General features: G+C 72.5%; 47 protein-coding genes and 1 pseudogene. 22 read left to right on the forward strand and 26 right to left on the reverse strand.

Features of this window, described 5'->3' with window-relative positions; translation table 11 throughout:
* The first annotated feature begins 444 nt into the window (after nt 1–444).
* Both ACZ66S_RS23500 and ptsP read left to right on the forward strand, forming a co-directional pair.
* Nucleotides 445–894: a PTS sugar transporter subunit IIA gene (locus ACZ66S_RS23500; RefSeq protein WP_469903494.1), complete on the forward strand. Its 450-nt coding sequence runs from the start codon at nt 445–447 to the stop codon at nt 892–894.
* Nucleotides 895–976: 82 nt separating this feature from the next.
* Nucleotides 977–2647, forward strand: coding sequence for a phosphoenolpyruvate--protein phosphotransferase (gene ptsP, locus ACZ66S_RS23505; RefSeq protein ID WP_469903495.1), 1671 nt, complete (start codon nt 977–979; stop codon nt 2645–2647).
* A 78-nt stretch (nt 2648–2725) separates the two neighbouring features.
* Here ptsP and ACZ66S_RS23510 read toward each other — a convergent pair whose 3' ends face one another.
* Nucleotides 2726–3619, reverse strand: a complete 894-nt coding sequence (locus ACZ66S_RS23510; RefSeq protein ID WP_469903496.1) for a hypothetical protein — start codon at nt 3617–3619, stop codon at nt 2726–2728.
* Between the two features lie 167 nt (nt 3620–3786).
* Here ACZ66S_RS23510 and ACZ66S_RS23515 point away from each other — a divergent pair, with 167 nt between their 5' ends.
* Nucleotides 3787–3984: a hypothetical protein gene (locus tag ACZ66S_RS23515; RefSeq protein ID WP_469903497.1), complete on the forward strand. Its 198-nt coding sequence runs from the start codon at nt 3787–3789 to the stop codon at nt 3982–3984.
* 172 nt (nt 3985–4156) lie between these two features.
* Here the strand turns inward: ACZ66S_RS23515 and ACZ66S_RS23520 are convergent, their stop codons facing one another.
* The gene (locus ACZ66S_RS23520) at nt 4157–6124 is read right to left on the reverse strand and encodes an acetoacetate--CoA ligase (protein ID WP_469903498.1); all 1968 of its coding nucleotides are present in this window, start codon (nt 6122–6124) and stop codon (nt 4157–4159) included.
* Nucleotides 6125–6336: 212 nt separating this feature from the next.
* Here ACZ66S_RS23520 and ACZ66S_RS23525 point away from each other — a divergent pair, with 212 nt between their 5' ends.
* On the forward strand, nt 6337–8703 hold the full coding sequence (locus ACZ66S_RS23525; RefSeq protein WP_469903499.1) for a glycoside hydrolase family 31 protein: 2367 nt from the start codon (nt 6337–6339) through the stop codon (nt 8701–8703).
* Nucleotides 8704–8706: 3 nt separating this feature from the next.
* On the opposite strand, the gene ACZ66S_RS23530 is transcribed toward ACZ66S_RS23525, so the two are convergent.
* Complete coding sequence (locus ACZ66S_RS23530) at nt 8707–9243, reverse strand: NUDIX domain-containing protein (protein ID WP_469903500.1); 537 nt, start codon at nt 9241–9243, stop codon at nt 8707–8709.
* 134 nt (nt 9244–9377) lie between these two features.
* Here ACZ66S_RS23530 and ACZ66S_RS23535 point away from each other — a divergent pair, with 134 nt between their 5' ends.
* The 4 genes from ACZ66S_RS23535 to glpK all read left to right on the forward strand — a co-directional run bounded on the left by ACZ66S_RS23535 (nt 9378) and on the right by glpK (nt 13865).
* Nucleotides 9378–9803 (forward strand): Zn-ribbon domain-containing OB-fold protein, encoded by a 426-nt coding sequence (locus tag ACZ66S_RS23535; protein WP_469903888.1) that lies wholly within the window; start codon nt 9378–9380, stop codon nt 9801–9803.
* Nucleotides 9800–10990 (forward strand): lipid-transfer protein, encoded by a 1191-nt coding sequence (locus tag ACZ66S_RS23540; RefSeq protein ID WP_469903501.1) that lies wholly within the window; start codon nt 9800–9802, stop codon nt 10988–10990. The genes ACZ66S_RS23535 and ACZ66S_RS23540 overlap by 4 nt, the downstream gene beginning before the upstream one ends.
* Nucleotides 10991–11588: 598 nt before the next feature.
* Entirely contained in the window at nt 11589–12314 is a 726-nt protein-coding gene (locus ACZ66S_RS23545) for an MIP/aquaporin family protein (RefSeq protein WP_469903502.1), read from the forward strand.
* Nucleotides 12315–12353: 39 nt separating this feature from the next.
* Nucleotides 12354–13865 carry a glycerol kinase GlpK gene (gene glpK, locus ACZ66S_RS23550; protein ID WP_469903503.1) on the forward strand — a complete coding sequence of 504 codons (1512 nt, stop codon included), beginning with the start codon at nt 12354–12356 and terminating at the stop codon, nt 13863–13865.
* A 70-nt stretch (nt 13866–13935) separates the two neighbouring features.
* Here the strand turns inward: glpK and ACZ66S_RS23555 are convergent, their stop codons facing one another.
* The 4 genes from ACZ66S_RS23555 to ACZ66S_RS23570 all read right to left on the reverse strand — a co-directional run bounded on the left by ACZ66S_RS23555 (nt 13936) and on the right by ACZ66S_RS23570 (nt 18777).
* Nucleotides 13936–14541, reverse strand: a complete 606-nt coding sequence (locus ACZ66S_RS23555) for a GTP-binding protein (protein WP_469903504.1) — start codon at nt 14539–14541, stop codon at nt 13936–13938.
* Nucleotides 14542–14983: 442 nt separating this feature from the next.
* The gene (locus tag ACZ66S_RS23560; protein ID WP_125191037.1) at nt 14984–15379 is read right to left on the reverse strand and encodes a DUF742 domain-containing protein; all 396 of its coding nucleotides are present in this window, start codon (nt 15377–15379) and stop codon (nt 14984–14986) included.
* A 9-nt stretch (nt 15380–15388) separates the two neighbouring features.
* Nucleotides 15389–15811: a roadblock/LC7 domain-containing protein gene (locus ACZ66S_RS23565; protein WP_053850301.1), complete on the reverse strand. Its 423-nt coding sequence runs from the start codon at nt 15809–15811 to the stop codon at nt 15389–15391.
* Nucleotides 15808–18777, reverse strand: a complete 2970-nt coding sequence (locus ACZ66S_RS23570) for a sensor histidine kinase (RefSeq protein ID WP_469903505.1) — start codon at nt 18775–18777, stop codon at nt 15808–15810. Before ACZ66S_RS23570 ends, ACZ66S_RS23565 begins: the two co-directional genes overlap by 4 nt.
* Before the next feature lie 430 nt (nt 18778–19207).
* On the opposite strand from ACZ66S_RS23570, the gene ACZ66S_RS23575 reads away from it, so the two are divergent.
* Nucleotides 19208–19747 (forward strand): hypothetical protein, encoded by a 540-nt coding sequence (locus tag ACZ66S_RS23575; protein WP_469903889.1) that lies wholly within the window; start codon nt 19208–19210, stop codon nt 19745–19747.
* A gap of 108 nt (nt 19748–19855) precedes the next feature.
* Here the strand turns inward: ACZ66S_RS23575 and ACZ66S_RS23580 are convergent, their stop codons facing one another.
* The 4 genes from ACZ66S_RS23580 to ACZ66S_RS23595 all read right to left on the reverse strand — a co-directional run bounded on the left by ACZ66S_RS23580 (nt 19856) and on the right by ACZ66S_RS23595 (nt 27947).
* Nucleotides 19856–24610, reverse strand: a complete 4755-nt coding sequence (locus ACZ66S_RS23580; protein ID WP_469903506.1) for a hypothetical protein — start codon at nt 24608–24610, stop codon at nt 19856–19858.
* A 37-nt stretch (nt 24611–24647) separates the two neighbouring features.
* Entirely contained in the window at nt 24648–25526 is an 879-nt protein-coding gene (locus tag ACZ66S_RS23585) for a hypothetical protein (RefSeq protein WP_123987848.1), read from the reverse strand.
* A gap of 61 nt (nt 25527–25587) precedes the next feature.
* Complete coding sequence (locus ACZ66S_RS23590) at nt 25588–27117, reverse strand: hypothetical protein (RefSeq protein WP_469903507.1); 1530 nt, start codon at nt 27115–27117, stop codon at nt 25588–25590.
* Nucleotides 27118–27251: 134 nt separating this feature from the next.
* Nucleotides 27252–27947 carry a GntR family transcriptional regulator gene (locus tag ACZ66S_RS23595; protein ID WP_469903508.1) on the reverse strand — a complete coding sequence of 232 codons (696 nt, stop codon included), beginning with the start codon at nt 27945–27947 and terminating at the stop codon, nt 27252–27254.
* A gap of 131 nt (nt 27948–28078) precedes the next feature.
* On the opposite strand from ACZ66S_RS23595, the gene ACZ66S_RS23600 reads away from it, so the two are divergent.
* The 5 genes from ACZ66S_RS23600 (at nt 28079) to ACZ66S_RS23620 (ending at nt 32498) form a co-directional block, all read left to right on the forward strand.
* On the forward strand, nt 28079–29362 hold the full coding sequence (locus ACZ66S_RS23600) for an MFS transporter (protein ID WP_469903509.1): 1284 nt from the start codon (nt 28079–28081) through the stop codon (nt 29360–29362).
* Nucleotides 29359–30180, forward strand: coding sequence for a putative hydro-lyase (locus ACZ66S_RS23605; RefSeq protein ID WP_469903510.1), 822 nt, complete (start codon nt 29359–29361; stop codon nt 30178–30180). Before ACZ66S_RS23600 ends, ACZ66S_RS23605 begins: the two co-directional genes overlap by 4 nt.
* Before the next feature lie 76 nt (nt 30181–30256).
* Nucleotides 30257–31015 carry a LamB/YcsF family protein gene (locus ACZ66S_RS23610; protein WP_469903511.1) on the forward strand — a complete coding sequence of 253 codons (759 nt, stop codon included), beginning with the start codon at nt 30257–30259 and terminating at the stop codon, nt 31013–31015.
* Nucleotides 31012–31623 carry a 5-oxoprolinase subunit PxpB gene (pxpB, locus tag ACZ66S_RS23615; protein ID WP_469903512.1) on the forward strand — a complete coding sequence of 204 codons (612 nt, stop codon included), beginning with the start codon at nt 31012–31014 and terminating at the stop codon, nt 31621–31623. The genes ACZ66S_RS23610 and pxpB overlap by 4 nt, the downstream gene beginning before the upstream one ends.
* Nucleotides 31620–32498, forward strand: a complete 879-nt coding sequence (locus ACZ66S_RS23620) for a 5-oxoprolinase subunit C family protein (RefSeq protein ID WP_469903513.1) — start codon at nt 31620–31622, stop codon at nt 32496–32498. Before pxpB ends, ACZ66S_RS23620 begins: the two co-directional genes overlap by 4 nt.
* Nucleotides 32499–32800: 302 nt before the next feature.
* Here ACZ66S_RS23620 and ACZ66S_RS23625 read toward each other — a convergent pair whose 3' ends face one another.
* The 5 genes from ACZ66S_RS23625 to ACZ66S_RS23645 all read right to left on the reverse strand — a co-directional run bounded on the left by ACZ66S_RS23625 (nt 32801) and on the right by ACZ66S_RS23645 (nt 38255).
* Entirely contained in the window at nt 32801–33649 is an 849-nt protein-coding gene (locus tag ACZ66S_RS23625; protein ID WP_469903514.1) for an SGNH/GDSL hydrolase family protein, read from the reverse strand.
* A 13-nt stretch (nt 33650–33662) separates the two neighbouring features.
* Complete coding sequence (locus ACZ66S_RS23630) at nt 33663–34826, reverse strand: glycosyltransferase (protein WP_469903515.1); 1164 nt, start codon at nt 34824–34826, stop codon at nt 33663–33665.
* The gene (locus tag ACZ66S_RS23635; RefSeq protein WP_469903516.1) at nt 34823–35956 is read right to left on the reverse strand and encodes a glycosyltransferase family 4 protein; all 1134 of its coding nucleotides are present in this window, start codon (nt 35954–35956) and stop codon (nt 34823–34825) included. Before ACZ66S_RS23635 ends, ACZ66S_RS23630 begins: the two co-directional genes overlap by 4 nt.
* A gap of 186 nt (nt 35957–36142) precedes the next feature.
* Nucleotides 36143–37561, reverse strand: a complete 1419-nt coding sequence (locus ACZ66S_RS23640; RefSeq protein ID WP_469903517.1) for a HEAT repeat domain-containing protein — start codon at nt 37559–37561, stop codon at nt 36143–36145.
* Nucleotides 37562–37862: 301 nt separating this feature from the next.
* A complete protein-coding gene (locus ACZ66S_RS23645) occupies nt 37863–38255 on the reverse strand; it encodes an ankyrin repeat domain-containing protein (protein WP_469903518.1) in 393 nt (130 codons plus the stop codon).
* 216 nt (nt 38256–38471) lie between these two features.
* Between ACZ66S_RS23645 and ACZ66S_RS23650 the strand changes: the two genes are divergently transcribed.
* Together ACZ66S_RS23650 and ACZ66S_RS23655 are read left to right on the forward strand one after the other, a co-directional pair.
* Complete coding sequence (locus ACZ66S_RS23650) at nt 38472–38666, forward strand: hypothetical protein (RefSeq protein WP_007380617.1); 195 nt, start codon at nt 38472–38474, stop codon at nt 38664–38666.
* 40 nt (nt 38667–38706) lie between these two features.
* The gene (locus tag ACZ66S_RS23655) at nt 38707–40323 is read left to right on the forward strand and encodes a P-loop NTPase family protein (protein ID WP_469903519.1); all 1617 of its coding nucleotides are present in this window, start codon (nt 38707–38709) and stop codon (nt 40321–40323) included.
* Nucleotides 40324–40380: 57 nt separating this feature from the next.
* Here the strand turns inward: ACZ66S_RS23655 and ACZ66S_RS23660 are convergent, their stop codons facing one another.
* Nucleotides 40381–41880 carry an SCO1417 family PLP biosynthesis transcription factor gene (locus tag ACZ66S_RS23660; RefSeq protein ID WP_469903520.1) on the reverse strand — a complete coding sequence of 500 codons (1500 nt, stop codon included), beginning with the start codon at nt 41878–41880 and terminating at the stop codon, nt 40381–40383.
* Between the two features lie 64 nt (nt 41881–41944).
* Here ACZ66S_RS23660 and yczE point away from each other — a divergent pair, with 64 nt between their 5' ends.
* The 4 genes from yczE (at nt 41945) to ACZ66S_RS23680 (ending at nt 45460) form a co-directional block, all read left to right on the forward strand.
* Entirely contained in the window at nt 41945–42634 is a 690-nt protein-coding gene (gene yczE, locus ACZ66S_RS23665; protein WP_469903521.1) for a membrane protein YczE, read from the forward strand.
* Nucleotides 42631–43398, forward strand: a complete 768-nt coding sequence (locus tag ACZ66S_RS23670) for a glycerophosphodiester phosphodiesterase (protein WP_469903522.1) — start codon at nt 42631–42633, stop codon at nt 43396–43398. The genes yczE and ACZ66S_RS23670 overlap by 4 nt, the downstream gene beginning before the upstream one ends.
* Before the next feature lie 64 nt (nt 43399–43462).
* The gene (locus ACZ66S_RS23675) at nt 43463–44818 is read left to right on the forward strand and encodes an MFS transporter (RefSeq protein ID WP_469903523.1); all 1356 of its coding nucleotides are present in this window, start codon (nt 43463–43465) and stop codon (nt 44816–44818) included.
* Nucleotides 44819–45085: 267 nt separating this feature from the next.
* A complete protein-coding gene (locus tag ACZ66S_RS23680; RefSeq protein WP_003977404.1) occupies nt 45086–45460 on the forward strand; it encodes an RNA polymerase-binding protein RbpA in 375 nt (124 codons plus the stop codon).
* A 103-nt stretch (nt 45461–45563) separates the two neighbouring features.
* Here ACZ66S_RS23680 and fxsA read toward each other — a convergent pair whose 3' ends face one another.
* The 4 genes from fxsA to ACZ66S_RS23700 all read right to left on the reverse strand — a co-directional run bounded on the left by fxsA (nt 45564) and on the right by ACZ66S_RS23700 (nt 49646).
* Entirely contained in the window at nt 45564–46127 is a 564-nt protein-coding gene (fxsA, locus tag ACZ66S_RS23685) for an FxsA family membrane protein (RefSeq protein WP_469903524.1), read from the reverse strand.
* 72 nt (nt 46128–46199) lie between these two features.
* Nucleotides 46200–46994: a polyprenol monophosphomannose synthase gene (locus ACZ66S_RS23690; protein WP_469903525.1), complete on the reverse strand. Its 795-nt coding sequence runs from the start codon at nt 46992–46994 to the stop codon at nt 46200–46202.
* A gap of 551 nt (nt 46995–47545) precedes the next feature.
* Nucleotides 47546–49132, reverse strand: a complete 1587-nt coding sequence (locus tag ACZ66S_RS23695) for an amidohydrolase (protein ID WP_469903526.1) — start codon at nt 49130–49132, stop codon at nt 47546–47548.
* Between the two features lie 73 nt (nt 49133–49205).
* On the reverse strand, nt 49206–49646 hold the full coding sequence (locus ACZ66S_RS23700; RefSeq protein ID WP_469903527.1) for an Lrp/AsnC family transcriptional regulator: 441 nt from the start codon (nt 49644–49646) through the stop codon (nt 49206–49208).
* Between the two features lie 268 nt (nt 49647–49914).
* Between ACZ66S_RS23700 and ACZ66S_RS23705 the strand changes: the two genes are divergently transcribed.
* Complete coding sequence (locus tag ACZ66S_RS23705; RefSeq protein WP_469903528.1) at nt 49915–50349, forward strand: hypothetical protein; 435 nt, start codon at nt 49915–49917, stop codon at nt 50347–50349.
* 92 nt (nt 50350–50441) lie between these two features.
* Here ACZ66S_RS23705 and ACZ66S_RS23710 read toward each other — a convergent pair.
* Nucleotides 50442–50678 (reverse strand): annotated as a pseudogene (locus ACZ66S_RS23710) (phosphotransferase family protein); the annotation flags it as partial.
* Between the two features lie 413 nt (nt 50679–51091).
* The gene (locus ACZ66S_RS23715) at nt 51092–52264 is read right to left on the reverse strand and encodes an acyl-CoA dehydrogenase (protein WP_469903529.1); all 1173 of its coding nucleotides are present in this window, start codon (nt 52262–52264) and stop codon (nt 51092–51094) included.
* Between the two features lie 343 nt (nt 52265–52607).
* Here ACZ66S_RS23715 and ACZ66S_RS23720 point away from each other — a divergent pair, with 343 nt between their 5' ends.
* Nucleotides 52608–53840, forward strand: a complete 1233-nt coding sequence (locus ACZ66S_RS23720; protein ID WP_469903530.1) for a glycoside hydrolase family 18 protein — start codon at nt 52608–52610, stop codon at nt 53838–53840.
* Nucleotides 53841–53962: 122 nt separating this feature from the next.
* Here the strand turns inward: ACZ66S_RS23720 and ACZ66S_RS23725 are convergent, their stop codons facing one another.
* From ACZ66S_RS23725 to ACZ66S_RS23735, 3 genes are all read right to left on the reverse strand, one after another.
* Nucleotides 53963–54625: a TetR/AcrR family transcriptional regulator gene (locus ACZ66S_RS23725; protein ID WP_469903531.1), complete on the reverse strand. Its 663-nt coding sequence runs from the start codon at nt 54623–54625 to the stop codon at nt 53963–53965.
* 66 nt (nt 54626–54691) lie between these two features.
* Nucleotides 54692–54832 (reverse strand): SCO1431 family membrane protein, encoded by a 141-nt coding sequence (locus ACZ66S_RS23730; protein WP_469903532.1) that lies wholly within the window; start codon nt 54830–54832, stop codon nt 54692–54694.
* Between the two features lie 142 nt (nt 54833–54974).
* Nucleotides 54975–56336: a peptidase C39 family protein gene (locus tag ACZ66S_RS23735; protein WP_469903533.1), complete on the reverse strand. Its 1362-nt coding sequence runs from the start codon at nt 56334–56336 to the stop codon at nt 54975–54977.
* Nucleotides 56337–56473 lie beyond the last annotated feature (137 nt).

Raw genomic sequence — 56473 nt, forward strand, 5'->3', positions numbered from 1 at the left:
TGATGGCCGGGAACGGGGTATCAACATATCTGGCGTTGATTTTTGGCACGCTGTTGAGTTCTCAAGGAACGGACGCTTCCTTTGTACTCACCCTCCCGGGCTTTCCTCCAGGCGCTTCCCTTCGGTGTTCCAAACTCTATCAGTGTTTTTCCGGCCCCCTGACCACCGTTCTGCGGACATGCAGAAGATGATCCCGAGTTAGGGTCTGACAAGTTGGATGCTGCCGGGTCAGGGCACTCGATCGCGCCGCTCAGCCCCAAGCAGGAGTACGACTGTACACGGGGCCTCGAACGCCTTGCAAATCGCTTGGACTGGTGGTCTAGACCACCAGCCGGTATCTTCCGTGCGGAACCCTCAGTTCATCTGACATACGCTGCTGGACAGGGTCGTCCGAGACAGGCAGTGACGGCCCATGTACCCAGCTCCACCCCTGGGAGGCTTCCCATGACCACCGTGACGTCCCCTCTTGAAGGACGCGCCATCGGACTGGCCGCCGTGCCGGATCCGGTCTTCTCCGGGGCCATGGTCGGCCCGGGTACGGCGATCGATCCCGTGCGCGAACCGTCCGAGGCCGTCGCGCCCGTCGACGGTGTGATCGTCTCTCTCCACCCGCACGCGTTCGTCGTCGTGGACGAGCAGGGACACGGCGTCCTCGTCCACCTCGGCATCGACACCGTGCAGCTCAACGGCGAGGGCTTCGAGCTGCTGGTGAGCAAGGGCGACACCGTCACCCGCGGTCAGGCGATCGTGCGCTGGAACCCGGCCGCTGTGGAGGCCGCCGGCAAGTCCGCGGTCTGCCCCGTCGTGGCCCTGGAGGCCACGGCCGAGGCCCTCTCCGAGCTCCGCGACAACGGCGATGTGAAGGCCGGCGACAGTCTCTTCTCCTGGAAGTGACGCCAGTGCCGTCGTACGACGGCGAATAGGGACGACAACCACCGCGGCGGCGGGACCCGCCGCACTATCGGAGACGGGTGAGATGGAGACAACGCTGCGAGGCGTCGGCGTGAGCCACGGTGTGGCGATCGGCGAGGTTCGGCACATGGGAACGGCGGTCCTGGAACCGCCTGCCAAGCAGATTCCGGCGCAGGACGCGGAGCGTGAACAGGGGCACGCCCGCAAGGCGGTGGAAGCTGTGGCGGCCGACCTGATGGCGCGCGGCAATCTGGCCGGGGGCGAGGCCCAGGCGGTGCTCGAGGCGCAGGCCATGATGGCCCAGGACCCCGAGCTGATGGCGGACGTGGACCGGCGTATCGCCGTGGGCAGCACGGCCGAGCGTGCCGTGTACGACGCGTTCGCCTCGTACCGGGAGCTGCTGGCGGGTGCCGGCGAGTACCTCGCCGGACGCGTCGCCGACCTCGACGACGTGCGGAACCGTATCGTCGCCCGGCTGCTCGGGGTGCCCATGCCGGGTATCCCGGACAGTGACGAGCCCTATGTTCTGGTGGCGCGTGATCTCGCGCCGGCCGACACCGCTCTTCTGGACCCGACGCTCGTGCTCGGGTTCGTCACCGAGGAGGGTGGGCCGACCAGCCACAGTGCGATTCTGGCGCGGGCGCTGGGTGTGCCGGCCGTCGTGGCGCTGCCGGGTGCCGGTGAGCTCGCCGAAGGCACGGTCATCGCTGTCGACGGCAGCACCGGTGACATCTTCGTGAACCCGAGCGCCGAGAAGAAGGCCGAGCTGGAGGCCGCCGCCGCTGAGCGGAAGGCGGCGCTCGCCGCGTCCACGGGTCCCGGTGCCACGGCTGACGGTCACAAGGTGCCGCTGCTGGCCAACGTCGGTGGTCCGGCGGACGTGCCCGCGGCGGTCGAGGCGGGGGCCGAGGGTGTGGGCCTCTTCCGTACCGAGTTCCTCTTCCTCGACGACAGCAAGAACGCTCCCTCCGAGGAGAAGCAGGTCGAGGCGTACCGGCAGGTGCTGGAGGAGTTCCCCGAGGGGCGTGTCGTCGTCCGGGTGCTGGACGCGGGTGCGGACAAACCACTGGACTTCCTGACGCCGGCCGACGAGCCGAACCCGGCGCTGGGTGTGCGCGGTCTCCGGACGCTGCTGGATCACCCCGATGTCCTGCGTACTCAGCTCACCGCGCTCGCGAAGGCCGCCGAGGGACTTCCGGTCTACCTCGAGGTCATGGCCCCGATGGTGGCGGACCGTGCCGACGCCAAGGCCTTCGCCGACGCGTGCCGTGCGGCCGGGCTGCGGGCGAAGTTCGGCGCGATGGTGGAGATCCCATCGGCCGCGCTGCGCGCGCGGTCGATTCTGCAGGAGGTCGAGTTCCTGTCGCTGGGGACCAACGACCTCGCGCAGTACACCTTCGCCGCCGACCGTCAGGTGGGTGCCGTGTCCCGACTGCAGGACCCGTGGCAGCCCGCGCTGCTCGACCTGGTCGCGCTGTCCGCCGAGGCGGCGAAGGCCGAGGGCAAGAGCTGTGGTGTCTGCGGTGAGGCCGCGGCCGACCCGCTGCTCGCGTGTGTGCTGACCGGTCTGGGTGTCACCTCCCTTTCCATGGGTGCGGCGTCGATTCCCTATGTGCGGACGACTCTGGCGAAGTACACGCTGGCACAGTGCGAGCGTGCGGCGGCGGCGGCACGGGCCGCCGACAGTGCCGAAGAGGCGCGCGACGCGGCTCAGGCGGTGCTGTCGGGCGAGTAGGTCGCCGCAGTTTCGGCCGCCGACGTCGGGCGGTTTTCGGAGGGCGCTCCACCTGTGGGTGGGGCGCCCTCCTCGCGTTCAGTGGCTGTGACGCGGCTTCTGTCCGTCCGGGCCGAGGTCGGGAGGCACGCAGTAGTCGACGTTCGACTCCGGGGAGATCGGATCGCCGGAGTCGACGTCGGTGCAGTAGGCGTCGAAGACCTCTCCGGCGGTGAGGGGTTCGAGGCCGTCACCGCGCAGGCGCCAGCCGTAGACGCGGTCGGTCGTTCCCCGGGCGCTGGTGCGCATGACGAGTCCGCCGGGGCTGCGCGTGGCGATGCCGAGGGCGAGGACCGTGGTGAATTCGAGGGCCTCTGCCTCGTCGAGGTGGACGGATCCGTCGGTGTTCTCGTCGGAGTGGAGGACGGCTACCAGGGTTTCCGGGGTGCCGGTGACGCTGCAGACGAGGTGGTGTTCGCCGGGCAGGGCTGAGTCGAGGATCCGGACGAGGAGGTGCGAGGCGCGGGTGAAGGCGGCGCGGCCGATGTCCTCGCCGCAGGTGCCGCAGGTGCCGAGGCGGGCGAGGAGTGTGGTCGCGTACTCCCAGGTGGCCTGTCGGACGGCCTCGTCCACGAGGGCGGGGACGAGGTCGGTGAGGGGCTGGCCCTCGTACGGGAGCGTCGGACCGGAGTTGGCGAGTTCGGCGGTGAAGCGTGTGCGGCTGGACGGGATGTCCGGGTTGAGGCCCGTGTCCTCGCAGAAGTCGGCGTACTCCTGGGGGTCGAACAGGGCGACGGTGGTGTGGCTGCCCTGTGCCGCGCGGGTCCTCAGGAGCTCTTCGACCTGTTTCAGGTAGGTCGCGTGGTCGTCGAAGGTGAAGCTGCGGTAGCGCCGCATGGCGCGGAAGTCGTGCTCGTCGGTGAGCAGGCCGATGGTGCCGGCGATTTCGCGGCGCAGGACGCGTCGCATCGTCTGGTGGTCGGTGTGCGCCATGTTTCCCCCTGTGCGCAGTCGATCAATGCTCACTCACAGTAACCGGCGGCACTGACAACGAGGGGTGGGTGAGGCGTCCGCGAACCAGTCGGTGCTGAACTGCGCAGGTCAGAGCGAGGACAGTACCGAACAGGGCCCAGCCCGCCGGGCCGACGGCGATGGCCGCGGTGACCGTGAGTCGCCCGAAGGTGCGCTGCACTGACTGGGCGCTCGTGTGCAGTCCACGGCGGCAGAACTCCTACGGGGGTCGCTTCTCGGCCGGGCGCCGGGACGCGCTGTTGGAGGTGCTCTGGGAACACCCCGAGGTGCTGGTCGTGGAGAACGATCATGCCTCCGCCGTCGCCGACGCCCCCTGCGGACGCTGACCGGCAATGGGCTGCGGTCGTACGGCTGGTGGGTCGCCGCCGGGGCGCGGTTCCGTCTCTCGGCCGGTCCGGGTGTGCGGATCACGGCCGCCGAACTGGAGCCGGCCGACGCGGTGCGGCCGGCCTCGGACTTCGCCGAGCACACCGGCGAAGTCCGAGGCCACCTACGGTGTCAGGCGCGTTTGCGGGCCAGGTCCTCGTAGAAGTGCAGCAGGTCGAGGTTGTCGATGGAGCCCGGGTTGACCGCCTTCTCCAGCGGGGCGCCCTGGAGGAGGCGCTTGACGGGGACCTCGATGCGCTTGCCGGTCAGGGTGTGCGGGATGCCGGGGACCTCGATGACCTCGTCCGGGATGTGGCGGGGCGAGAGGTTGTCGCGGATGGTCCGCTTGATGCGGTCGAGGAGTGCCTGGTCGAGGACGGCGCCGGGGGCCAGGTGCACGAACAGGGGCATCCAGTAGCCGCCGTCGGGCTGTTCGATGCCGATGACCAGGGACTCCCTGATCTCGGGAAGGCGCTCGACGGCCTCGTAGATGTCGGCCGAGCCCATCCGGACGCCCTGGCGGTTGAGCGTCGAGTCGGAGCGGCCGTGGATGACGACCGAGCCGCGTGAGGTGAGGGTGATCCAGTCGCCGTGCCGCCACACACCGGGATAGGTGTCGAAGTAACTGCCGTGGTAGCGGCTGCCGTCGGGGTCGTTCCAGAAGTGGATCGGCATCGACGGCATGGGGTTGGTGACGACGAGCTCGCCGACCTCGTCGATCAGGGGCTCGCCGCTGGGGTCCCAGGACTGGAGGTCGGTGCCCAGGCTCGGCGCCTGGAGCTCGCCGATGTACACGGGCAGGGTCGGTACGGCGCCCGCGAAGCACGAGCACACGTCCGTGCCGCCGCTCACGGAGGCGATCCAGAGGTCCTCGCGGACCTCGTCGTGCAGCCAGCGGAAGCCGTCGGGGGGCAGCGGGGAGCCGGTGGTGGCCACGCACCGCACCTTGGAGAGGTCGAAGTCGCGTCCCGGGTGCACGTCGGCCTTGCGGCAGGCCATGACGTACGCCGCCGAGGTGCCGTAGAGGGTGGCGCCCGTGCGTTCGGCGACCCGCCACTGGGCGCCCGTGTCGGGGTAGCCGGGGCTGCCGTCGTACAGGACGACGGTCGTGCCCGTGAGCAGGCCGGAGACGAGGAAGTTCCACATCATCCAGCCCGTGGAGGTGTACCAGAAGAAACGGTCCTCTGGGCCCAGGTCGCAGTGCAGGCCGAGCTGCTTGAGGTGCTCGACGAGGATGCCGCCCTGGGACTGGACGATGGCCTTGGGCAGGCCCGTCGTGCCCGAGGAGTAGAGGACCCACAGCGGGTGCGCGAAGGGCACCTGTTCGAAGACCGGTTCCGTGTCCGCGCGCGTGAGGGCGTCCCACTCCAGGGCGCCCTCGGGGGCCTCGGTGCCGAGGAGCGGGATGTGGACGACGGCCCGCAGGGTGGGCAGTTCGCGGCGGAGTTCGCCGACCGTCGCGCGGCGGTCGTGCTCCTTGCCGCCGTAGCGGTAGCCGTCGACGGTGAACAGGACGACCGGTTCGACCTGCTGGAAGCGGTCCAGGACACTGCGGGCGCCGAAGTCGGGGGCGCAGGAGGTCCAGACGGCGCCCACGGCGGCCGTGGCGAGGAGGGCGACGACGGCCTGCGGGACGTTCGGGAGGTAGCCGCTGACGCGGTCTCCGGGCCGGACGCCGAGGGCGCGCAGTTCGGCGGCCAGGGAGCCCACCTGGCGGCGCAGCTCGGACCAGGTCACCGGGGTCGGCTCATGGGTCTCGTCGACGTGCAGGAGGGCGGGCTCGTCGGGGCGGTCGGTGGCCGCGCGCAGGGCGTGCTCGGCGTAGTTGAGGGTGGCGCCGGGGAACCACTCGGCGCCGGGCATCGAGCGGTCGCCGAGCACGCGCGCGTAGGGCGTCGAGAACCGTACGTCGAACCATTGGGTGACGGCTTCCCAGAACGGCTCCAGCGCGTCCACGGACCAGCGGTGGAGCGCCGCGTAGCCGCCGTCGGCCGGGGCGCCGTGGTGCTCGGCCGCCCACGCCTGGAACCTGGTGACCTGGGACCTGGCGATGCGCTGCGGATCTGGCTGCCAGAGCGGCTGGGGATTCTCGGTCGGCATGGGGGCTCCCGGACTGTGCGCGTCGTGTGCGTCTCCCGCGCACGGGCCAGGGGTGTGCGCGTGACGCGGCTGACAGGGACGATGCCATGTGATCAACTTCTACGCCAGGGTGCGCCCCACATAGTCCGTGTCGTGAAGATGTGGCCCCGGCACGGGTGAACGGCAGTTGAACGGCACGCGCGGGTGGGGCAGTGAGTGGCAGGGTGAGCAGCATGAACGGTCGTGACCTGGTGCGTTCGGTGAAGGCGGTCGGTTCGGCGGGGGCGCCCCAGGGCTTGCGTACCGTGCGTGCCGCGTGGCGCAGGAGGCGCACCGACGCGGTCGGGCTGCCGGCGCGGGGGGCCGAGCGGGCGCGGGTGCCGGGGCCGGTCCAGGACGCGGAGCCGGCTCCGGGCGGAGGTGTCGTCCGGTTCAGCCGCTCCGAGCTGCGGATTGTCGTCGCGGTGAGCGGGGCGGTGTTCTGGGGGTGGGACGGGGCCGGGCCGGAGCCGTCGTACGCGCTCGCGGGCCGTTGCCCGGAGCCGGACCCCCGGGCGCTTCTGGAGCCGGACAAGGACGGCGGCTGGCGGGTCGTGTCCGAGCGGGCCACGGTCGTGGTGTCGCGGCACGGAGCCGTCGAGGTGCGTACGCCCGGCGGGGTGACCCTGCGCCGGGATCTGCCGCCGCGCTGGTGGGAGCCGGTGGGCGGGGGCGAGGCGCGCTGGGTGCAGCGGTCGGAGGTGGCCGCCGACGCCCGGTTCTTCGGGCTGGGCGGACGGGCCTCGGGGCCTCGACTGCGGGACGGCACGTATCGGCTGTGGAACACCGATCCCGGCCGGGCCTTCGGTCCGGGGGACGATCCCCTGTACGTCACGATGCCGGTGCAGATGGTGGTGGCCGACGCCGCCACCCATCTGGTGTTCCACGACACCTCTTGGGACGGCACGGTGACCCTGCGGGAGGGCGAGGAGGGCGCCGGTTCCGGGCACGACCGGGTGGGGGTGTCCGAGCTGCGGATGACCGGCGGTCCGCTGCGCTGCTGGGTGATGGTGGGCACGCCCGCGCGCGTGCTGCTCGCCTGGGCCTCGCTGACCGGTGCGCCCGCGCTGCCGCCGTCCTGGGCGCTCGGCCACCATCACGCCCGCTGGGGCTTCGGCAGCGAGCAGGAGGTGCGGCGGATCGTCGCCGGCTACCTGGAGCGCGGGCTGCCGCTCGACGCCGTCCATCTGGACATCGACCACTACGACGAGCACCAGGTGTTCACGGTCGACCAGGAGCGCTTCCCCAAGCTGCCCCAACTGGCCGGGGACCTGCTGCGGGACGGCGTCCGGCTGGTGTCGATCGTCAACCCGGCCGTCAAGGCCGCGCCCGGCAACGCCGTCCATGACAGCGGGACGGCCGCGGACGCCTTCGTGCGGGACGCGTCGGGGCGGCTCGTGGAGGGAGTCGGGTGGCCCGGTGAGGCGGTCTATCCGGACTTCACGCACGCGCGTGTGCGTGCCTGGTGGGGCCGTCTCTACCAGGAGCGGCTCGCGGCGGGATTCAGCGGGTTCTGGCACGACATGAACGAGCCCACGTCCTTCAACGCGTTCGGTGAGTCCACCCTGCCGCGGTCGGCGAGACACGCCCTGGAGGGCCGCAGCGGGGATCACCGGGAGGCGCACAACGTCTACGCGCTCTGCATGGCCCGGGCGGCCTACGAGGGGCTGCGCGAACTGGTGCCGGACGAGCGGCCGTTCCTGTTCTCGCGCTCCGGATGGGCGGGGCTCCAGCGGTACGGGGGCACCTGGTCCGGTGACGTGGCCACCGGCTGGCCGGGCCTGCGGGCCTCCTTGTCGCTCGTGATGGGACTCGGGCTGTGCGGGGTGCCGTACTCGGGGCCCGATGTGGGCGGCTACGACGGGCATCCCTCGCCCGAGCTGTATCTGCGCTGGTTCCAGCTCGGCGCCTATCTGCCGTTGTTCCGTACGCACGCGGGGCTGCGGGCCGGGCGCAGGGAGCCGTGGGCGTTCGGCGCCGAGGTGCTGGAGCACGCGCGCGTGGCGCTCGTGGAACGCCGGCGGCTGCTGCCGTACTTCATGACGCTCGCGCAGCTCGCCCGGCGCACCGGAGCGCCCTACGTACGGCCCCTGTGGTGGTCCGCGCCCGAGGACCGCGCCCTGCGGGACTGCGAGGACGCCTTCCTGCTCGGTGACGGGCTGCTGGTGGCACCGGTGCTCGATCCCTGCGGGGACCGGCGTGCGGTGCAGTTGCCGCGGGGGCGCTGGTACGACACGGCCACGGAGCAGGTGTACGAGGGGCCGGGACAGGTCCTCGTCGACGCTCCGCTGTCGCGGATCCCGGTGCTCGCGCGCGCGGGTGCCGTCATTCCGGTGCAGGGGGACGACGGCCGGACCGTCCTGGAGGTGTGGGCGCCCGCCCGGGGGCGGAGCGGGGGCGGGCTGGTCGTCCGGGACGCGGGCGACGGCTGGGACGAACCGGAGATCGAACGCTACGTCGCCCGCTGGGAGGGCCGGAAGGTGGTCGTTCAGCGGGAGGGCGAGGACGGCTTGAGCGAGCCGTCCCACCCGGTGCGGTTGCGCGGGCTCGGAGCGCGCTGAGGCTCAGACGTAGCGGCCCTCGAACCAGGCCCGTACGGCCAGCGTGTGCAGCGGGAAGGCGAGCTCCTCCGGCCTGCGCAGCAGGTGCCAGCCCTCCGTCTCGTTCGTGGCCGCGGACTGCGGGAGGCCGTCGGCGGGCCGCTCCGGCAGCATCCCGAACAGCAGCAGGTGGCCGTCGGGCGAGCTCAGGGCGTCGATGAGGCGTACGTCGCGGCTCGCGGCGTCGATGCCGGTCTCTTCCTTGAGTTCGCGGACCAGGGCGTGCCGCCAGTCCTCGCGGTCGTCGATGTAACCGCCGGGCAGCGCGATGCCTCCGCGCGCGGGGGCCACGGTCCGGGTGATGACGACCAGGGCGGTGCCCTGTGTGTCGTACACGGGCTGGAGTGCGACGGCGACGGGCAGGGGGTTGCGGTACGCGACGGTGCCGCAGACGGGACAGGTGCGGGGCCAGCCCGCGACGCCCTCTCCGTAGGGCGCTCCGCAGCTCGAACAGTGGGAGCCCGGCGCGGAGTTGGGGGCGGAGTGCTGAGTTTCGGACACGCCGCGGACTGTATCCGATCATCAGCGCTCCGGTTCCGTTGGGCCCTCTGCCTCTTCGCGGCCGCCCGTGCGACACTTCTGACGTTCCGTCAGATCCGGTCCGGGGAGGGGCTTTGCCGCGTACGCGTACACCTGTGGTCACCGGATGGTTCACCGGCGACGGGGACGACTTCAGGCTTCTGGGCACCCGCTGCTCCGCCTGCGCGTCGGTCTTCTTCCCGCGCGAGGACGGCGGTTGCCGCAACCCCGGATGCGCCGGGGGCGATCTGGCGGAGATTCCCCTGTCGCGGCGCGGGCGGATCTGGTCGTACACGGACAGCCGCTACCGGCCTCCGTCACCCTATGTGACCGATCCGGAACTTCCGTGGGAGCCGTACACGTTGATCGCTGTGGAGCTGGCCGCCGAGCGGATCGTGGTGCTGGGGCAGGCGGTTCCGGGGGTGACCGCCGCCGACCTGACGGTGGGCGCGGAGGTGGAGGTCGTCCCCGGGGTGCTCCACGAGGACGGGGAGACAGTCTGGACAACGTGGCGGTGGCGGCCGACGGGGGTGACGGCATGACGGGCGAGGTGGCGGTGCTCGGCGCCGGCATGCACCCGTGGGGCAAGTGGGGGCGTGGTTTCGTCGGGTACGGCGTGACGGCGGCCCGCGCGGCGCTGGCCGACGCGGGTCTCGAGTGGCGGGAGATCGGTTCGATCGTCGGCGCGGACACCGTGCGGGGCGGCTATCCGGGCTACGTGGCGGGGGCGACCTTCGCCAAGGCGCTGGGATGGCAGGGGGCCCGGGTCGCCAGCGTGTACGCGGCGTGCGCGTCCGGAGCGCAGGCGGTGGCCGCGGCGCGGGCGCAGATCCTGGCGGGGCTGGCCGACGTGGTGCTCGTGGTGGGCGCCGACGCCGCCCCCAAGGGGTTCTTCCGGCCCGCGGGCGGGGACCGGCCCGACGACCCGGACTGGCTGCGGTTCCGGGTCCTCGGCGCGACCAACCCGACCTACTTCGGGCTGTACGCGCGCCGGCGGATGGCCGTGCACGGAGACACCGTGGAGGACTTCGCGCAGGTCAAGGTGAAGAACTCGGCCATGGGCGCGTTGAATCCGTACGCGCGCTACCGGAAGCGGGTCAGCGCGGAAGAGGTCGCGGCCTCCGCCGTGGTGGCCGATCCGCTGCGGCTGCTCGACATCTGCGCCACCTCGGACGGCGGGGCGGCACTGGTGCTCTCCAGCCTGGAGTTCGCCCGCCACAGGGGTGTGGCCGAACCGGTGCGGATCAGGGCGGTGTCGACGGTGACGCCGACGTATCCGAACACGGTGCTGGACCTGCCGGACATCGCGACGGACTCCACGGCCGCGGTGGAGCCCGCCGCCGGGACCTTCCGTGCGTCGATCGCCCGCGCGGCCTACGAGGAGGCGGGTGTCGGCCCGGAGGACCTCTCCCTCGCCGAGGTCTACGACCTGTCCACCGCTCTGGAGTTGCAGTGGTACGAGGACCTCGGGCTGTGCGGGGAGGGTGAGGGCGCGAAGCTGCTGCGGGAGGGGGCGACTGCGGGGGGCGGGCGCATACCCGTCAACATGAGCGGCGGACTCGCCTCCTTCGGCGAGGCGGTGCCGGCCCAGGCGATCGCCCAGGTGTGCGAGCTGACTTGGCAGTTGCGGGGCGAGGCGGGTGACCGGCAGGTCGAGCACGCGCGCGTGGGGATCACCGCGAACCAGGGGCTGTTCGGGCACGGGTCGGCGGTGATCGCCGTGCGGTGAGCGGTGAGCGGTGAGCGGAAGGCCGCGGGCTGCGGGCTGTAGGGGCGCCGTTCGGGCCCGGAAGAGTCTGCGGGGCTAACGGGCGGGCGCCGTTCGGGCCGGGGAAGGCCTCTGAGGGCGACCAGCAGGCACCGCTCCGCCCCGGAAAGGCCCGAGGGGCGACCAACGCGGGTCACCGTTCCACCCAGGCAGGGCCTGAGCGGCAGACCAACCAGGTGCCATTCGCCCACAGAGGGCCCGAGAAGCAACCAGCAAGGCACCGCTCCACCCCGGAAGGGTCCAGACAGGGCCCGGTCGGCCCCGCGCCCCTCGGGCGAAGCCCTTCGGCGGTCGGCGCAACCCGTGTGGTCGGCGACCTTGACGCTCTCCTGGGCCCGGTGAACACTTCCGGTGTCGGTCGACATCGCCGTACATTCTCGGCGTTTTAGGCACCACGCCGCGAGCCCCCCACGGGCGATTCGGCCGCGACGGCACGCTCGTCGCGGACGCCGGGCGGGGCGCGGGATCCTCCCTGCCCTTCGGCAGTCCGCCAAGGGAACCGCAACCCTGCACGGAGGACCGGGGCGGGAGAGCCCCGGGCCAGGGCCTAGGAGCCGCCATGAGCAACGGAGACGTATTCCTCGGTGAGATCATCGGCACGGCGATCCTGATCCTCTTCGGCGCCGGCGTGGTCGCCGCCGTCGTACTCAACTACTCCAAGGCCAAGGACGCCGGCTGGGTCGTCATCGCGTTCGGCTGGGGCTTCGGCGTGCTGGCGGGCGCGTACACCGCCGCGCCGCTGTCTGGCGGGCACCTCAACCCCGCCGTCACCCTCGGGATCGCCGTCGACACCGGCGACTGGGACCAGGTGCCGGTCTACATCGCCGGGCAGATGGTCGGCGCCATGCTCGGGGCGGTGCTGTGCTGGCTGACCTACTACGCGCAGTTCCGGGCCAACGCCGAGGAGGAGCTCGCCCAGCCCACGCTCGGGATCTTCTCCACCGCGCCCGCGATCCGCAATCCCGTGGCGAACCTGGTCACGGAGATCATCGCGACCGTCGGCCTGGTCCTGCCGATCCTGGCCTTCGGGCTCACCAAGGGGCTCGGCGAGTCCGGCACCGCGGTCCTCGTCGTCGCCTTCCTGGTGGTCGGCATCGGTCTGTCCCTCGGCGGACCCACCGGGTACGCCATCAACCCGGCCCGCGACCTGGGACCGCGCATCGTCCACACCCTGCTGCCGATCCCCAACAAGGGCACCTCGGACTGGGGTTACGCGTGGATCCCGGTGGTGGGGCCCCTGATCGGCGGGGCGCTGTCCGGGGTGATCTTCAACGCAGCCTTCTGAACAACACCGTCCTGTGCAGGAACCGACGAAGGGGACGTCATGACGGACAAGTTCGTCGCCGCTATCGACCAGGGCACCACCTCGAGCCGCTGCATCATCTTCAACCAGGACGGCGCGATCGTGGCCGTCGACCAGCGCGAGCACCGCCAGATCTTCCCCAAGCCGGGCTGGGTGGAGCACGACGCCACCGAGATCTGGTCCAAGGTGCAGGCCGTGGTCGCCGGGGCGATCGCCAAGGCCGGGCTGCGCGCCGACCAGCTCAGCGCCCTGGGCATCACCAACCAGCGCGAGACGACGGTCCTGTGGGACCGCGCGACGGGCAAGCCCGTGCACAACGCGATCGTCTGGCAGGACACCCGCACCGCGGCCCTGACCAGCCAACTCGGTGGCTCGGACGGGCAGGACCGGTTCCGCGAGCAGACCGGACTGCCGCTGGCCACCTACTTCTCGGGGCCGAAGGCGGCCTGGCTGCTGGACAACGTGCCGGGGCTGCGCGCGCGTGCCGAGAACGGCGAGATCGCCTTCGGCACCATCGACTCCTGGCTGATCTGGAACCTCACCGGCGGCACGGACGGCGGCCGCCACGTCACGGACGTCACCAACGCCGGCCGGACCATGCTGATGAACCTGGAGACCCTCCAGTGGGACCGGTCCATCCTGTCCGCGATGAACGTGCCCGAGGCCGTCCTGCCCGAGATCAGGTCGTCCGCCGAGGTCTACGGCACCGCGGTGGGCCAGCTCGCGGGCGTGCCCGTGGCGTCGGCCCTGGGCGACCAGCAGGCCGCGGTGTTCGGGCAGGCCTGCTACGACGTGGGCACGGCGAAGAACACCTACGGCACGGGTTCCTTCCTGCTGCTCAACACGGGCAACCGGCCGGTCCCGTCGAAGAACGGGCTGCTGACGACGATGGGCTACAAGATCGGCGGCGAGGCGCCGGTCTACTGCCTGGAGGGCTCCATCGCCATCACGGGCGCGCTCGTCCAGTGGTTCCGCGACCAACTCGGCATCATCCGGACCGCCGACGAGATCGAACCCCTCGCGGCCAGTGTCGAGGACAACGGCGGCGCGTACATCGTGCCCGCCTTCTCCGGTCTGTTCGCGCCCTATTGGCGCTCGGACGCGCGCGGGGTCGTCACCGGCCTCACGCGGTACGTCACCAAGGCGCACCTCGCGCGGGCCGTGCTGGAGGCGACGAGCTGGCAGACGCGCGAGGTCGTGGACGCCATGTACCAGGACTCCGGGGTGCAGATCACCACCCTGAAGGTGGACGGCGGCATGACCAAGAACAACCTGCTCATGCAGCACCAGGCGGATGTGCTCGACGTGCCGGTGGTCCGGCCGATGGTCTCCGAGACCACCTGCCTCGGTGCCGCCTACGCCGCCGGGCTCGCCACCGGCGTGTGGAACGACCTGGACGAGCTGAAGTCCCACTGGCGCAAGGACGTCGAGTGGACGCCGGACATGGAGGCGTCCGTGCGTGACCGCCAGTACCACAACTGGCGCAAGGCCGTGGAGAAGAGCTTCGGGTGGGAGGAGGACGGCGAGAACTAGGCACGCGCGCGTGGTGCCGTCCAGCCGCGGCCCGTACCCCTGTCGGCGGGGGTACGGGTCGCTTCCCGCCTCAGGTGGTGACGGTCTGGCGGCGGCGCGCGGAGTACGCCATCGCGTGCTGGACCACGCCCACGAGCACGTCCTTGACCGACTGCTTGTCCCGGGCGTCGCACAGCAGGACCGGTACGTCCTCGTCGAGGTCGAGGGCCTGCCGTACGTCCTGCTCGGGGTAACGGATCGCTCCCTCGAAGCAGTTGACGCCGACGATGAACGGAATGGAGCGGCGCTCGAAGTAGTCGACGGCCGCGAAGCAGTCCTCCAGGCGACGCGTGTCGGCGAGCACGACGGCTCCCAGGGCGCCCTCGGAGAGCTCGTCCCACATGAACCAGAAGCGTTCCTGTCCCGGTGTGCCGAACAGGTACAGCACCAGGTCCTCGCGCAGCGTGATGCGTCCGAAGTCCATGGCGACGGTGGTGGTCCGCTTGCCCTCGACACCGCTGGTGTCGTCGACCGGACGCCCTGCCTCGGTGAGCAGTTCCTCGGTGCGCAGCGGCCTGATCTCGCTGACCGCGCCCACGAACGTGGTCTTGCCCACGCCGAAGCCGCCGGCCACCAGGATCTTGAGCGTGACGGGCTCGACCGGGGGCTTGCCGCGCTCAGAACGCCCGAAGATCATTGGTCTCTTCTCCTGCTAGCTGGGGGTGTTGAGGCGGCGGGCCGTGGCCTCCGCCGCCGGAGGTCTCGCTGACGCCGACATCGCGGGGGCCGGGGTCCGCCGTCGCCGCGGTGCCGGTGGGGCCGTACGACGGGCGCGCCTGACCTGGAGGCCACCGTCCCGTGGTGCTGGTGACGGTCACCCCGGTCGAGCCGGAACTGCCGACCTGTCGTCACGTCCGTCTCCCCGATCGCACTGCTCGGAACGTCTCCGCGGGGCGGGCCGTCCGCGGAGGGTCGTCGACGATGTGTCAGATCATAGGCCAGGGGTGTCCCGGCGACCGCCGCCCACCGCCGGATCGGCCCCGCGGGCGACCGGGGACGGCCTCGGCAGGTCGGCACCGCGCCAAGACGCCGTTCTTGGTCACCTCACGGCGCGACCGCGCGGCCGCCGGGACCGCAGGTCACAGGGCCCTGAGGCCGTTGATCACGTCCCGCAGGATGCTCTCGTCCGGAAGCTCGGCGGGCGGCACCGGCCGGTTCACATGGACCCACTCCGAGGCGACGAGGTCACCCACCAGGACCCGTACGACCCCGATGGGCAGGTCGAGTTCGGAGGACAGCTCGGCGACCGACTGCGGGGTCTCCCGGCACAGGTCGACGATGTCCACGTGCTCGGGGGACAGCGAGTGGTCCCCCTCGGGGTCGTCCGTGTGGGGTTCGGCCACGACGACCGCGATCAGGTCGAGACGGTGCTGACCGGCGCTCGTGGTGCGGCCACGCGTCATGGCGTACGGACGGACCACCGGTCCGGCCTCGTCGTCGAACCAGTGGCTTCTTCCCTGACCGTCTGTGCTCATGCCATCTCACTACCCGCCCTGGGGCAGATCGGTGCGTGGCGCGGCACCGAGATGCGCGCCGACCCGCTTGACCAGGAGCGTCATCTCGTACGCGACGAGACCCACGTCCGAGTCGGCGTCCGAGAGGACCGCGAGGCAGCTACCATCGCCCGCGGCCGTCACGAACAGGAAGGCGTCGTCCAGTTCCACGACCGTTTGCCGGACGCTGCCCGCCTCGAAGTGCCGGCCCACGCCCTTGGCCAGGCTGTGGAACCCGGACGCCACGGCGGCGAGGTGCTCGCTGTCCTCGCGGGTCAGGTCCTGGGACACACCGGTCGGGAGGCCGTCGCTGGAGAGCACCAGGGCCTTGCGGATGCTCGCGACCCGCTCCACCAGGTCGTCGAGGAGCCAGTTGAGCTCGCCGGACTTGTCGGTCGCCTTCGGTGCGGTCATCGACCGTCCCCCTTAGTCGTTCGTTGTGGTGCTGTGCCGCCGGACGTGTCGTCGCTTCCGGCGTTCTCCTCACGGCCGCGCTGCCAGCCCCGCTGGAGCGAGGCCATTCGGCTGCGTACCTCGTCGGCGTCCCGCTCGGCGGGCTCCGCCTGGTTCTGGGGGCGCCGCTCCGGGGCCTGCCTGAGCTGCGGGGCCAGGTTCGCCTGGCGCACACGGCGGGGCAGCGGGGCGGAGCCGGATGCGGCGTCCTGGGCTCCCCGGGCGGCACCCAGGGGCGGCCTGCCCGAGCCGGACGCTCCGGCCGTACCGCGGGCGGACTCGCTCCGGTCGTGCCGGGCGGAGTCGGCCAGGCCGTCCCGCCCGGGCGCGTCCGCGGCCGGGCCGGCGGTGCCGGGGGCAGATGGTTGGCCGGTGGTCGTGTCGTCCGTGACCGGTCCGCTCGACGCGATCTCGGCACGCCGGGTGCGCCGGGGCAGAACCGGGGCTCCGGGAGCCGGGAACGCCGACGGCGCCCGGGTCTCCGTCAACTCGTCGACGGGGTCGGCCACATCGGTGCTCCGGCGCAGGGCCGCGGCACGGCGACGGCTCGGCAGCGTCGGGGGTTCGGAGCGCGCCGGTCCCGCCGAGGGGCCGGTCTGCGACCGGGACGCGCCCGGGCCGGCCGTCGGCGTCCGGTCGGCGTCCTCGCGTCCCGTGTGCTCGTCGGTGACCGGGCGTCCGTGGGAGCTGACCAGCTTGGGGGTCCGGCGGCGGGACAGGGACACCGGAGCGCCCGGTACGTCCTCGCCGATGCCCGCCGCGTCGGTGCCGGGCGCCTCGTCGTCGACCTGGGCCAGGGAGCGGCGCGGGCGGAACAGTCCGCCGCGCTCGCTGTCCTCGGAGTCGAGTACGCCGGGGAGGTCGGTCAGGGTGTCCAGGTCGACCGGAGCCTCCAGTTCGACCGGACCGTCGAGGATCGCGGGCGTGAGCTGGGCCGGTCCCCGGGTGAGCGAGACGCGCTGGGCCTCCTCCAGCTCAGCCTCCTTCGACGGCCGGGGGCGGTCGAGGCGGAAGCCGATGCCGTTGGTGTCGGGGACGTCGTCGGTCAGCAGCGCGTCGGGGATGAACACGACCGCCGTGGTGCCGCCGTACGGCGAGGGCTGGAGCGAGACCCGGACGTTCTGCCGCTGGGCGAGCCGGCTGACCACGAACAGGCCCAGCCGGTCGGTGTCGGACAGTTCGAACTCGGGTGTCTCGGCGAGCCGCAGGTTGGCGTCCAGCAGGGCGTCGGCCGCCATGCCGAGTCCGCGGTCGTGGATCTCCAGGGTGAAGCCGTTGGCGACGCGCTCGCCCAGGACCTGCACGGCCGTGTGCGGCGGGGAGAACACCGTGGCGTTCTCCAGGAGTTCGGCCACGAGATGCGTGAGGTCGGCGACGGCGGGGCCGGTCACGGCCACCCTGGGCAGCCTGCGGACCTCGATGCGCTCGTAGTCCTCGACCTCGGCGACGGCCGCGCGGACGACGTCCATGAGCTGGACGGGTTTGCGCCACTGCCGGGAAGGGGCGGCGCCGGAGAGGATCACCAGACCCTCGGCGTGCCGGCGCATACGGGTCGTCAGGTGGTCGAGGCGGAACAGGTCGGCGAGCTCGTCGGTGTCCTCGGTGCGGCGCTCCATGGTGTCGAGCAGGGTGAGCTGCTTGTGCAGCAGGACCTGGCTGCGCCGGGCGAGGTTGACGAAGACCTCGGAGACGCCGGCCCGCAACTCGGCCTGCTTGACGGCGGCTTCGACGGCGGCGCGCTGGAGGGTGTTGAGGGCCTGGCCGACCTCGCCCATCTCGTTCTTGTCGTACTCCAGGCGCGGGACCTCGGTCTCGATGTCGACCTGTTCGCCCACCGAGAGGCGGCGCATCACGCTGGGCAGCCGTACGCCGGAGGCCTCGTGGGCCTCCAGGCGCAGTTGCCGCAGGTCGCGGATGAGGCCGCGGCCGACGCGCACGGACAGCACGAGGGAGAAGAGCAGGGCGATCAGACCGAGGACGCCGACGGCGGCCGCCTTGACGATGACGCCCATCGCGTCCGGCCGGACACGGTCCTGGAGGCGGTCGCCCGCCTGGTCGTCGAGCTCGGCCAGTTCGTCGAGGACATTGCCCGCGGCGGCGTCCCAGCTCTTGGCGCCGACGTCGCCCGTGGTGCCGGGCTCGGCGTCCACGACGGACTTCTCGGCGGAGCGCAGCGGAGCGGTGCCGGCGTTCTTCCAGAAGCGCTCGTAGCGCTCGCGCTCCGAGGCCGGCAGCACGGCCAGGCTCGTGTCGTACATCAGGTTCCGCTGGGCGATCAGGTCGGAGACGTCGCGGATCTCGTCGTGGGTGAGCTTGCCCACCACCAGCGCGGAACCGAGGAGGGCGTCCTCGCGGGAGAGCAGTTCGCGGGCACGCGTGATGTTGACCAGCGCCCGGGCCTGCTTGTCGAGTTCGACGTTGTCGATGCCGTCGAGGGTGGCGAGCAGGGCGTAGGCGGGGTCGACCAGGCGGTTGTACTGGTCGAGGGCCTGCAGCCGGGAGACGGTGCCGTCCTCGACGGTCCGGCGCAGCGAGTCGAGGCCGTCGAACGCGTCCAGGACGGCGGTGAGGCGCTCGTCGTCGTCCTGGTCCATGCCGTCGCGGACATCGGGATCGTGGGCGTTGCGGCGGAACTTGGCGATGGCCTCGTCCGAGGCGTCCCTCGTGCTGCGCAGCGCGGACAGGGCGTCCGACGCACGCGGATCCGCCAGGTAGACGAGCGTCTGGCGGCGTTCCTGCTGGAGCACGCGCACGGTGTCCTCGATGGGATAACCGAGCTTCTCCGTGACCGTCGACACCTCGAAGAGCCGGGCGACCTCGCGTCCCGTCAGCACCGTGGCGAAGCCCCACACCGCGATCAGGGACACCAGCGGCACGAGAAGCAGCGCCACGATCTTCCGGCGGATCGACTTCCCGCGAAAGCGCATGGCCTCCCCCAGCTCGACCCCCGCCGGCCGGGGGTACACATGTACGTCAACAAACGGCGCGAGCCTACTACCGACGCACACGTAACTCGAAGTTGCGTCCGGAACCAGAACGTGCGCCCCCGGATCGGGACATGGGCAGTTGTCCTGCCATTGCGGGAGATTGCCTCCTGCCACCAGGCGGGTCGTCCCGGACCGGAACGGGCCGCCCGGCGTGGGGGGTTGGCTGGATTTTTTCGTTTCTTTGCGGGCACGCGGGAATCTTGAAGGGGTCTTGTTCGTCCTTCTCTTCGGGAAATGGCGGTGGATTCGGCCACAGGAGCCGCATCTGCAACTGGGCGGCGTAAAGCAGCGCAAGCCGGGCAGCCACCTTTGAGGCCCGGTCCACGGACACCGGGACGAGGGGCTGCCGGCGGTGGGGAGTGACACGGTGATGGGCACGGCGGAACGGCAGGAGGCGCCGGGGACCGGCGTGGGGACAGCGAGTCCGGCGACGCCACGGCGCCCCGAGGCGCGAGGTCACGACGCACCGGCGCGGTCGGACATGCGGAGCGGGCGCGCCACGGCCCGCGAGGAGCCGTACCGGCCATTGTGGGTCGAGGAACCCGCGCGCAGGCGGCGGCTGCCGGATCCGGTGCGGACCTCCGCGGTGCGGGCGGTGCTCATCATCGCGGTGACCCTGCTCCAGGCGATGGTGGCCTTCCTGTGCACGATGGCCGGCTCCTGGCTGGCGTTCCCGATGGTGATCAGCAGTGTCGCCAGCACCGTCGTGGCCACCTGGGGCGCCCTGGACGTCTGGGTGACCCGCCAGGTGTGGAACCAGCGCCACGGCGTGGTGTCGACCCCGAGCAGCACGGCCCGCGCGCTGCGGCGCGAGCGCCGCAAGGCCCGGCGGCACGCCCGGGTCACGGAGCGGGCGCAGGAGCGGATACGGCGTCAGGGCGGGAGCACGGGACGGCTGTCCCACTCCTGAGCACGGCAAGCGCGCCTTCGTCATCGAGCTACGCGCTCATACTGCGGGGCCGACACCAAGTGGTGCGGCCCCGCAGTCTTTTACGGCGTGTCCTTTACGGCGTGTCCTTTACGGCGTGACAGGCGCCGTCGGACGCTTGAACATCCGGGTCGCCGTGATCTCGCTGTGCCCCACCTCGTCCGCCTGCGGCTGCTGCGGCAGACCCGGGCGGAGGTGCTCCTCCACGCTGATGTACTTCAGCCCGGCCCTGAGGTCCGCGTCGTTGCGCAGCCGGATGACCAGGGGGAACTCGGCCAGTGCCGTCGTGTCGAACAGACCCGTGGTGTACAGGAGCTGGACGCCCAGCGCGTCCGACACGGCCCGCTGGAGCTCCAGCAGGTAGGTCGCGTTGGCCCGGCCGATCGGGTTGTCCAGGAACAGCGTGCCGGCGTGCCGGTGCTTGTCCCGGCCCCGGTCGTTGGACCGCAGGGCGGCCATCGTGCAGTACAGCGCGATGGCCGCCGTGAGGAGCTGGCCGCCGGAGAACACGTCGCCCATCTGTCCGACGGGCACCCGCTCGGCGCGCAGCACGGCGTCCGGCTTGAGGATCTCCACGGCCACCCCTCGGGGCTGGAGCGCCGCCCCGACTCCCCGCAGCAGCAGGGACATTCCGTCACGCCGCAGGTCGGAGTTCTTCTTCACGGCGGCCCTGGTCGCCTCGTCGACGACCTCGCCGAGCCGCTCGGTCAGTGTCGCCTGGTCGGGTTCCTCGAAGCGGATCCGCAGGAACTCCTGCCCGGACCACTCGCCGAGCCCCTCGGGCAGCCGGGACAGCCGCTGAGCCGACCTGAGCGTGGCGAGCGCGGACTCCACGAGCCCCCGCAGCCGGTCCACGATCGAGTCCCGGTTCCGCTCCAACTGGGCCAGCTCGTCGGTCAGCACCCGCAGTCGGGGCGCGAAGGCGTCCGCCCACTTCTGCGCGTGCTCGGGCAGCGCGGACGCGGGCAGCTCACGGATCTGCTGCCGCGCCGGGGTGCGGACCTGCTCGTAGCGCGTGGAGTTGGCGTGCCGGACAAGGACGTCACTGGCCTCGCGGACGGCGGACTCGGCGGCGGAGAGGTCGGCGGCGCAGCCGCGCAGCGACCGGCGGGCCTCGGCAGCGGCCTGCCGGGCCTCCTCGGGGCTGCCCGGGTAGGCCTCCTGCTCGTCCTGCTCGTCCTCCATGGCGTGCTCGCGCAGCAGGTCGCGCAGCATCGCGGCGATCTCGTCGAAGCCGCCCGCCGCGTCCTCGGCGGCCCGGTGGGAGTCGAGCAGCTCCGCGTGCGCCTCCCTGGCCTGCGCCAACGCCTCGGTGCGGGAGACGAGTTCGGCGGTGGCCGTGCGCAGCAGCGCCTGCGCGTGCTCGGCGTCGCGCGGCTCCAGTTCCGGTGCCAGCTCGGTGTGCGCCTCGCCGTCCTCGGGGGCGTGCCGCTCGGCCTCGCCGCGCAACCGTCCGAGCTGCTCGCTCGCGGTCGACATACGGGTCTCCAGGAGCTGCACCAGCTCCTCCGCGCGGGCGGCGGCGGCCTGCCGGGAGGGCCCGTCGGACCCGCCGGGCGACTGGAGCAACTGCTCCGCGCGCGTGCGGACCTTGTTGCTCAGCCGGTCCAGTTCGGCGAGGGCCGCGCTCTCGTCGCTCTCCGCCCGCGCCTGCTCGGCGCGCAGGTCGGCGCCGACGCCGACCTTCTCGTAGAGCTGGGAGGCGGCCCGGTAGGCCTCGCGGAGGGCGGGCAGGGACGCCTTGGAGGAGTCCGGGTCGCTGTCCGGTACGTCGTCCGGGGCGCCGGCGATCTCGGCGCGTTCGGCGCGCAGCGCCCGCGCGGTGCGGCGGGCGTCGTCGGCGGCCCGCTGGGCCCCGCGCCGGTCCTCGTCGGCGGCGCGGGCGCGATCCAGACAGGTCTGGGCGCGGGCTTCCGACTCGGTGGCCTCGTCGGCCAGTTCGCGCAGTTTGGCCTGCCAGCCGGACCGCTCGCGCAGCCGGTAGGCCAGTCCGGCGAGGGCGTCGGCGGCGCGCCGGGCCTTCTGCGCGGCCTCCTGTCGCTCGTCGCGTGTCTGCGCGGCCTCGGCGGCGGCTTCGTCGGCCTCGGCCCGGACCGTGCGCGCCTCGGCCAGCTCGGCCTCCGCCTCCTCGGCGAACGCGCGGGTGTCCCGGGCGGCCTGCGCCAGCTCGACGAGCCGGCCGGCCGGGCAGCCGGTGCGCCAGGAGGCGAGTCGGGCGGCCAGTTCACGGTCCTTGCCGAGGCGGGCCGCGAGCGACCGGATCTCCTCGTCCCGCTCGCCGGCCCGCGCGCGCAGCGCCTGGCGCTCCTCGTCGGCGGCGTGTTCGTCGTGCATGGCCGGGTTCGGCGGCACGAGGAAGACGTCGGCGCTCTGGGAGTCGGTGGCCGGGGTCGGCGCCAGCAGGGCGGCGGCCGTGCCGACGGCCACGGCGGAGCGCGGCAGCAGGGCCGCGTCGTTCAGCGCCTCGCGGGCCCGGGCGTGGGTGTCGGGGTCGGTGATGATGACGCCGTCGACCAGTTCGGGCCGGGCGGCCAGCACGCGCGCGTGGTCCGCGGGGTCGACGGCCTGGGCGAGGTAGCGCCAGCCGGGCAGGGCGGGGATGCCGTTCTCGCCGAGGAACTCGACCGTGGCCAGCACGTCGGGGCCCGGCGGCAGGAGCCCGCCGTCGCCGAGCGCGCCGAGGATGCGGGAGTCGTCGGCGGCGGCCGTGCGCAGTTCGAAGAGCTGGCGTTCGGCCGAGGAGACGGAGTCGTCGAGCAGCTCACGCAGTTCGTCGGCGAACCGGTCGAGGTCCTCGGGGGTGAGTCCGACGTCGGTGACGAAACCCGTGGAGCCGGAGTGCGCGTCGGCAGCCTCGTGCCCCGTCCGCGCGCTGTCGTGCCCCTTCCGCGCACCCTCGAGCCCTGCCGCGCCACGCCCTCCCGCACTCTCGTGCCCAGACGCGCCACCCCTTCCCGCACCCTCGGCCCCCGCGCGCTGCCCCGGCACTCCCCCGGAGCCGCCGGTCAGGCCCAGCAGCTCCGCCAGCCGCTCCTCTCCCGCCAGCCCCTCGGCCAGACGCCGCTCGGCCTCGTAGGACCGTGCGGCCGCCGCGGCCGCGTCCTCCGCGCGGGCGGCCGTGAGTTCCGCGCGGGACTCGGCGGCGGCCGCCTCGCGCGCGTGCTCGGCGGCACGGTTCGAGGCCTCGCGGGCGGTGTCCCAGGCGGCGACCGCCGTCTTCTCGGCATCGCTCGCGGCGAGGGCCGCACGGGCGGGGTCGGCGTCGGGGGCGCTGTCGTCGAGCCAGCCCGCGCGCACGGCCTCGGCGGTCTCCTGCTCGACCTCGCTCAGCCGCTGCCGCAGATGCCCGATCTCGCTGCGGGCGCGCTGCGCCTCGGTGGCGGCGGAGGTGGAGTCCCGGTAGGCGGACTCGCCGACTTCCTGGAGGGCGGCGGACCGCTCCTCCTCCTCGTTGGCGAGGCTCTCGGCGCTCTCGGCGGCCGCGTGCAGGGCCCGTACGAGGTCGACGGCGGCCTTGGCGCGGGCGGCGAGGGCGGGGGCCGCGTCCCGTTCGGCCTCCTGGATGGCGGCGGCCACGCGCGCGACCCGGTCGGCGGCGGCACGGTGGCGCAGGACGGCCTCGGCGGCCTGCCAGGCGGAGTGCAGTGTGCGCGCCTCGGCGAGCTCGCGCTTCTGGGCCGCGGCCGACTTCTCGGCGGCGGCGAGCGCCAGGGAGGCGTGCCGGTAGGCGAGTTCGGCGGCGATGAGCGCACTGCGCTCGCGGCCGGACTCGGAGTGGGTGACGGCGTACGCGGCCGCGGTGACCCGCTGGGCGAGGTCCGCCGCCCGCACCCGCTCCTGGACGCCCCGCGCGGACAGCCGGCGGGCCAGCGTCCGGGTACGGCGTTCGGCGGCCGTGTGGACGTCACGCGCGCGTGAGCGTGTCTCGGCGGCCTCGACGATCCGGCCCAGCAGGTCCACGGACCCCGCGGTGAAGTCCCGTTCGGCGATGAGCTCTGCGCGTCGTCCCAGCTTGTTGCCGAACCCGCTGACCAGGTCGGCGAGTCCGTCGGTGTCGCGTGTGTCGGTGACCGCGCGCAGCAGCAGGTCGGTGAAGTCGGAGTCCTTCTTCACCGCGAACAGCCCGGCGGCCTCGCCCTCGTCGGCGTTCATCTCGCGCTGGTAGCGGAAGAGTTCGGGGTCGAGGCCGAGGTCGCCGAGGTGCTCGATCCAGCGGTCGTGGATCTCCTCCCAGTGCACCTCCAGGTGCGGATACGCCTTGCCCGCCTCGGTGAGCGCGTCCCGGAAGCCCTTCATGGTGCGGCGGCGGCCCTGGGCGGCCGACTGCCCCTCGACGGGCGGCCGGACGGCGGTGGACTCGGCGACGGGCAGGTTGTCGAGGCTGAGGCCCGGTCCGGGCCGGAAGGAGTACCAGGCCTCGGCGAACTTCCGCGGGTCGTTGGAGACCTGGCGCCCGCGCCACTCGCTGACCTTGCCGACGACGACGCACTCGCCGGTCAGGGTGTGCTGCCACTCCAGGGCCACGTGCCCGCAGTCGTCCGCCAGCAGGAACTTGCGCAGCACACCGGAGCTGGCACCGCCGAGGGTGTTCCGGTGGCCTGGCAGCATCACCGAGAAGATCAGCTTGAGCAGGACGGACTTGCCGCCGCCGTTCTCCAGGAAGAGCACTCCGGCGGGCGCGGGCCGGCGCGGCGGGCCGACGGGCTCCTCCTCGAAGAACTCCGCCTGGGTGGGCGCGGGGTCGGGCACCTCCGCGCCGACGCCGCGCAGGTCAAGCACGGTGTCGGCGTAGCGCGCACCGGCGGGGCCGATGGAGTAGAGGCGGACCCGGGACAGCTCGTACATGGCGGACTCTCGTAAGTCTTCAGCAGATCAGGGCAGTTCAGGAGTGGAACGGCAGTCCGGCATCGGCCGCCAGCTCCAGGTCGTCGCCGTCCTCGGGGGGCAGCAGCGTGGGTGTGCCGTCGGTGACCGGGACGACCCCCAGCTCCAGCAGCTCGGCCATGGCGGCGCTTCCGGCCATGTCCCGCACCTGGAGCTGGTAACGAGCCGTGGTCCGGTAGGTACCGCCGTTGTCGTCGCCGGTGCGCTGGAGGAAGCCGGAGTCGGTGAGGAAGGCGGCGGCCTTGCCGACGATGCCGGTCGTGGACCCGGCGAGCCGGCGCGCGTCCTTGGTCGCGCCGGCCGCGCTGCGTCTGGCCCAGATCCGCCAGGCCGCCTCCAGCCCCGGTGCGTCGGTGGCCGGGTCGGTGTTCTCCCCGACCTCCTCGGCCCGCTCCTCCAGACGCCGGCAGGCCTGCCGTACGAAGGCGTCGACGCCGTTGACCGAGACGCGCCCGATGTATCCGTCGTCGGCGAGGTCCTCGGGGCGCGGGAACGCCATGGCGGCCACGGCGAGATGGGCGAGGCCGTGCAGGAACCGGTCGCCGCCGTCGGCGGACGTACGACGCGCGTAGTCCCCCATGCGGACGGCGAACACGGAGTCCTCGGCGGCGGTCACGGCCATCCCCGCACGGGGGGACACCTCGAGGACGACGAGTCCCAGTCCGGCGGCCACGGCGTCGGCGAGCCGCGCGAACGGCGGGTCCTCCCGGTAGCGCCGCAGCAGCTCGGCGTACTCCTGGTCCCGCGCGGGCTGCAGTTTGGGCTGCAGACCGAAGGCGACGAGCCGAGCGGCGTCGGCGGCGTCGGCGGGGGTGACGGCGGCGGGCGCCGACGGGGTCGGGACCTCCGGGTCGCTCCACTCGACATGCTCACTCACGGCTGGGGCTCCTTGTCACGCTGTCGCTCACTCATGCTGCTTCCGGACGGTCCGGCCTTTCTCATGCCGCCTCCGTCCGGTCCGCCGCCATCCCCACGGCGTCCAGCAGGGCGGTGCCGACGATGAGGTCGGCGCCACCGAAGTCCGGATCGTCCAGTTCCGTACCGTCGTCCACCGCGAAGAGGAGCTTCTCCTCGCCCTGGCGGTAGGCGGTGCCGACGGCGGGGCTGGCCGCGTGGATCGCCAACAGGGCGACCAGGTAGGCGAGATCGAAGCCGCCGGTGCTGCGGGCCTCCGCGAGCAGTCCCGAGAGCCGTCGCGGGGCGTCGGCCGGCAAGTCAAGCAGCTCCCTGGCGGAGGCGAGCTGCTCCTCGCTGAACCGGCTGTCGTCCGGGGTGGCGATGAGGTCGGGCTCCGGCATCTCCGCGCCCAGGTGCTCCCGCTCCACGGGCGGGGTCAGCAGTATGTCGACGAGGTCGCCCACCCGGACCGCCACCGGTGTGCGCAGACCGGTGCCGCGCGCGAAGAACGCGTCGGTGACCCGGGCGGCCTGCTCCAGCGGCAGGGGCAGCACCGGCGCGACGAGGTGGCCGTACAGGTCTATCCCGGACGTCGTCATGGGGGTGGCGAAGGCCTGGCGGTCCTGTTCGGCGCGGAACAGCGGGCCCGCCTCCAAAAGCCGGGACTGGAGCTGGGTGTGGCGCCGGATGCAGTCCTTGACGATGTCCACGAGCTCGGCGGCGCGCCGCTTCTGCTCGGCGTCCTCGGACTCGTCCCGCGCCTTGCGGATGTTGGTCAGGATCGCGTTCTCGTGGCGGTACCGGTCGGCGACGTGGTCGAGGGCCTCGGCGATCATGTCGGGCACGGAGTTGAGCCAGTCGACGGCCCGGACGTTGCGGCGGGTGGCGTCCAAAGCCCTGCGCAGGGTCTCGGAGTACTGCACGGTGCGGTACCGGGCCTGCTCGGCGGCGAGTTGGGCGTCGGCGAGGCGGCCCCGGCTGATCAGCACCTCCAGCTTGACCTCGGCGGCGATCTGGGCGCTGGTCACATCGGTGTCGAGGGCGCCGACGAGGACGTTGACCGCTTCGTCCGTGGTGCGGAGGTACACCGAGCCGCCGGGGCCCGGCACCTCCTCGATCAGCTTGAAGTCGTAGTCGCGCCGGACATAGGTGCCGTCCGGCGCGAAAGTGCCGTAGACCGCACGGAATCCCCGGTCGACGCTGCCGACGTTGATCAGGTTCTCCAGGACCCAGCGGGCCACGCGCTCGTGCTCGGCGACGGGCCGCTGCGGGGCCTGGGCGGCGATGCGCGGGATGAGGCGGGCGACGATCTGGTCGTGGTCGGCGCCGGTGTCGAAGTCCATGTTCAGGGTGACCAGGTCGATGGCGGCGAGGGCCACCTCCGCCATGCCGTACACCGAGTACTCGCCCGCGAGGTTGGCCTTGCGCGCGTCCAGGTCGTGCAGCGGCGCGGTGCAGGCGAGCGCGCGCAGCCGACGCGCCAGTCCCTCGTCGGCGGCCGGGCCCGGTGCGGGGCGCGGCCCCGCGCTGAACTGGGGCGGAACGCTGTCCGTCGTCGCAGGCGAAGTCACGGTGCACAGACTAGGTCCTCGGTCTGACAACTCCCCAAACGGCGCGGATCGCCTCCGGCGGCTGGACGGGGACCACTGTCGAGATTCGTCTGCCGGCCGGTGGGGGCTTGTCGCGCAGTTCCCCGCGCCCCTGGCTAGGTGTCCTCGCCCACCCTTCGCCTGTACACCTCGACCACTCGCTCCAAGGAGTCCGAGAGGTACACGGCGAGCAGTCGCTCCGCCTCTTCACGATCCCCCGCCTGCAGCGCGCCGAGAATCTGCTGATTTCGCGCCAGATACGGCTCGTGCAGTCGACGAGGGTCGTCCACGACGTGGAAGGCGAGCCGGAGTTCGGCGAAGACGCTGCGCATCAGTTCGTCGGTGCGTTCGCTGCCCGCGAGGGCGACGAGCTCGCGGTGGAAGTGGATGTTGGCCGTGCCCAGCGTTTTCCAGTCACCTTCGCGCACCGCCCGCTGCCCCTCCCCGACCGCCTCGGCGAGCGCGTCCAGGGCGTACGGCGGTTCGCCCAGCCCGCGGACCACGGCGCACTCCACGAGCGCGCGGGTGCGGTAGATGTCCTCCACGTCCTCGACCGCCAGGACCCGCACGAACACGCCGCGGTTGAGCTCGTGGACGAGCAGTCGTTCATGGGTGAGCAGCCGGAACGCCTCGCGCAGGGTGTTGCGGGAGACCCCGAGCGCCCCTCCGATGCTGTCCTCCGACAGCCGGGTCCCCGGCGGGAAGTACCCCTCGGCGATACGGCTCCTGAGGATGTCCGAGACCCGCTCGGCCGTGCTGGTACGGCCCAGGAGGGCGCGGTCGTCGGCCAGTCCGCTCAGTTGCTCTGCCATGCCCGGAATTCAACCGCAGCCAAGAGAACGAAACAACAGGGGTATTGAAGGATCGTTGAACGATCCTCTACGTTGCTGGAACACCGCATGGCTCAGCTCCGCACCCTCCGTCCTCCCCCTGCGAGGTGCCCATGAGCACGACCCGTCCCCCTCAGTCCCTGAATCCGAGCCCCACGACGACCGAAGACGGGGCGCTGGGCTGGTTCCGCGCCCTAGGTCCGCGCGGCCGCCGCGCCTTCGCCGGTGCCTTCGGCGGCTACGCCCTCGACTCCTACGACTACTTCACGCTCCCGCTGAGCATGGTCGCCCTGGCCGCCTACTTCGGCCTGGACAGCGGCCAGACCGGGCTGTTCACCACCGTCACCCTGCTCGCCTCCGGGGTCGGCGGCGCCCTGGCCGGGGTGCTGGCCGACCGGGTCGGCCGGGTCAGGGCGCTGATGATCACGGTGGTCACCTACGCGGTCTTCACCGTGGCCTGCGGCTTCGCCCCCAGCTTCGAGTCGCTGCTGGTCTTCCGGGCCCTCCAGGGCCTCGGTTTCGGCGGCGAGTGGGCGGTCGGCGCGATCCTGGTCGCCGAGTACGCGAGCGCCAGGCACCGCGGCCGCACCCTCGGCGCTATCCAGAGTTCCTGGGCCGTGGGGTGGGCCCTGGCGGCGGTCGTGTACACGCTCGTCTTCTCGGTCTTCGACGACGGCACGGCCTGGCGCGTGATGTTCTGGACCGGCGCGCTGCCCGCGCTGCTCGTCGTGTGGATGCGGCGCCGGGTCCAGGACGCCCCGAAGGCGATCGAGGTGCGCGAGAAGAGCGCCGGCAAGGGCTCGTTCACGGCGATCTTCAAACCGGACCTGCTGCGTACGACGATCTTCGCGGGGCTGCTGTCCACCGGCGTCCAGGGCGGCTACTACACGCTCGCCACCTGGGTGCCGACGTACCTCAAGAGCGACCGCGGACTGTCGGTCGTCGGCACCGGCGGCTACCTGACGTTCCTGATCTCGGGGGCCTTCCTCGGCTACCTGACCGGCGGCTACCTCACCGACCGGCTGGGGCGGCGGCGCAACATCTGGCTCTTCGCCCTGCTGTCGGCCGTGTGCATCGTGGCTTACGGCAACATCCCGAGCGGGGCCGACACCTGGCTCCTGGTCCTCGGCTTCCCCCTCGGGTTCTGCATGTCGGCCATCTTCAGCGGCTTCGGGTCCTACCTGAGCGAGCTGTACCCGACGGCGGTGCGCGGCTCGGGGCAGGGCTTCACGTACAACGCGGGCCGCGCGGTCGGCGCGGTCTTCCCGACCACCGTCGGCTTCCTGGCCGACAGTTGGGGCGTGGGCGGGGCGCTGGTCTTCGGCGCCATCGGCTACGGCATCGCCGCCCTGGCCCTGCTCGGACTGCCGGAGACCCGTGGGAAGGAACTCGCGTGAACCGTACGGAGGACCGCCCCCTGACCCTTGTCGACGAGCACGCGCACGCGTGGAGCCCGGCACAGGCACGCGCCCGCTTCCGCGCGGGCCTGACCGGCCCCACCGCCGGGGTCGCGGCCGGCCACACCCAGGTCAACCTGATCTCGGTGCCCGCCGACTGGGCGTACGACATGCTGCTGTTCTGCCAGCGCAACCCCAAGCCCTGCCCCGTCCTCGACGTCACGGACGCCGGCGACCCGACCACCGTCCTCGCGGAGGGCGCCGATCTGCGCACCGATCTCCCGCGCTACCGGGTGTGGGAGGACGGCCGGCTGGTGGACGAGCCGACGGACGTGCGCGCACACTGGCGTGAGGACCTCGTTTCGTTCCTGATCGGGTGCAGTTTCACCTTCGAGTGGGCACTTTCGGAGGCGGGCGTCCCGATCCGGCACATCGAGCAGGGCCGGAACGTTCCGATGTACGTGACCAGTCGACAGTGCCGTCCCGCGGGGCGGCTGCACGGACCCATGGTGGTGTCCATGCGCCCGGTGCCGCCGCAGCACCTGGCGGCCGCCCTGAGGGAGAGCAGTCTGCTCCCGGCCGTGCACGGCAGCCCCGTGCACTGCGGCGATCCCTCGGGGCTCGGCATCGACGACCTGGGCCGCCCCGACTTCGGTGACCCGGTGGTCGCCGAGCCGGACGACATCCCGGTCTTCTGGGCCTGCGGAGTGACCCCGCAGGCCGCGGTGACGGCCTCGCGCCCGCCGTTCGCCATCACCCACGCACCCGGGCAGATGTTCCTGACGGACGCCAGGGACGAGCAGTACCGGGTGGCCTGAGCACCACCGGCCCGGACGGGAACCCGCTGAACCCCGCGGAACCGCGGAAAGCCTCGGAAGGAGACACGAGACCTCCATGACCTCGATCGATCTGAACGCCGACCTCGGCGAGGGCTTCGGCCGCTGGCAGCTCACCGACGACGAGCGGCTGCTGTCCGTCGTCACCAGCGCCAACGTGGCCTGCGGGTTCCACGCCGGGGACGCGGTCACCATGCGGCGGGTCTGCGAGCTGGCGGCCGCGCGCGGGGTGCGGATCGGCGCCCAGGTCTCCTACCGGGACCTGGCCGGGTTCGGGCGGCGCGCCATGGACGTGCCGTCCGCCGAGCTGACGGCCGAGGTGGCCTACCAGATCGGCGCCCTGGAGGTCTTCGCCCGGGCGGCGGGCACGCGCGTGTCCTACGTCAAGCCGCATGGCGCGCTCTACAACCGGGTCGTCCACGACGAGGAGCAGGCCGCGGCGGTCGTCGAGGGCGTGCTCCTCGCCGACGCCACGCTGCCTGTCCTCGGCCTGCCCGGTTCACGCCTCCTGGCGGCCGCCGGCAAGGCGGGCCTTGAAGCCGTGCCGGAGGCCTTCGCGGACCGCGCGTACACCGACGCGGGCACGCTCGTGCCGCGCGGCCAGGAGGGCGCGGTGATCACCGATCCCGAGGCGGTCGTGGCCCGCTCGCTGGGCCTGGCCCGGGACCGCGCGGTCACGGCCCGCTCCGGTGCCCGCGTGGAGGTCGAGGCCCGCTCCCTGTGCCTGCACGGCGACACACCGGGCGCGGTGGACCTGGCCCGCCGGGTCCGGGAACGCCTGGAGTCCTCCGGCGTCCGGGTGGAGGCGTTCGTATGAGGACCCTCTCCGTCGGCGACGGCGCCCTGCTCGTGGAGGTGGCCTCGGGCGAGGAGGCCCAGGCGCTCCACGCCGAGCTGGTGCGCCGCCGCGCGGAGGGCTCGCTGACGGTCCGCGAGATCGTCCCCGCGGCCCGCACGGTCCTCCTCGACGGCCTCGCCGACCCGGCCCGACTGGCCGCCGAACTCACCGCCTCCAAAGTGCCGCCCGCTCCCCCGCGCGCGCGGGAGGCGATCGAACTCCCGGTGCGTTACGACGGCCCGGACCTGGCCGACGTGGCCGCGCACTGGGGCGTCTCGCCCGAGGAGGTGGCCCGCGTCCACTCCGGCACCGAGTTCACGGTCGCCTTCTGCGGGTTCGCGCCCGGCTTCGGCTACCTCACCGGCCTGCCCGCCCGCTACGACGTGCCGCGCCGGGCCACCCCGCGCACGGCCGTCCCGGCGGGCTCGGTGGGGCTGGCGGGCCCGTACACCGGCGTCTACCCGCGCTCCTCGCCGGGCGGCTGGCAGCTCATCGGGACCACGGACGCCGTCCTGTGGGACCACGCGCGCGTGCCGGCGGCGCTGCTGTCGCCGGGGACGCGCGTGCGCTTCGTGAGGTCGACATGAGCGACCGCGCCCTCTCCGTCGTCCGGGCCGGTGCCCTGACCACCGTCCAGGACCGGGGCCGCCCCGGCCACGCCCATCTCGGGGTCCCCCGCTCGGGCGCCCTGGACGGTCCGGCGGCCGACCTCGCCAACCGGCTGGTCGGCAACCGCCCCGAGGCGGCCGTCCTGGAGACCACCCTCAACGGCTGTGCGCTGCGCCCCCGTTCGACGGTCACCGTGGCCGTCACGGGCGCCCCCTGCCGGATCACGGTGGACGGCCGCCCGGCGGCCTGGGGCGCACCGGTGCACGTGCCGGCCGGAGCACTGCTGACCGTGGGAACGGCCGTGTCGGGACTGCGCGGTTACGTGGCCGTCTCGGGCGGGATCACCGTGGAAGCGGTCCTGGGCAGCCGCTCCACCGACCTTCTGTCGGGCCTGGGCCCGCCTCCTCTCACCGACGGCGCGGTGCTCCCTCTGGGCACACCGGGACCGCTCCACACGCGTGTGGACACCGCCCCGCAGCCCGCGCCGCCCTCGGAGCTCGTCCTCCGCGTCACGCTGGGCCCCCGAGCCGACTGGTTCACCCCGGAAGCGGTACGGGCCTTCACCTCCCGTACCTTCCAGGTGTCCTCGGAGAGCAACCGCATCGGCCTGCGCACGGAGGGACCTGCCCTGGAGCGGGCCCGGCCCGGCGAACTGCCCAGCGAGGGAATGGTCTTGGGCGCGGTCCAGGTCCCGCCGAACGGCCGGCCGGTGGTCTTCCTCGCCGACCACCCGACCACCGGCGGCTACCCGGTGATCGGAGTGGTCCGCGAGACGGACCTCCCGGCAGCGGCCCAGGCGGTCCCGGGAATCCCGGTGCGTTTCGTGGCGGTACGACGCCACCGACCCGCCTAGGGGGCTGGGCTACGGGAGACCGGACACCCGGCCACACCGCACCGGGCGCCGACAGCGCCCCGGGAATCCCGGTCCGGTTCGTGGCCGTACGACGCCACCGACTCGCCTAGAGGGCTGGGCTACGGGAGACCGGACACCCGGCCACACCGCACCGGGCGCTGGGAGCGGCATCCGCACCGGACGGGCCTCACAGCAGCGCCCGCACCGGCATCGGCCGGCTCCTACAGAGACGCCCACCCACGCCGACCCTTACAGAGGCACCCGCACCAGCCCCGCAACGGCACCCGCCCCCGCGGCCCCGCTCAAGCCGCCTCAACCCCCCGCTCCCCCACGGACAGCGCCGCCAGTGCCGCGGACACCGCGCTGGCCGTCCGCAGGTCGAGCCGTGCGCTGGTGCCCCGCGCGCGGTGCCGCATCTCGTCGACGGCCAACGTCACCAACTGGGGCAGCAGATCGGTGCACCGCCGCGCCACCCACCCCGTCCCCGCCGTGGCCAGCCACCACAGGCTCGCCGACGTCGCGGGCGCGGGGGACCGCGGCTCGGCCGAGGGGGCGACCCCGGTCGCGATCCCCCGCTCGGCCAGCAACGCGTGGAACCGCACGGCCAGTTGCCGATGCCCCCGCTCCCCGGGATGCAGCCGGTCCGCGCTCCACATCGCACGGTCGGTGGTCCAACTCCCCTGCGCCGCGTGCAGATGCACCGCCCCGTACCGCTCGGACAGCGCGTGCACCACCGTGTTCACCGCCCGCTGCCGCCGGGCCAGCGGACGTGCCAGCGCGCCGGGCAGCCCGAGCATCGTGCCCGGGTCGGGCAGGCACGCCGTGAGCAGGACGGCGCCCTGTCCGGTGAACGCCGCGTACACCGCGTCGAGCCGCGCGGCCACGGCGTGGATGTCGAACGTGCAGCGCAGGGTGTCGTTGACACCGACCAGGACCGAGACGACGTCCGGCCGCAGCGCCAGCCCCACGGGCATCTGCCGCTCGACCACGTCCCGCGTCTGCGCCCCGCTCACCGCGAGCTTGGTGAACTCCACGGTCTCGGCGAGCCCGTCGGCGAGCAGCGCGGCCCAGCCCCGCCGGCCCTCGCCCACGGGATCGCCCACGCCCTCGGACAGTGAGTCACCGAGGGCGACGAAGCGCACGGCTCTCACGACGCACCCCCGCTCATGCCACGCCCCCCGGCACGGAACGCCGTTCGAGGACCTCCGCGTCGTGCGCGGCGAGGAACGCCCGGACCGCCGTGTCCCACCCGAAGCACTCCGCACGCGCGCGTGCGGTCTCGCGGCGCTCGTCCTCCGGGCGGTCCAGCAGCAGGTCCACGGCGTCCGCGAAGGCCGCTCCCCGGTCGGCGGCGACGGCCCCGGCCGAGCCGATGACCTCCGGCAGCGCGGAGGAGGCGCTCACCACCACCGGCGTGCCGCACGCCATGGCCTCCAGCGCGGCGAGCCCGAAGGTCTCCGCGGGTCCGGGGGCCAGGCACACGTCCGCGGAGGCCTGGAGGGCGCCGAGCAGCCCCCGGTCGGAGACGTGCCCGAGGAAGGTGACCGGCAGCCGCCGTTCCCGGACCCGCTGTTCCAGGCGCGGCCGCAGCGGCCCGTCCCCCGCCACCACCAGCACCGCCCGCCTGCCTCGGCGCACGAGGGACTCCAGGGCGTTCAGGGCCGTGCCGGGCCGCTTCTCGACGGACAGCCGGGTGCAGGTCACGAGGAGGGTCTCGGCCTCCCGCGCGTATCGGGCCCGCAGCCCCGCGTCGCGCAGCGCCGGGCGCCGCTCGACCAGGTCGACGCCCAGCGGGGCCCGTACGACATTGCGGGCGCCGATCCGCACGAACTCCCGCTCGGCGAACTCGGTGGTGCACACCACGCGCGCGTAGGCGTGTGCCGTACGGATGTTGAGGGCGTCGGCGACCCGTCGGGCGGTGCCCTCCGGCAGGCCCCAGGTGCGCAGGACGCCGTCGGCGGTCTCGTGGGAGACCATCACGGCGGGGACGCGGGCCCGCCGGGCCCAGGTGCCGGTCCACCGCAGGGTCGTGCGGTCGGAGACCTCCAGGCGGTCGGGGGCGAGTGCCTCCAGGAGCCGGGCCACGCGCCGCCTGTCGGTGAGCACGCGGTAGCCGCCGGTGCCGGGCAGCAGCGGACCGGGCAGGGTGATGATCCGGCCCTGCTCGGTCGCCCGGTCGCTCGTGCGGTCGCCGGGCACGATGAGCACGGGCTCGTGCCCGGCCGCCCGGTAGCCCCTGCCGAGCTCGCGCAGGGCGGTGCGCAGGCCGCCGGAGGCGGGAGCGACGAAGTTGGCGAGGCGGACGATCCGCAGCGGCCGCCCGCTCATGCCGCCACCGCCGTCTTCCGGCCGCTGAGCACGGCGGTGTAGTGGCCGATCAGCCGGTCGCCGACGGCCGCCCAGGTGCGCCCCTCGACCGTGGCCCGCGCGGCGGCGCCGAACGAGGCGCGCGTGCCGGGGCCGGCCGCCAGGGACCGCACGGCGTCCCGTACGGCGGCCGGGTCGCGCGGCGGGACGAGGAGCCCGGTGCGCCCGTGGGCGACCAGGTCCAGCGGACCGCCGGCGGCGGGGGCGACGACGGGCACGCCGCTCGCCATGGCCTCCTGCACGGTCTGGCAGAAGGTCTCGAAGGGGCCGGTGTGCGCGAAGACGTCGAAGGAGGCGAAGATCCGGGCCAGTTCGTCACCCGTGCGACGGCCCAGGAAGACCGCGCCGGGCAGTGCCTGGTCCAGGTGGGGCCGGCTCGGCCCGTCCCCGACCACCACGACCTTGACGCCCTCCAGGCGGCACGTGTCGGCCAGCAGCTCGATGTGCTTCTCCGGTGCGAGCCGGCCGACGTATCCGACGATCACCTCGCCGTCCGGGGCGAGCCGGCTTCGCAGCGCCTCGTCACGCAGGCCGGGACGGAAGCGGACGGTGTCCACGCCCCGCGGCCACAGCTCGACCCGGGGCACGCCGTGTGCCTCCAGGTCGCGCAGGGACGCGCTCGACGGGGCGAGGGTGAGGTCGGCGGCGGCGTGGACGGAACGGATGCGGCGCCAGGCGGCGGCCTCGCCCGCGTGCACGTAGGTGCGGGCGTATCCGGCGAGGTCGGTCTGGTAGACGGCCACGGCGGGGATGCCGAGCCGGGCGGCGGCGGCCATGCCGCGGACGCCGAGGACGAAGGGGCTGGCCAGGTGGACGACGTCGGCGCGGTGCTCGGCGATCGCCGCGGCCACGCGCCTGCTGGGGAGGGCGACGCGGACCTGGGGGTAGCCCGGGAGGGGGAGGGAGGGAACACGGACGACGGGGCACGGCGCGAGGGCGTCCACGTCGGGCCCGGGGCCGGACGCGGTGGCCGGCGCGACGACGAGCGGGAGGTGACCGCGATCTACGAGGTGCCGGGCGGTCTGGAGCGCGCAGTGGGCCACGCCGTTCACATCGGGGGGAAAGGATTCGGTCACGATGACGACACGCATACGGGTGTTGTCGCCGCGCTGGACGTGCCCGCGTCAACGTGGATCTTTCCGGACGAGGAACGTCCCATGGCGTTCCGCTGCGCACCCGAGCAGGTCAGGCGGCGTCCATGCGCGCCTGACCCGCGGGTCGTCCCGAGTTCACCCGGCGGGTGCGGCGGGCCCCTGAGGCGCGCACCCGGGTCGGTCTCACATGGCCGGGGCGTCCGGTCCGATACGGCTGCGGACGGCCGTCTGGACCTCGGCCTCCTCGGCCGGGTCGGCGGCCAGCCGGCGCAGCCGCTCCACGACCCGGGCGTCACCGGTCTCGGCGTGCCGGGCGGCGATCTCGCGGGTGGTCTCCTCGCAGTCCCAGAGGCACTCGACGGCGAGGCCGGTGGCGAAGGAGGGGTCGGTGGCGGCGAGCGCACGGGCCGCGCGGCCGCGCAGGTGGGAGGAGGCGGTCTCGCGGTAGATGTGGCGCAGGACGGGCGCGGCGCAGGCGATGCCGAGCCGTCCGGTGCCGTCGACGAGGGTCCACAGGGTGGGCGCGTCGGGGCCCTCGCCCCGTACGGCCTCGCGCAGGGCCGCGAGCACGAGGTCCTTGTCCTGGGCCCCGCCCAGACAGGCGAGCATGCGTCCGGCGGCGGCGCCCAGCGGATCGGGCCGTCGGGCCCAGCCCCGCGCGCGGTCGACGGCGGCGATACTGCGCATGCGTTCGAACGAGTCGAGGGCGGCCTCCACGACGGCCGGGGAGCCGGTGACGACGGCGAGCTCGATCAGGTCGAAGGCGTCGGGATCATTGCTGTCGGCGAGGTAGCGCAGCGCGGTGGCCCGCGCCCCGTCGGTGCCGTCCTTCGCGGCCGCGAGGATGTCGGGGCGGTCCTCGGAGCCCGCGACGGCGGCCAGGCAGCGGGCGGCGGGCACATGCAGCGCGGCTCCCCGTTCGACGCCCTGCTGGGCCCATTCGAAGACGGCCTGCACGCTCCACCCGGGGCGGGGTCCGGCGGGTCGCATCTGGCGTTGCCAGCGGTCGAAACAGCCGGCCTCCTGAGCGGCACGCACCCGCGTGGAGACGGATTCACGGGGATCGTCGGCCCACAGCCGCCACGGCCGTGGTTCGAAGGCGTCCCGGACGGCGGCGGCCAGCTCGGCCTCGCCCTCGGGATCGGTCCCGAAGCGGGCGAGCACGGGCGCGGCGAGGGCGCGCAGACCGGCGTCGTCGTCCCGCAGCGCCAGTTCGTCCAGCGCCCAGGCCCAGTTGGAGCCCGAGGCGGCGTACCTGCGCAGCAGTTCGAGCGCGTCGCGCCTGCCGTAGGAGGCGAGGTGGCCGAGGACGGCGAGGGCGAGGCCCGTGCGGGACTCCTCGGTGTCGAAGACGTCGTCCACCTCGAAGAGGTGCGCCTCGATCTCGTCCAGTTCGCCGTTGAGGTCGAGGAAGAGACGGGCGTAGTACAGCGAGCGGTTCTCCACCTGCCAGTCGTGGCGGGGATCGCGCAGCACGCAGTGGTTCAGGGCCGCGAGCGCCTCGGCGCGCGGGGCGGTGAGCGCGTGCAGTGTGCCGTCGCCGCGGCCCCGCTGGAGCAGGCCGAGCAGCGTGCCGCTGGGCGCTATGACCGGATCGAACATGGGAAACAGCCTCACATCAAGCGTCGACGCAACCGGGGACGTGCATTACCTGGCCGCGTGACAACACGTCGGGGCGCCCGCCGTTTCCTGCTTGCTGTAAGCCATCTTCCTCTGCCTCTCGTCGGTGGCCCATGCGGACCCGCGTCACGGTCCGCGCGGTGCGGCATCACCTGCCCAACCATCACGTCCGTGAACCACGACGTCATGATGACTCGGCACTTCCGTCTGCCGCGACCGAAATTTCGGCGGCCTGGTACCGCCTCCCCCGTTGTCTGTGTTTTCGCTGGTCAGAACATGTGTGTCAGTGTGCGGCAAACAGTTCGAGCAGTTCTGTACGGCCGAACATGCGGGCGGTGTCGAGCGCCGAGGGGGTGCCCTCGGCCGGATCGGCGCCGCCTGCCAGCAGGGCCTCGATGACGTCCGCGGAGCCCTTGAAGACGGCCCCGGCGAGAGGCGTCTGCCCCCGGTCGTTGACCCCGCCGGCCGCCGCGCCGCGCTCGACGAGCGCGCGCACCGCGTCCGCGTGACCGTGGTAGGCGGCGAGCATCACGAGCGAGTCACCGCGGTCGTTGGTGAGGCCCGCCGGAACACCGGCGTCGACGTACGCCACGAGCGCCTCGGTCTGCCCCTGCCGGGCCAGATCGAAGATCTTGGTCGCCAGCTCCACGACCTCCGGGTCGGGGGCTTCAGTCATCGGCCGGACCGCCTCTCATGCAACCGTTCAGGTGAATCGCAAGGGTACTGGCTCGCGCGGCAGATGAGCCGAAGTGCCGGAGGTAAGGATCATCATGGCTCCACCAACTCGGTGAAATCGTGAAATATTCATCCATTTGCACCTTTTGTCGTATGGATACATGCTGTGATCCTGGAAGTACTCATGGTGACTGTCCCCACAACCAGGAGCACCGCAATGATCCTCTCCATCTCCGGTGTCGTACTGCTCGGCATCGTCGTCTTCATCTTCTTCCGCAAGGACGGGCTCAAGGCCTCACACGCCCTGATCTCGGCCCTGTTCGGCTTCTACCTGGCCAGCACGGCCATCGCCCCGAGCATCAAGGCCGGCGGCGAGAGCCTCGCGAGCCTCCTGGGCGGCATCAAGTTCTGACGCCGCCCGTCCCGTCCGTACGCACCACCAGGAGACAGCAGTGGCCCGCCGCCCCCTCCCCCGCATCCTGAGCACAGGCAGCGCCCAGATCGCCCGGAGCCGGGAGCTGGCCCGAACGGCGGCCGACAGCGCCACCGACGTCCTGCACCCCCTGATCACGATGACCCGTGGTCTGCGCCGACTGGCCTCGGCCGGGCGGCGCAGGTGGGCCGAGACCCCCAAGGACAAGCGCGGACCGCTGCTGTTCCTGGTGGCCTCGGTGGTCCTGGTCGTGGCGCTCGTGCCGTACGGCCCGCTGCTCGCCGTCATCAGCCTGATGGCGGCGGCAGCCCGGCAGGGCCGGGACCGCAAGCCGCCGGAGCCGGACGGACCCGACGAGTCGCAGACCCAGCGCCTCCAGTCGCTGTACGAAGCACTCGTCCCGTACTTCTCGGCGGCCGAGGACCCGGCCCCGCTGTACACACACGGCGGCGAGTGGGAGAAGGCCTTCCCCGCCTACGACTTCGACGCCACCGGCCGCATCACCCATCTGCTGGTCCGCTACCCGGCGTACTTCACCGACGGCGAGGCCGAGTCCCGGGCCCGCATCGAGCAGTTGCTGCACGCCAAGTCCGGCCGCGGTCGCGAGTACCACTTCGCCTGGGACGAGGAGGGCAACGAGCTCACGCTCACCGTCCTCGCCCCGCTCCCCACCGACATCGCCGCCCAGCGCTTCGTCACCGCCCCGGGCGAGACGGTCCTCGGCTTCACCGACCCCACCCAGGTCCAGCGCACCCTGCCGCTCGGCTACGGCGAGGGGCAGCGCGACGTCCCGCCGGTCGTCTGGCGCACCGGCATCCGCTCCACCGAGCCGCACCTGCTGGTCATGGGCCAGCCGGGCAGCGGCACCTCCACCCTGCTGCGTTCCGTCGCACTCCAGGCCCTCCAGTACGGCGACGTCGTCATCGTCGAGGGCGGCGGCACCGGCGAGTACGCGTGCCTGACCGGGCGGGACGGCGTCCTCGCGGTCGAGTGCGGCCTGGCCGGGACGCTGGCGAGCCTGGAGTGGGCGGCGACCGAGACGGAGCGCCGTCTGATCGCGGCCAACCGCGCCCGGCAGGCGGGCCATCCGCCGCCCGAGGACACCAAGCGCCCGCTGTGGATCCTCCTCGACCGCCCGAGCGTCTTCACCCACCTGGCGGCCGCCGAGGGCCGCAAGGATCCGCAGTCCCTGCTCCAGGTCCCCCTGCGGCACGGGCGCGCGGCGAACGTCACGGTGGTGGTGGCCGACCAGTTCGACAGCGCGGAGGCGCTGAGCGATCCGGTACGGCAGCACACACGCGCGCGTGTCGTGCTGGGGCCCGCGACGGCGGACCAGTTGGAGGCCTTCCTCGGGGCGCCTCCGCACACGACCCCGGTGACCGACGTTCCGCCCGGCCGGGGGTACGCCCGGCTCGGGACGGGACCGGTGCACCGCCTCCAGGTGCCGGCGACCCCTGACCCCTACGACGACGCGACGAGCGAGACGGACCGGCAGGCGGTGCTGGCACTGCTGCCGGAGCGGACGACCCCGGCCGACGCGGAGACCGTCCCGGACCCGGACCGGAAGCCACCGGCCGACGCGGAACCCGGCACGGAGCCCATCCCCACCGAAGCGGTGGTCGTGGAGGCGCAGTAGCCCTCGGAGCCGGTCGGCAGCGGGTGCGCCGCGCAGGTCGCCCCGCCCGCCGACCGGTCAGGCCACGAAGGTGCGCGGCGCCTCCCCGCCCCCGGAGCCGCCGTTCTCCACGATCCGCGCCGCCGCGGCCAGCCGCGCCGCGGCCTCGTCGGCCACCGCTCCCCCGACGGTGAACGGCAGCCGCACATACCCCTCGAAGGCGCCGTCGACGCCGAACCGCGGCCCCGACGGCACCCGCACGCCCACGCGCTCGCCGACCTCGGCCAGGCGCGACCCGGACAGGCCCCCGGCCCGCACCCAGAGCGTCAGGCCGCCCTGCGGCACCTCGAACTCCCAGGACGGCAGCTCCTTGCGCATCGCCGCCACGAGCGCGTCCCGGTTCTCCCGGGCCTGGCCGCGCCGCAGCTCGACCGCCTGTTCCCATCCCCCGGTGCTGAACAGCCAGTTCACGGCCAACTGCTCCAGGACCGGCGTCCCGAGGTCGGCGTAGGCGCGGGCCGCGACCAGGCTGCGGATCACGTCCGGTGCCCCCCGGACCCAGCCGATCCGCATCCCCGCCCAGAACGCCTTGCTGGCGGAGCCGACGGTGACCACGGTGGAGCCGGCCGGGTCGAAGGCGCACACCGGCCGCGGCATCGAGACGTCCTCGTCCAGCCACAGCTCGGTCATCGTCTCGTCCGCCACCAGCACGGTCCCCGCGGACCGCGCCGCCTCCACCAACTGCCGCCGCTGGTCCTCGCCGGCCAGCGCGCCCGTGGGGTTGTGGAAGTCGGCGACGACATAGGCGATCCGCGGCGCCGCGTCCCGCAGCACCTGCCGCCAGCGGTCGATGTCCCAGCCGGTCAGCCCCTCCGCCATCGCGACGGGCACCAGCCGGGCGCCCGCCTCCCGCATGAGCTGGAGGATGTTCGCGTAGGACGGGGACTCCACGGCGATGCGCTCGCCCCGGCCGCCGAACAGGTGGCAGATGGCGTCGATGGCTCCCATGGCGCCGGTCGTCACCATGATCTGCTCGGGCATGGTCGGGATGCCCCGCGCGGTGTACCGCTCGGCGATCATCGCGCGCAGGGCCGGAAGTCCCGCGGGGTAGTCGCCGTGCGTGTGGGCGTACGGCGGCAGCTCCTCCAGGGCGCCCTGCACCGCACGCGTCAGCCACGGCTCGGGCGCGGGCAGGGCCGCACAGCCCAGGTCGATCATCGAGCCGAGGGCCTCGGGCGGGAGGGGTTCGAGACCGCGCGCGGGCAGCGGGTTCCCGGCGGGTACGGCGGTCCAGCTTCCGGCGCCGCGCCGGGACTCCAGGAACCCCTCGGCCCGCAGCGCCTCGTAGGCCGCCGCCACGGTCGTACGGCTGACGGACAGGGACAGGGCCAGTTCGCGTTCGGCGGGGAGACGGGCGGCGACCGGCACGCGTCCTTCCAGGACCAGCAGGCGGATGCCGTCGGCGAGCGCGCGGTAGGCCGGTGGGCGGCGCGTGCCGGGCCCCGCGGGCCGGTCCTGCTGGGAGTTGAGCAGCCGGGCGAGCTGTGCCGCGCCCACCGCAGAAGTCCACTGCGCCACTGAAATCAGTCCACCTTCCCCGAATTGGCCATGGATGGTGTGTCATCCCAAGCCACAGGGTGTCATGCATCAGGCCACTACCACCACAGGGGGACCCGCCTTGTCCACGCAGAGCCGTCTGGCACGACGGTTGATCCAGTTGTACGTCGGACTCGCTCTGTACGGGACCAGCTCCGCGCTGCTCGTCGAGGCGGGCCTGGGGCTGGAGCCCTGGGGCGTGCTGCACCAGGGGCTCGCCGAGCTGACGGGACTGTCGATCGGTGTCGTGTCGATCATCGTGGGCGCGGTGGTGCTGCTCCTGTGGATCCCGCTGCGCCAGCGGCCGGGCCTCGGCACGGTGTCCAATGTCTTCGTGGTCGGCGTCGCCATGGACGCCACCCTCGCCGTGGTCCCCGACGTGGACGCACTCGCCGTACGGATCCCGCTCCTGCTCGCCGGGATCGCGCTCAACGGTGTGGCCACCGGCCTCTACATCGCCGCCAGCTTCGGTCCGGGCCCCCGGGACGGTCTGATGACCGGTCTGCACCGGCGCACGGGGCGCTCGATCCGGCTGATGCGGACCGCGGTCGAAGTGGCCGTGGTGGTCACGGGGTTCGTGCTCGGCGGCACCATCGGTGTGGGGACCGTCCTGTACGCGGTGTCGATCGGCCCGCTCGCCCAGGTCTTCCTGCGCGTGTTCGCCGTTCCCCCGGCATCCGACGGCAGCACGGTCGTTGCCGCCGGGCAACCGCGGGGAGCGATACTGCGTCCGTGACCTCGCCGATACGCCACCCCTACCTCGACCATCCCGGCCCCCTCCCCTTCGCCCATCGGGGCGGGGCGGCGGACGGCCTGGAGAACACCGCGTTCCAGTTCCGGCGGGCGGTCGAGGCGGGGTACCGGTACCTGGAGACCGACGTCCACGCCACCGCGGACGGCCGGCTGGTCGCCTTCCACGACACGACCCTGGACCGGGTGACCGACGGGGCGGGCCGGATAGCGGACCTGCCCTGGGCGGAGGTACGGCACGCGCGCGTGGCGGGCAAGGAACCGGTGCCGCTGTTCGAGGAGCTCTTGGAGGCCTTCCCCGAGGCGCGCTGGAACGTCGACGTCAAGGACGAGCCCGCCCTCCAGCCGCTGTTGGACCTCGTCGAACGCACCGGCGCCTGGGACCGGATCTGCGTCGGCTCCTTCTCCGAGGCGCGGGTGATGCGCGCCCAGCGGCTGGCCGGACCGCGCCTGGCGACGTCGTACGGCACCCGGGGTGTCCTCAACCTGCGGCTGCGGTCGTGGGGGGTCCCGGCGGCGCTGCGCCGCTCGGCCGTCGCCGCGCAGGTGCCCGAGGCCCAGTCCGGCATCCAGGTGGTCGACCACCGCTTCGTGCGCACCGCCCACGCGCGCGGCCTCCAGGTGCACGTGTGGACCGTCAACGAGCCCGATCGGATGCACCGGCTCCTGGACCTGGGAGTCGATGGCATCATGACCGATCACATCGACACACTGCGCAAGGTCATGGAGGACCGGGGCGTCTGGGTCTGACCCATGTCCGATCCGCCCGTCCCCCTGCCCGCGCACGGCACCTTCTCGGGAAGCGAGGGCACGGGTGGGCACCGACACCGTGCGGGCGGGCGCGGCGGACGAGACCGCCGAGCGGCGGCGCGAGCAACGCGGCTGGTACTTCTACGACTGGGCGTGCTCCGTCTACTCGACGAGCGTGCTCACCGTGTTCCTCGGCCCCTATCTGACCTCGGTCGCCAAGAACGCGGCGGACCCGGACGGTTACGTCCATCCGCTGGGCATCCCGGTGCGCGCCGGCTCCTTCTTCGCGTACTCGGTGTCCCTGTCGGTGATCGTGGCCGTGCTGGTGATGCCCCTGGTGGGGGCCGCCGCCGACCGCGGCGGGCGCAAGAAGCCCCTCCTGGCGGCCGCCGCGTACACCGGGGCCGCGGCGACGACCGGCATGTTCTTCCTCGGCGGCGACCGCTATCTCCTCGGCGGTGTGCTGCTGGTCGTCGCGAACGCGGCGCAGTCCGTGGGCTCGATGCTCTACAACTCCTACCTGCCGCAGATCGCCCCGCCCGAGGAGCGCGACGCCGTCTCCTCCAAGGGCTGGGCCTTCGGGTACGCGGCGGGCGCCCTGGTCCTGGTCGCGAACCTGGTCCTCTACATGGGCCACGACTCCTTCGGCCTCTCCGAGAGCGCCGCGGTCCGTGTCTGTCTGGCCTCGGCCGGGCTGTGGTGGGGGGCCTTCGCCCTCATTCCGCTCCGTCGGCTGCGCGACCGCCGCGCGTCCGCGCGGGAGGCGAAGGAGCCCACGGCGCCCGGCTTCCGGCAGCTCGCGGCCACCGTGCGCGACATGCGCCGCCACCCGCTCACCCTCGCCTTCCTGCTGGCGTACCTGATCTACAACGACGGCATCCAGACCGTGATCTCCCAGGCCTCCGTCTACGGCTCCGAGGAGCTGGACCTCGGGCAGTCGACGCTCATCGCGGCCGTGCTGCTGGTGCAGATACTCGCCGTGGCGGGAGCACTGGCGCTCGGCCGGCTCGCCCGGACCTACGGGGCCAAGCGCACGATCCTCGGCTCGCTGGTCGCCTGGGCGGTGATCCTGGCGGCCGGGTACTTCCTGCCCGCCGGCGCACCCGTGTGGTTCTTCGTCCTCGCCTCCGGTATCGGACTCGTCCTCGGCGGCAGCCAGGCCCTGTCCCGCTCCCTGTTCTCGCATCTCGTCCCGCCCGGCAAGGAGGCCGAGTACTTCTCCGCGTACGAGATGAGCGACCGCGGGATGAGCTGGCTGGGGCCGCTGCTGTTCGGGATCACCTACCAGGTGACCGGAAGTTATCGGGACGCGATCATCTCGCTGGTGGCGTTCTTCGTCATCGGATTCGCCCTGCTCGCACGGGTTCCGGTGCGCCGGGCGATCAGCGACGCGGGCAATCCCGTACCCGAAAGGATTTAGCGTTCGACACCAAAGCGCTGTAGTGTACGCGTTTGGCCTGCCAGGCGTACCGTTACTGCGCGTCAAAGATGCCGAAACGCTGGGTGACATCTGCTAGCAGATGTGACAAACCGGGCGCTGGTGGGTACAACAAGGGGCGGCTACGACGGCGACGCATTGCCCGGGACGGGACCCGGAACGGGAATCTTTACCGCCGACCGGACGTTGACCGGATGACGACGACAGCGACACCTGTCCTGTGGGCGACAAGCCCGGGAGGCACGATTCATGAGTGAGCGAGCTCTTCGCGGCACGCGCCTCGTGGTGACCAGCTACGAGACGGACCGCGGCATCGACCTGGCCCCGCGCCAGGCCGTGGAGTACGCATGCGAGAAGGGGCACCGCTTCGAGATGCCCTTCTCGGTCGAGGCGGAGATCCCGCCGGAGTGGGAGTGCAAGGTCTGCGGGGCCCAGGCACTCCTCGTGGACGGCGACGGCCCTGAAGAGAAGAAGGCCAAGCCCGCGCGTACGCATTGGGACATGCTGATGGAGCGACGCACCCGAGAGGAACTCGAAGAGGTCCTCGAGGAGCGTCTGGCGGTTCTGCGTTCCGGAGCGATGAACATCGCTGTTCATCCCCGGGACAGCCGCAAGTCGGCCTGAGCGGGAACAAACAGCCACAACAGCGCATACGAAACAACCGCGGGCGCGGTACGTGATCCACGTACCGCGCCCGCGGTTTCGTGCTGTGCACTCGGGCCGCGGCTCAGCGGGTGAGCGGAGGACGGGGTCCCTGCGGGGCGTCGTCCGGCTCGTCCCGGACGATCACCTCGCCCTGGACCACCTTGCCGTCCGGGCGCTGCATACGGGCCCGCTGGAAGGCGTCGCCCAGGGTGCCGGGGGCGGCGGCGCGGATCCTGCGGTCGAAGGTGCGCTCGGCGCGGCGGGACACCGCCCTCTGAACCGGCGGGACCAGCAGGAGCAGGCCCACCGCGTCGGAGACCAGGCCGGGGATCATCAGGAGCAGACCGCCCAGCATCATCAGGCCGTTGCCCCCGCCGGCGGAGTCGGACGGGGCACCGCCTCGCTGGAGCGCTTCGTTCAGGTTCCGGAAGGCGCGGCGGCCGGCCCGCTTGATGACCACCGAGCCGAACACAAATCCGGCGACCAGCAGCAGGAACACCGTGAAACCGCCGGCCGCGCCCGCGACCACGGTCAGCAGCCAGATCTCCAGCACCAGCCAGGCGGCCACGCCCAGCGGCAGGAAGGTGCGCAGCCGGGAGCGGCGGGGCCGGGCGGGGTAGGTGGGGGTCGGAGTGCCTGTCGTCATGCGTCCAGTGTGCCTGGGCGCGGCTCAGCACGGCATAAGGGACCGATCAGCCGTACCTGTGCGGCCGTGGGGCTACGGCTGTGCGCGCTTTCCCCGCGCCGTGATTCTGCCGACCCGCTCCCCCACACCCCAGGTGGTGACCCGCCACAGGGCCTCCACGAGGATGTCGCGGCTCATCTTGGAGTCGCCCAGTTCGCGCTCGACGAAGGTGATCGGAACCTCGACGACGTGGTAGCCGGCCTTGACCGCGCGGCGGGCCAGGTCGACCTGGAAGCAGTAGCCCTGGGAGGCCACGTCGTCCAGGCCGAGCCCTTCGAGGGTCTCGCGGCGGAAGGCGCGGTAGCCGCCCGTGATGTCACGCAGGGGCAGGTCGAGGGCGACGCGTGAGTAGAGGCTGCCGCCGCGGGAGATGAACTCGCGGGACTTGGGCCAGTTCACGACCCGGCCGCCGGGCACCCAGCGGGAGCCGAGCACCAGGTCGGCGCTCTTGAGGGCGGTCAGCAGTCGGGGCAGTTCCTCGGGCTGGTGGGAGCCGTCGGCGTCCATCTCGACCAGGACGCCGTAGTCGTGCTCCAGGCCCCAGTGGAAGCCCGCGAGATAGGCGGCGCCGAGGCCCTCCTTGCCCTTGCGGTGCAGGACGTGGACCTGGTCGTCCTCGACGGCCAGTTCGTCGGCGAGCTTGCCGGTGCCGTCGGGGCTGTTGTCGTCGGCCACGAGGACGTGCGCCTCCGGGACGGCCTTGCGCACCCGGCCGACGATGGCCTTGATGTTCTCCGCCTCGTTGTAGGTCGGAATGATCACCAACGCCGTGCCGAGCGGGCCGAATCGCCTCTCCTGGCCCGTGTGGGTCCCGTCGCCCTCGTTCACCGCTGCCCCTTCGAGTCATTGCGCAGGCGTCCACCATAGTGCGCACGGCCTGCGATGACGTGACAAGGCGTTCGTATGCTGGTGTCGTTTCCACAAGAGCGGGGTAAGGCTAGGAGTTTCGGCCGTTTTGGCGGAATCCTCCGCTCCCCCTGCGGATGGGGGCCCGGCGCTCTTCGGGCCGACCTGGGGCCCGCTGGCTGCGGGTCGACCGAAAGCCGTTGTCTACTGAGCGCCCGGGCCCCACCCGGGTCACACCTCCCTGGCCGGACGGAACGTTCCCGCGCCGTGGCGCGAGCGCTGAGCCTGGCTCCCAGTGGCGGTGCCCGGTGCGGCACACCGTCCCTGACCCAGCGGCGCTGCGACGACTGGGCGGAGGTTCCCCGGTCGGGCGTCCGGTGGTGGACCCGGCCGAACCTACCGGCCCCCTGCCGTCGGCTGTCAACAGTCGTTCGACCTGCGCATCTTCCGTCAATGCCCTGGTCAGGGCCGAGGATGCGCAGGTCGCACGACAGCGGGGCGGCGGGCGACGGCTGCCGCGCCACCCCCGGAGATCACTCGCCCGGCCGTACGAAGACCGTCCGTCCGCCGACCACGGTCCGCAGACAGACGGGCAGGTCACGGCCGGGGCTCAGGTCGGGCAGGCCGGGGGTGCCGGAGCGGGGGTCGGTGGACCACCGGGCGACCCGGTCGTCGGGGGCCTGCACGACCAGTTCGCCGGTGCGCCACACGGCGTAGTCCGCAGGGGCGCCGGGCACCAGGACGCCCGCGTCGTCCCTGCCGATCGCACGCCAGCCGCCGCGGGTGTGCGCGGTGAAGGCGGCGCGCACGGAGACGCGGTGCTCGGGAGTCCGGTGGAAGGCGGCCGCGCGGACCGTGCCCCACGGGTCGAGGGGGGTCACCGGGCTGTCGGAGCCGAAGGCGAGCGGGACACCGGCCCGCAGGAGGGCCGCGAAGGGGTTCAGGCGGCTCGCCCGCTCCCGGCCCAGGCGCCGGGCGTACATGCCGTCCTCGCCGCCCCACAGGGCGTCGAAGGCGGGCTGCACGGAGGCGGTGAGCCCGAGCTCGGCGAAAGCGGCGACGGCTTCGGGGGTGAGCATCTCGGCGTGCTCGACGCGGTGCCGGGCGGCGCGCACGCGGGCGAGGCCGAGCTTCTCCGCGGCGGCGCGGACGCCCTCGACCACGGCGGTGACGGCCGCGTCCCCGATGGCGTGGAAGCCGGCCTGGAGGCCCGCCTCGGTGCAGGCCGCGACGTGCGCGGCCACCGCGTCGGCGTCCAGGTAGGCGAGTCCGGTGTGCTCGGCGTCGGCGTACGGCTCGTGCAGGCACGCGGTGTGGGAGCCGAGGGCGCCGTCGACGAAGAGGTCCCCGGCGGCGCCGAGCGCGCCGAGTTCGCGCGCCTTGTCGACGTCCTGCTCGGCCCAGTAGCCGACCACCCGCGGCCCGGGCTCCTCGCGCGCGAGCCGCAGCAGACCGGTGAAGTCGTCCTCGGAGGAGATCTCCGGTCCTGCGCATTCGTGAACGGTCCCGATGCCGAGGGAGGCGGCGTGGGCGAGCGCGGCCCGCTGGGCCTCGGCGCGCTGGGCCGGCGTCACCGAGCCGAGCGCCTTGGCGCGGACCGCGTGGTGGGCGTCGGCGGTGAGGGGGCCGTCCACCGGACCCAGGGAGGTCATGTCGAGCAGTGCCGTCGTCACGACCGCCGAGTGGACGTCGATACGGCTGAGGTAGAGGGGGCGGCCGCCGGTCGCCTCGTCGAGCTCCGCGCGCGTGGGCGGGCGTCCGCCGGGCCAGCGGGAGGCGTCCCAGCCGTGGCCGAGCAGCACACGGTCGCCGGGGCGGGCGGTCGCGAAGTCCCGTACGAGGCCCAGGGCCGCGTCCAGGGAGGGGGCCTCGGACAGGTCGAGGCCGGTGCGGGCGAGACCGGTGGCGGTCGTGTGCACATGTGCGTCGGTGAACGCGGGGGTGACCAGAGCTCCGTCCAGGTCCACGACCTCGTCGACGCCGTCCGCGAAGGCGTCGGCGGCGCCCTCGGAACCGACCCAGGCCACCTGTCCGCGTTCGACGACCATCGCGGTGGCGAAAGGGTCGGCGGGGCTGTGGACCTCGCCGCGGCGGAGGAGGACGGTCTGCTGTTCACTCATGCGGGACAGTGTCCCAGGGCCCGTCCCGGCACCGGGGCGCGGGTGGCCGCCGAACGGGACGGGAACCGCCTGATCAGATGCGGGGCGGTCGCGCCTCGTACGGGGTCGACAGGACCACCGTCGTACGCGTGGAGACCCCCGCGAGGCTCCTGAGCCGCGCCAGCAGCTCCTCCAGCTCGTGGGGGGTCGCCACCCGCACCTTCAGGATGTAGTTCTCGTCGCCCGCCACGCTGTGGCACGCCTCGATCTCGGGGACGCCCTTCAGACGGTCCGCGATGTCGTCGGGGGCGCTGGGGTCGAACGGTTTCACCGAGATGAAGGCGGTCATGGGCAGGCCCACCGCCTCGGGGTCGACCACCGCGGCGTACCCGCGGATGACACCCCGCTGCTCCAGCCGGCGCACCCGCTGGTGCACGGCCGAGGTGGACAGGCCCGTGGCCTTGCCAAGGTCCGTGTAACTCATCCGCCCGTCCTTGACGAGCAGCTCCACGATCTGTCGGTCCAGCTCCTCCATGGCGCAAGAACCTACAGTGCGGCTGATCTCCTCGGATACCTGAGCGGCCCAGGTCATGCCCGGTTCGTGATGTGACCGAGGGACGCGCGTGAGCCACCTGGGGGAGAAAACGACCGCCAGGGGCATCTGCGAGGGGCATGTGACGAAGGCCACACCCCTGCGGGAGCCTCCGTGATGTTCTCGTGATTACCGCCGTGACAGGGCGGGAAGTGCTTGCTGTGGTCGAGGCCGCAGTGCCTTCACGGCCCAGCCCGAGGGGGAGAACCCAATGCAGAGTCTTCAGCGCCCTGGTCGTACCGCGCCCAAGCGTCTCCAGGCGGTTGTCGTGTCCGAGCCGGAGGGCGTCGAACCCGACGCCCTGGACGACGAGTTCGACGCGTACGACACCTTCGAGATGTACCGGGTGATCTGCCCGGCCTGCGCGCAGTCCATCGCCCTGCTGGCGGACGAGGAGGTGCTGCCGGAGCACGCCCTGTGCGCCTCGCCGTGGAACCCCTTCGGTCTCACGGTCTGCGCCGGTACGGGCCGCATGGCCTCTGAGGCGATGTCGGCGGACGAGTCGGCCGAGCCCCAGGAGCAGGACACGGCCCTGCTGTTGACGCTCCCTCAGGGACTCGACTGGCGGACCCAGCCGTTCTCGCACGTCGGCGGTCCCGGTTCGCGTCCCATGCGGGTGCCGGTGCTGCGCCGCCAGGCCGCCTGAGCGGTCCGGTTCAATCCCAGTAGCTGCCCTGCACCATGGCCCGCAGACTGCCGTGGTGCAGGATCAGTGTGTCCGGGTGCCCGAGGGCGACCGATGAGGGATGAGCGGGCGAGTCCGTCGACCACCCGGTCTGAGTAGGCGCGTTGGGCGGTGATCTGGCGGCGCGGTGCGTCCCCCTCGCCGGGGAGCTCAAGGAACTCGGCCTCACTTATGGGGACTTGATTGTGCAGGCGGGCCAACAGTCCGATCGTGGCCGCCTCCAGGTGTTCCCGCTCGGTGTCGCTCGCGGCGTGCAGCCACTTGCCCTCGCAGGTGCAGGGCATGACGTCACAGGTCTGTGTGGGAGTCGTCGTCCAGGGCGTCCGAGGCGCGGACGGCGTGGCGGTACGGGGCGGTCGTCGGTGATGGCCGATCTCCCTGCCGGCGGTTGGCTGACGGTACGTCAGAGCGCTGCGGCTGGCCAGATGTTCGGCTGGACGTCCGCGAACTCACGCTCGATTGCGGACACCGTGACCCGGCCACCGGCTTCCGCGTTGCCCCGGTATGACCCGTACATATGCACCGGTCGCAGAATCGGTTCCGCCGAACCCGTCCCCCTTCCGTCCGGCCCCGCCGCCGCTCCAGGACCCGCCCATCTACCGGGATCTGATGCGCACCTGGGCGAGCGGCGGGCGCACTCTGCCGGGGCGCCACGACCCGGAGTGGGTACGGCTCGCGGCGCCGCAGGTCAGACCCGGTCAGTTCAGCGCGTCTCCGGACCCGCTAGGTGACGGGCGATGACCATCCGCTGGATCTGGTTGGTGCCCTCGACGATCTGGAGGACCTTGGCCTCGCGCATGTACCGCTCGGCCGGGAAGTCCGCGGTGTAGCCGTAGCCACCGAGGACCTGGACGGCGTCGGTGGTGACCCTCATCGCGGTGTCGGTGCAGTGCAGCTTGGCCATGGCCGCCTGCTTGGCGAAGGGCCGACCTGCGTCGCGCAGCCGCGCCGCCGCGAGGTACAGCGCCCGGCCCGCCTCGATCTGGGTCGCCATGTCGGCGAGCATGAAGCGCAGCCCCTGGAAGTCGGCGATGGGCCGTCCGAACTGCTGTCGCCCGGTCGCGTAGCCGACCGCCTCGTCGAGGGCCGCCTGGGCCACGCCGATCGCGCAGGCCGCGATGCCGAGCCGTCCCGAGTCGAGCGCGGACAGGGCGATCGCGAAGCCCTGCCCCTCGTCGCCGATGCGGCGCGCGTCCGGGACGCGCACCCCGTCGAAGTGGACCTGGGCGGTGGGCGAGCCCTTCATGCCCATCTTCTTCTCCGGCACCGCGGCGCTCACGCCGGCCGTGTCGGCGGGCACGAGGAAGGCGGTGATCCCGCGCGGGCCCTCCTCGCCGGTGCGCGCCATGACGGTGTAGAAGTCGGCGACCCCGCCGTGGGTGATCCAGGCCTTGGTGCCGGTGATCACCCAGTCGTCGCCGTCCCGGACCGCTCTGGTGCGCAGCGAGGCCGCGTCCGAGCCGGACGAGGGCTCGGAGAGGCAGTAGGCGCCGAGCAGTCCGCCGCCGAGCATCGCGGGCAGGTGCTCGACCTGCTGCTCCTTGGTGCCGTAGGTGGCGAGCGCGTAGGAGGCGAGGGTGTGCACGCTGACGCCGAGGCCGACGGTGAGGCGGGCCGCGGCGAGCTCCTCCAGGACCTGGAGGTAGACCTCGTACGGCTGGTCGGCGCCGCCGTGCTCGGAGTCGTAGGGCAGACCGAGCAGTCCGGTCCGGGAGAGCAGGGTGAAGACCTCGCGCGGGAAGCGCCCGGCGTCCTCCTCCTCGGCCGCCTTCGGGGCGATCTCGTGCTGCGCGATGTCGCGGACGAGCGAGATCAGATCCCGGGCCTCGTCCGTGGGCAGTTGCCGGTCCACCGGCTGCGGGGCGCGGTCGGGCATGGCGACGCTCTCCTCCCTGTTGGGGCGCTGGCGGGCGCACGCCGTGGGGTGGGGCGGCTCCGCCGGTCTCACTGGGCGCCGGTCGCTGCTCGCGTCTCCCGGGTCTCGGAAGCTGCTGACCAGCGGCTGCGCCCTGTGAGTATGCCCGAAAGGAGACACCCGGTCACTGGTTAACGACCGCTTACTTCAAGATATACCGGCGCACCGACAACCGGCCTCGCAGCACATCGGGATTGGTCCGAACCATTGACGCGGTGGTCTAGTCCTCCTAATGTTCCGGCAACGCGTTACCGCGTTCATGCCAATCGGCTGGCGTTCCCCTCTCCCCCACGAGGAGACACCGATGCACTTTCCCCAGCGCGCCCGCTTCCGGGCGCTCATCTCCGCCGCGTGCTGCGCGGTGCTCGGCGCGGGCCTGCTGGCCGGCGCGAGCAGCGCCACGGCGACCCCCGAGACCCCCCAGGTGAAGGCGGCCGGCTCCAAGGTCGTCGGCTACTTCACCGAATGGGGCACGTACGACCGCAAGTACTACGTCAAGAACATCGAGACCTCGGGTTCGGCCGCGAAGCTGACCCACATCAACTACGCCTTCGGCAACGTCACCGGCGGCAAGTGCGCGATGGGCGACGCCTACGCCGCGACCGACCGGACCTACACGGCGGCCGAGTCCGTGGACGGGGTCGCGGACACCTGGGACCAGCCGCTGCGGGGCAACTTCAACCAACTGCGCGAGCTGAAGAAGAAGCACCCGGGTCTGAAGGTCCTGTGGTCGTTCGGCGGCTGGACCTGGTCGAGCGGCTTCGGCGAGGCGTCCCGCAACCCCGCCGCGTTCGCCCAGTCCTGCTACGACCTGGTCGAGAACTCCAAGTGGGCCGACGTCTTCGACGGCATCGACATCGACTGGGAGTACCCGAACGCCTGTGGCAACACCTGCGACACCAGCGGTCGTGAGGCCTTCAAGAACCTGATGGCGGCGCTGCGTTCGAAGTTCGGGAGCGGTTCGCTGGTGACGGCCGCGATCACCGCCGACGCCACGGCGGGCGGCAAGATCGACGCAGCGAACTACGCGGGCGCGGCCCAGTACGTCGACTGGTACAACCCGATGACATACGACTACTTCGGCGCCTGGGACGCGGCAGGGCCGACGGCCCCGCACTCGCCGCTGAACTCCTACTCCGGGATTCCCAGGGCGGGTTACTACACCTCGGCGACCATCGACAAGCTCAGGGGCCTCGGCGTCCCGGCCTCGAAGCTGCTGCTCGGCATCGGCTTCTACGGCCGCGGCTGGACCGGTGTGACCCAGGCGGCGCCCGGCGGCACCGCGACGGGCCCGGCGGCGGGCACCTACGAGCAGGGCATCGACGACTACAAGGTGCTCAAGACCAAGTGCCCGGCGACGGGGACGGTCGGCGGCACCGCGTACGCCAAGTGCGGCAACAACTGGTGGAGTTACGACACCCCCGCGACCATCGCGACGAAGATGACGTACAAGAACCAGCAGGGCCTGGGCGGCACCTTCTTCTGGGAGCTGAGCGGGGACACCTCGGGCGGCGAGCTGATCAAGGCGATCAACTAGCCGGGACCAGGTCGTGAACTGACCGGTCCCACGGGGGGACTTGGGGCGGGGGACCACGAGCCTCCGCCCCTCGCCGTGTCCCGGGCCCGCCGCCGGGCGGTCGGTCCCGGCCGGCCGGGCGGTCAGTCGCCCCGGCGGGCCGGCTCCGGGGCCGGGTAGGCGGGGTCCAGCTCCTCGATGGCGCGCATCGAGGCGCCGAGCGTCTTCACCAGGAGGTCGCGCATGGTGTCGCGGGAGAGCTGGGGCGGGCGGTCGATCCAGTCGAGCGTGGCGCCCTCGACACTGCACACCCAGGCGAGCAGGCCCATGCGGGCCAGCGGCGAGATGTCGGTACGGCCGTACGCCCCCTCGGCGATGGTCGCGACGATCGCCTCGCGCACCCCGTCCCGGACGGCGTGCACCTCGGCGTCGAAACCGACCCCGCCGCTGACGACCGTGCGGTAGGCCGCCTGGTTGTGCTCGGCGTAGCGCAGATAGCTGTCGAGGGTGCGGTGGACGCGGTCCACCTGCTCCATCTCCAGGCCGCTCGCCGCGTAGGTGACCAGGTCCGCCACGGAGTCCTGGATGATCGCCAGGTAGTAGCCCCGCTTGGACTGGAAGTAGTAGTAGATCAGCCCCTTGGCGACATGTGCCTGCTTGGCGATGTCGTCCATGGAGAGCGCGTCGTAGGACGTGTCCGCGAACAACTTCCGCCCGATGGCGATGAGTTCGGCGCGGCGCGCAACCGAGCGCTCGGTGCCGCGAGCCCGCGGCCGGGCGGCTTCACGCTGATCACTGATATTCACATTTCGACCCTGGTCTCGGGCTGGCGGCGGGACATCCGCAGTATGTCAGGTCACTTGTGGATCAGGTCACAGCAGACCGAGCTGCGTGACGAGCATCGCGATCACCGCGACGAGGACCCAGCCCGCGACATGTTCGAGGATCTTCGGACCGTGGTCCTCGGGGCCGCCGGTACGGGCGCAGGCGGCGGTGGCAGAGTGTGCGGTCATGGTGTCTCGCTGATCTCGGAGGTACGGGTGGACTCCCCCACCGATCCGTCCACCTTGCCACTTCTGGCGGCTTTTGCGGCCGAGACCTTGGTCACAGCGAAGCGGCCCCCCGGCGGATGCCGGGGGGCCGCTCCGGGGTGGTTCAGCGCACGCCCACCGCCGCGAGCGCCTTGCGCTGGCGCGGGGTCGGGCAGGCGGGGAAGTACAGGTAGCAGACGCCTCCGGTGCCGGAGACGACCTTGCCGCTGGCGTTGTACCGCTTGGTGCGCAGCCAGATGTTCTCCCACTCGCGCCGCTTGTAGACGCGCCGCACCGCCTCGTCGCTCGGCGAGGCCGGGTCGTTGGCGATCACATCACCGTCGGCGGTGAAGCCGATCACCGTCATGAGGTGGCCCGAGGTGCCGTAACCGGCGCCGGTGAGCTCCTCCTTGAGGAACGACTGGGACGTTATGGCCGGGATGCCGGCCGCGATCAGGGTCTCCAGGTCGGTGAGCGAGCCGAGCCGGGTCACCACGCCCTGAAGGTCCTCGAAGGTGGCCGCGTAGGCCGCGTTGAACGGCCAGTTGCCGCAGCCCGCGTACTGGTAGTCGTAGGTGTAGCGGGCCGCGTGGCAGATCTGCGGGTCGGCGTACGACGGGTCGACCCAGGCCAGTTGCTCCTTGGTGAGGCGGCCGCCCCAGTACTCGATGATCATCTGCGAGGAGGTGGGGCTGCACCAGGCCTCGCCGCCGTTGTCGTACTCCGGGTACTGGCCGGCGTGGATCTCCTGCGAGTAGCGCGGGACGATCAGCTCCCTGGCGAGAGCGGGCGTGGTGGCCGGGACGGTGAAGCGGTCCGGGACGTCCGAGCCCATCGCGCCGAGCCGCCACACGGTCGGCGTGTTCTTGGCGCCGGGCTTGCGGTGGAGGGTCAGCCGCAGCCGGTACGAGGCCAGGCGCAGGCCGGTCGACGGGTCGTCGATCGCGAAGGTGTCCGTCCAGATCGAGCTCTTGTCGTCGGTCTGGTCGTCGACCGAGGTGCGCTTGATGTCCCCGTCACCGGCGGCCCAGCGGCCCATCACGTACCAGGGGGTGGCCGTGCCGTCGGAGTAGGTCCCCTGGAGTTCGATCTGGATCCAGGTGCCGGCCGGGGTGTGCGCGTTCCAGGAAGCGATCACCTCGGTCGAGGGCACGCTGAGCCGGTGGACCGGGGAGGTCCACGTCGCGTACTCCCAGGTGGCGGTGGTCCCGGTGTGCGGGTCGGTGTACTCGGTGGTGCCCGCGGGGACGCCGATCACGACGCCGGGGCGTTTTCCGGCGACGGCGCGGGTACCGCCGGCGGTGCCGCCGCGCCAGTCGCTGTAGGTGGTCCAGGCGCGGTTGTCGACCGGGCGGCCGGCGCTCTCGTCGGATTCCGCGACGGCCGGGTTGCCGGCGGCGGTCGCGGAACCGGTGCTGCCTGCCACCGCGGCGGCGACCGCGACGGCCAGAACGGTTCTGCGGGACGGCTGTTCGGCTCTGCTCATGGGCGGGAAGACCCCCAGGTGTCCGGTTCGGGGCGGGCCAGTTGCACGGTTGTGCGCCAACTATGGATGAGGCGGCATGCTCCTGCCAGCACTTCGGCGCATGCCACGCCCATGAATATTGGTCTCAACCACTGGCA

The sequence above is a fragment of the Streptomyces sp. NPDC107471 genome (assembly GCF_055582845.1).

Excerpts from the sequence above, each read along its gene's own strand:
- ACZ66S_RS23580 (WP_469903506.1), bottom strand. The coding sequence starts at position 24,610 with ATGTACGAGCTGTCCCGGGTCCGCCTCTACTCCATCGGCCCCGCCGGT.
- ACZ66S_RS23620 (WP_469903513.1), top strand. The coding sequence starts at position 31,620 with ATGAGCGACCGCGCCCTCTCCGTCGTCCGGGCCGGTGCCCTGACCACC.
- ACZ66S_RS23595 (WP_469903508.1), bottom strand. The coding sequence starts at position 27,947 with ATGGCAGAGCAACTGAGCGGACTGGCCGACGACCGCGCCCTCCTGGGC.
- ACZ66S_RS23570 (WP_469903505.1), bottom strand. The coding sequence starts at position 18,777 with ATGCGCTTTCGCGGGAAGTCGATCCGCCGGAAGATCGTGGCGCTGCTT.
- ACZ66S_RS23695 (WP_469903526.1), bottom strand. The coding sequence starts at position 49,132 with ATGAGTGAACAGCAGACCGTCCTCCTCCGCCGCGGCGAGGTCCACAGC.
- ACZ66S_RS23575 (WP_469903889.1), top strand. The coding sequence starts at position 19,208 with ATGGGCACGGCGGAACGGCAGGAGGCGCCGGGGACCGGCGTGGGGACA.
- pxpB (WP_469903512.1), top strand. The coding sequence starts at position 31,012 with ATGAGGACCCTCTCCGTCGGCGACGGCGCCCTGCTCGTGGAGGTGGCC.
- ACZ66S_RS23700 (WP_469903527.1), bottom strand. The coding sequence starts at position 49,646 with ATGGAGGAGCTGGACCGACAGATCGTGGAGCTGCTCGTCAAGGACGGG.
- ACZ66S_RS23540 (WP_469903501.1), top strand. The coding sequence starts at position 9,800 with ATGACGGGCGAGGTGGCGGTGCTCGGCGCCGGCATGCACCCGTGGGGC.
- ACZ66S_RS23545 (WP_469903502.1), top strand. The coding sequence starts at position 11,589 with ATGAGCAACGGAGACGTATTCCTCGGTGAGATCATCGGCACGGCGATC.
- ACZ66S_RS23560 (WP_125191037.1), bottom strand. The coding sequence starts at position 15,379 with ATGAGCACAGACGGTCAGGGAAGAAGCCACTGGTTCGACGACGAGGCC.
- ACZ66S_RS23715 (WP_469903529.1), bottom strand. The coding sequence starts at position 52,264 with ATGCCCGACCGCGCCCCGCAGCCGGTGGACCGGCAACTGCCCACGGAC.
- ACZ66S_RS23610 (WP_469903511.1), top strand. The coding sequence starts at position 30,257 with ATGACCTCGATCGATCTGAACGCCGACCTCGGCGAGGGCTTCGGCCGC.
- glpK (WP_469903503.1), top strand. The coding sequence starts at position 12,354 with ATGACGGACAAGTTCGTCGCCGCTATCGACCAGGGCACCACCTCGAGC.
- ACZ66S_RS23705 (WP_469903528.1), top strand. The coding sequence starts at position 49,915 with ATGCAGAGTCTTCAGCGCCCTGGTCGTACCGCGCCCAAGCGTCTCCAG.
- ACZ66S_RS23520 (WP_469903498.1), bottom strand. The coding sequence starts at position 6,124 with ATGCCGACCGAGAATCCCCAGCCGCTCTGGCAGCCAGATCCGCAGCGC.
- ACZ66S_RS23525 (WP_469903499.1), top strand. The coding sequence starts at position 6,337 with ATGAACGGTCGTGACCTGGTGCGTTCGGTGAAGGCGGTCGGTTCGGCG.
- ACZ66S_RS23730 (WP_469903532.1), bottom strand. The coding sequence starts at position 54,832 with ATGACCGCACACTCTGCCACCGCCGCCTGCGCCCGTACCGGCGGCCCC.
- ACZ66S_RS23720 (WP_469903530.1), top strand. The coding sequence starts at position 52,608 with ATGCACTTTCCCCAGCGCGCCCGCTTCCGGGCGCTCATCTCCGCCGCG.
- ACZ66S_RS23510 (WP_469903496.1), bottom strand. The coding sequence starts at position 3,619 with ATGGCGCACACCGACCACCAGACGATGCGACGCGTCCTGCGCCGCGAA.
- fxsA (WP_469903524.1), bottom strand. The coding sequence starts at position 46,127 with ATGACGACAGGCACTCCGACCCCCACCTACCCCGCCCGGCCCCGCCGC.
- ACZ66S_RS23600 (WP_469903509.1), top strand. The coding sequence starts at position 28,079 with ATGAGCACGACCCGTCCCCCTCAGTCCCTGAATCCGAGCCCCACGACG.
- ACZ66S_RS23735 (WP_469903533.1), bottom strand. The coding sequence starts at position 56,336 with ATGAGCAGAGCCGAACAGCCGTCCCGCAGAACCGTTCTGGCCGTCGCG.
- ACZ66S_RS23640 (WP_469903517.1), bottom strand. The coding sequence starts at position 37,561 with ATGTTCGATCCGGTCATAGCGCCCAGCGGCACGCTGCTCGGCCTGCTC.
- ACZ66S_RS23555 (WP_469903504.1), bottom strand. The coding sequence starts at position 14,541 with ATGATCTTCGGGCGTTCTGAGCGCGGCAAGCCCCCGGTCGAGCCCGTC.
- ACZ66S_RS23645 (WP_469903518.1), bottom strand. The coding sequence starts at position 38,255 with ATGACTGAAGCCCCCGACCCGGAGGTCGTGGAGCTGGCGACCAAGATC.
- ptsP (WP_469903495.1), top strand. The coding sequence starts at position 977 with ATGGAGACAACGCTGCGAGGCGTCGGCGTGAGCCACGGTGTGGCGATC.
- ACZ66S_RS23500 (WP_469903494.1), top strand. The coding sequence starts at position 445 with ATGACCACCGTGACGTCCCCTCTTGAAGGACGCGCCATCGGACTGGCC.
- ACZ66S_RS23630 (WP_469903515.1), bottom strand. The coding sequence starts at position 34,826 with ATGAGCGGGCGGCCGCTGCGGATCGTCCGCCTCGCCAACTTCGTCGCT.
- ACZ66S_RS23565 (WP_053850301.1), bottom strand. The coding sequence starts at position 15,811 with ATGACCGCACCGAAGGCGACCGACAAGTCCGGCGAGCTCAACTGGCTC.
- ACZ66S_RS23650 (WP_007380617.1), top strand. The coding sequence starts at position 38,472 with ATGATCCTCTCCATCTCCGGTGTCGTACTGCTCGGCATCGTCGTCTTC.
- ACZ66S_RS23680 (WP_003977404.1), top strand. The coding sequence starts at position 45,086 with ATGAGTGAGCGAGCTCTTCGCGGCACGCGCCTCGTGGTGACCAGCTAC.
- ACZ66S_RS23635 (WP_469903516.1), bottom strand. The coding sequence starts at position 35,956 with ATGCGTGTCGTCATCGTGACCGAATCCTTTCCCCCCGATGTGAACGGC.
- yczE (WP_469903521.1), top strand. The coding sequence starts at position 41,945 with ATGCATCAGGCCACTACCACCACAGGGGGACCCGCCTTGTCCACGCAG.